The organism is Microbacterium sp. NPDC089189, from assembly GCF_040685095.1.
Classification (GTDB): Bacteria; Actinomycetota; Actinomycetes; order Actinomycetales; family Microbacteriaceae; genus Microbacterium.
On record NZ_JBFBHG010000011.1, the window covers coordinates 55,775 to 112,627 of the forward strand.

General features: G+C 70.2%; 53 protein-coding genes, 2 tRNA genes and 1 other RNA gene (2 of these 56 only partly in view). 24 read left to right on the top strand and 32 right to left on the bottom strand.

Annotated features, from left to right (window positions below):
- Together AB0N73_RS08145 and AB0N73_RS08150 are read right to left on the bottom strand one after the other, a co-directional pair.
- Positions 1–794, bottom strand: the start of a protein-coding gene (locus AB0N73_RS08145; protein ID WP_363562231.1) for a heavy metal translocating P-type ATPase. The gene continues 1,489 nt to the left of window position 1, outside the view; only the first 794 of its 2,283 coding nucleotides appear in the window; its start codon is at positions 792–794; its stop codon lies beyond the left edge, outside the window.
- 28 nt (positions 795–822) lie between these two features.
- Entirely contained in the window at positions 823–1,032 is a 210-nt protein-coding gene (locus AB0N73_RS08150; protein ID WP_363562233.1) for a heavy metal-associated domain-containing protein, read from the bottom strand.
- 106 nt (positions 1,033–1,138) lie between these two features.
- Between AB0N73_RS08150 and nhaA the strand changes: the two genes are divergently transcribed.
- On the top strand, positions 1,139–2,956 hold the full coding sequence (gene nhaA, locus AB0N73_RS08155; RefSeq protein WP_363562235.1) for a Na+/H+ antiporter NhaA: 1,818 nt from the start codon (positions 1,139–1,141) through the stop codon (positions 2,954–2,956).
- Between the two features lie 9 nt (positions 2,957–2,965).
- Here the strand turns inward: nhaA and AB0N73_RS08160 are convergent, their stop codons facing one another.
- The 4 genes from AB0N73_RS08160 to AB0N73_RS08175 are packed head-to-tail and all read right to left on the bottom strand — an operon-like array spanning position 2,966 to position 6,899.
- Positions 2,966–3,643, bottom strand: a complete 678-nt coding sequence (locus AB0N73_RS08160) for a DUF2510 domain-containing protein (RefSeq protein WP_363562237.1) — start codon at positions 3,641–3,643, stop codon at positions 2,966–2,968.
- Complete coding sequence (locus tag AB0N73_RS08165; protein ID WP_363562239.1) at positions 3,640–4,224, bottom strand: isochorismatase family protein; 585 nt, start codon at positions 4,222–4,224, stop codon at positions 3,640–3,642. Before AB0N73_RS08165 ends, AB0N73_RS08160 begins: the two co-directional genes overlap by 4 nt.
- The gene (locus AB0N73_RS08170) at positions 4,221–6,455 is read right to left on the bottom strand and encodes an efflux RND transporter permease subunit (RefSeq protein WP_363562241.1); all 2,235 of its coding nucleotides are present in this window, start codon (positions 6,453–6,455) and stop codon (positions 4,221–4,223) included. The genes AB0N73_RS08165 and AB0N73_RS08170 overlap by 4 nt, the downstream gene beginning before the upstream one ends.
- Before the next feature lie 48 nt (positions 6,456–6,503).
- Positions 6,504–6,899, bottom strand: a complete 396-nt coding sequence (locus tag AB0N73_RS08175) for a hypothetical protein (protein ID WP_363562243.1) — start codon at positions 6,897–6,899, stop codon at positions 6,504–6,506.
- A gap of 138 nt (positions 6,900–7,037) precedes the next feature.
- Here AB0N73_RS08175 and AB0N73_RS08180 point away from each other — a divergent pair.
- The 4 genes from AB0N73_RS08180 (at position 7,038) to AB0N73_RS08195 (ending at position 10,392) form a co-directional block, all read left to right on the top strand.
- Positions 7,038–7,110, top strand: a tRNA-Thr gene (locus AB0N73_RS08180).
- Positions 7,111–7,731: 621 nt separating this feature from the next.
- A complete protein-coding gene (locus tag AB0N73_RS08185; protein ID WP_363562245.1) occupies positions 7,732–8,628 on the top strand; it encodes a MetQ/NlpA family ABC transporter substrate-binding protein in 897 nt (298 codons plus the stop codon).
- Positions 8,629–8,702: 74 nt separating this feature from the next.
- Positions 8,703–9,740 (top strand): methionine ABC transporter ATP-binding protein, encoded by a 1,038-nt coding sequence (locus AB0N73_RS08190; RefSeq protein ID WP_363562247.1) that lies wholly within the window; start codon positions 8,703–8,705, stop codon positions 9,738–9,740.
- Positions 9,733–10,392, top strand: coding sequence for an ABC transporter permease subunit (locus AB0N73_RS08195; protein WP_363562249.1), 660 nt, complete (start codon positions 9,733–9,735; stop codon positions 10,390–10,392). Before AB0N73_RS08190 ends, AB0N73_RS08195 begins: the two co-directional genes overlap by 8 nt.
- Positions 10,393–10,440: 48 nt before the next feature.
- On the opposite strand, the gene AB0N73_RS08200 is transcribed toward AB0N73_RS08195, so the two are convergent.
- The 9 genes from AB0N73_RS08200 to AB0N73_RS08240 form a co-directional block, all read right to left on the bottom strand.
- Complete coding sequence (locus AB0N73_RS08200) at positions 10,441–11,988, bottom strand: alpha/beta hydrolase (RefSeq protein WP_363562251.1); 1,548 nt, start codon at positions 11,986–11,988, stop codon at positions 10,441–10,443.
- The gene (locus tag AB0N73_RS08205) at positions 11,985–13,139 is read right to left on the bottom strand and encodes a DNA polymerase III subunit delta' (protein WP_363562253.1); all 1,155 of its coding nucleotides are present in this window, start codon (positions 13,137–13,139) and stop codon (positions 11,985–11,987) included. The genes AB0N73_RS08200 and AB0N73_RS08205 overlap by 4 nt, the downstream gene beginning before the upstream one ends.
- 33 nt (positions 13,140–13,172) lie before the next feature.
- On the bottom strand, positions 13,173–13,808 hold the full coding sequence (tmk, locus tag AB0N73_RS08210) for a dTMP kinase (RefSeq protein ID WP_363562255.1): 636 nt from the start codon (positions 13,806–13,808) through the stop codon (positions 13,173–13,175).
- Positions 13,805–16,534 (bottom strand): type I DNA topoisomerase, encoded by a 2,730-nt coding sequence (gene topA, locus AB0N73_RS08215; RefSeq protein ID WP_363562257.1) that lies wholly within the window; start codon positions 16,532–16,534, stop codon positions 13,805–13,807. Before topA ends, tmk begins: the two co-directional genes overlap by 4 nt.
- A 62-nt stretch (positions 16,535–16,596) precedes the next feature.
- Complete coding sequence (locus AB0N73_RS08220; protein ID WP_363562259.1) at positions 16,597–16,938, bottom strand: Rv3654c family TadE-like protein; 342 nt, start codon at positions 16,936–16,938, stop codon at positions 16,597–16,599.
- Entirely contained in the window at positions 16,938–17,270 is a 333-nt protein-coding gene (locus tag AB0N73_RS08225) for a TadE family type IV pilus minor pilin (RefSeq protein ID WP_363562261.1), read from the bottom strand. The genes AB0N73_RS08220 and AB0N73_RS08225 overlap by 1 nt, the downstream gene beginning before the upstream one ends.
- Entirely contained in the window at positions 17,267–17,464 is a 198-nt protein-coding gene (locus tag AB0N73_RS08230; protein ID WP_363562333.1) for a DUF4244 domain-containing protein, read from the bottom strand. Before AB0N73_RS08230 ends, AB0N73_RS08225 begins: the two co-directional genes overlap by 4 nt.
- A 121-nt stretch (positions 17,465–17,585) precedes the next feature.
- Complete coding sequence (locus tag AB0N73_RS08235) at positions 17,586–18,536, bottom strand: type II secretion system F family protein (protein ID WP_363562263.1); 951 nt, start codon at positions 18,534–18,536, stop codon at positions 17,586–17,588.
- Positions 18,524–19,474, bottom strand: coding sequence for a TadA family conjugal transfer-associated ATPase (locus tag AB0N73_RS08240; RefSeq protein ID WP_363562335.1), 951 nt, complete (start codon positions 19,472–19,474; stop codon positions 18,524–18,526). The genes AB0N73_RS08235 and AB0N73_RS08240 overlap by 13 nt, the downstream gene beginning before the upstream one ends.
- A 516-nt stretch (positions 19,475–19,990) precedes the next feature.
- On the opposite strand from AB0N73_RS08240, the gene acs reads away from it, so the two are divergent.
- The 5 genes from acs (at position 19,991) to AB0N73_RS08265 (ending at position 24,132) form a co-directional block, all read left to right on the top strand.
- Positions 19,991–21,964, top strand: a complete 1,974-nt coding sequence (acs, locus tag AB0N73_RS08245) for an acetate--CoA ligase (RefSeq protein WP_363562265.1) — start codon at positions 19,991–19,993, stop codon at positions 21,962–21,964.
- A gap of 167 nt (positions 21,965–22,131) precedes the next feature.
- Positions 22,132–22,791, top strand: a complete 660-nt coding sequence (locus AB0N73_RS08250; protein WP_363562267.1) for a hypothetical protein — start codon at positions 22,132–22,134, stop codon at positions 22,789–22,791.
- 185 nt (positions 22,792–22,976) lie between these two features.
- Positions 22,977–23,261 (top strand): transposase, encoded by a 285-nt coding sequence (locus AB0N73_RS08255; protein WP_363562269.1) that lies wholly within the window; start codon positions 22,977–22,979, stop codon positions 23,259–23,261.
- Between the two features lie 47 nt (positions 23,262–23,308).
- Entirely contained in the window at positions 23,309–23,608 is a 300-nt protein-coding gene (locus AB0N73_RS08260; protein ID WP_363562271.1) for an IS3 family transposase, read from the top strand.
- Entirely contained in the window at positions 23,572–24,132 is a 561-nt protein-coding gene (locus AB0N73_RS08265; protein WP_363562337.1) for an IS3 family transposase, read from the top strand. The genes AB0N73_RS08260 and AB0N73_RS08265 overlap by 37 nt, the downstream gene beginning before the upstream one ends.
- Positions 24,133–24,163: 31 nt before the next feature.
- Here the strand turns inward: AB0N73_RS08265 and AB0N73_RS08270 are convergent, their stop codons facing one another.
- Positions 24,164–24,367: a hypothetical protein gene (locus tag AB0N73_RS08270; RefSeq protein WP_363562273.1), complete on the bottom strand. Its 204-nt coding sequence runs from the start codon at positions 24,365–24,367 to the stop codon at positions 24,164–24,166.
- Between AB0N73_RS08270 and AB0N73_RS08275 the strand changes: the two genes are divergently transcribed.
- Positions 24,348–24,977, top strand: coding sequence for a dihydrodipicolinate synthase family protein (locus AB0N73_RS08275; RefSeq protein WP_363562275.1), 630 nt, complete (start codon positions 24,348–24,350; stop codon positions 24,975–24,977). The genes AB0N73_RS08270 and AB0N73_RS08275 overlap by 20 nt on opposite strands.
- On the opposite strand, the gene AB0N73_RS08280 is transcribed toward AB0N73_RS08275, so the two are convergent.
- From AB0N73_RS08280 to AB0N73_RS08300, 5 genes are all read right to left on the bottom strand, one after another.
- Positions 24,881–25,132 (bottom strand): hypothetical protein, encoded by a 252-nt coding sequence (locus tag AB0N73_RS08280; RefSeq protein ID WP_363562277.1) that lies wholly within the window; start codon positions 25,130–25,132, stop codon positions 24,881–24,883. The genes AB0N73_RS08275 and AB0N73_RS08280 overlap by 97 nt on opposite strands.
- Positions 25,129–25,986: a hypothetical protein gene (locus AB0N73_RS08285; protein WP_363562279.1), complete on the bottom strand. Its 858-nt coding sequence runs from the start codon at positions 25,984–25,986 to the stop codon at positions 25,129–25,131. The genes AB0N73_RS08280 and AB0N73_RS08285 overlap by 4 nt, the downstream gene beginning before the upstream one ends.
- On the bottom strand, positions 25,979–26,527 hold the full coding sequence (locus AB0N73_RS08290; RefSeq protein WP_363562281.1) for a hypothetical protein: 549 nt from the start codon (positions 26,525–26,527) through the stop codon (positions 25,979–25,981). Before AB0N73_RS08290 ends, AB0N73_RS08285 begins: the two co-directional genes overlap by 8 nt.
- Positions 26,528–26,654: 127 nt before the next feature.
- A complete protein-coding gene (locus AB0N73_RS08295) occupies positions 26,655–27,125 on the bottom strand; it encodes a RidA family protein (RefSeq protein ID WP_363562283.1) in 471 nt (156 codons plus the stop codon).
- Entirely contained in the window at positions 27,122–27,346 is a 225-nt protein-coding gene (locus AB0N73_RS08300) for a hypothetical protein (RefSeq protein ID WP_363562285.1), read from the bottom strand. Before AB0N73_RS08300 ends, AB0N73_RS08295 begins: the two co-directional genes overlap by 4 nt.
- Positions 27,347–27,454: 108 nt before the next feature.
- Here AB0N73_RS08300 and AB0N73_RS08305 point away from each other — a divergent pair, with 108 nt between their 5' ends.
- The 6 genes from AB0N73_RS08305 to AB0N73_RS08330 all read left to right on the top strand — a co-directional run bounded on the left by AB0N73_RS08305 (position 27,455) and on the right by AB0N73_RS08330 (position 35,442).
- Positions 27,455–30,013 carry a transglycosylase domain-containing protein gene (locus AB0N73_RS08305; RefSeq protein ID WP_363562287.1) on the top strand — a complete coding sequence of 853 codons (2,559 nt, stop codon included), beginning with the start codon at positions 27,455–27,457 and terminating at the stop codon, positions 30,011–30,013.
- A complete protein-coding gene (locus AB0N73_RS08310; protein ID WP_363562289.1) occupies positions 30,013–30,948 on the top strand; it encodes a metallophosphoesterase in 936 nt (311 codons plus the stop codon). The genes AB0N73_RS08305 and AB0N73_RS08310 overlap by 1 nt, the downstream gene beginning before the upstream one ends.
- A gap of 101 nt (positions 30,949–31,049) precedes the next feature.
- On the top strand, positions 31,050–33,530 hold the full coding sequence (locus AB0N73_RS08315) for a hypothetical protein (RefSeq protein WP_363562291.1): 2,481 nt from the start codon (positions 31,050–31,052) through the stop codon (positions 33,528–33,530).
- Positions 33,531–33,617: 87 nt separating this feature from the next.
- A tRNA-Pro gene (locus AB0N73_RS08320) sits at positions 33,618–33,694 on the top strand.
- A gap of 72 nt (positions 33,695–33,766) precedes the next feature.
- A complete protein-coding gene (locus AB0N73_RS08325) occupies positions 33,767–34,537 on the top strand; it encodes an HAD-IIB family hydrolase (protein ID WP_363562293.1) in 771 nt (256 codons plus the stop codon).
- 53 nt (positions 34,538–34,590) lie between these two features.
- Positions 34,591–35,442, top strand: coding sequence for a DUF1295 domain-containing protein (locus AB0N73_RS08330; RefSeq protein ID WP_363562295.1), 852 nt, complete (start codon positions 34,591–34,593; stop codon positions 35,440–35,442).
- On the opposite strand, the gene AB0N73_RS08335 is transcribed toward AB0N73_RS08330, so the two are convergent.
- Complete coding sequence (locus AB0N73_RS08335; protein WP_363562297.1) at positions 35,435–36,079, bottom strand: thymidine kinase; 645 nt, start codon at positions 36,077–36,079, stop codon at positions 35,435–35,437. The two genes, AB0N73_RS08330 and AB0N73_RS08335, sit on opposite strands and share 8 nt — an antisense overlap.
- A 95-nt stretch (positions 36,080–36,174) precedes the next feature.
- On the opposite strand from AB0N73_RS08335, the gene AB0N73_RS08340 reads away from it, so the two are divergent.
- Together AB0N73_RS08340 and AB0N73_RS08345 are read left to right on the top strand one after the other, a co-directional pair.
- Positions 36,175–36,600, top strand: a complete 426-nt coding sequence (locus AB0N73_RS08340; RefSeq protein WP_363562299.1) for a YciI family protein — start codon at positions 36,175–36,177, stop codon at positions 36,598–36,600.
- Position 36,601: 1 nt separating this feature from the next.
- Complete coding sequence (locus tag AB0N73_RS08345; RefSeq protein WP_363562301.1) at positions 36,602–37,834, top strand: sigma-70 family RNA polymerase sigma factor; 1,233 nt, start codon at positions 36,602–36,604, stop codon at positions 37,832–37,834.
- A gap of 153 nt (positions 37,835–37,987) precedes the next feature.
- Here the strand turns inward: AB0N73_RS08345 and mqo are convergent, their stop codons facing one another.
- The 3 genes from mqo to AB0N73_RS08360 all read right to left on the bottom strand — a co-directional run bounded on the left by mqo (position 37,988) and on the right by AB0N73_RS08360 (position 42,106).
- Entirely contained in the window at positions 37,988–39,445 is a 1,458-nt protein-coding gene (gene mqo, locus AB0N73_RS08350) for a malate dehydrogenase (quinone) (RefSeq protein ID WP_363562303.1), read from the bottom strand.
- Positions 39,446–39,556: 111 nt separating this feature from the next.
- On the bottom strand, positions 39,557–40,627 hold the full coding sequence (locus AB0N73_RS08355) for an aspartate-semialdehyde dehydrogenase (RefSeq protein ID WP_363562305.1): 1,071 nt from the start codon (positions 40,625–40,627) through the stop codon (positions 39,557–39,559).
- 192 nt (positions 40,628–40,819) lie between these two features.
- Positions 40,820–42,106, bottom strand: a complete 1,287-nt coding sequence (locus AB0N73_RS08360; protein WP_363562307.1) for an aspartate kinase — start codon at positions 42,104–42,106, stop codon at positions 40,820–40,822.
- Positions 42,107–42,283: 177 nt separating this feature from the next.
- Between AB0N73_RS08360 and AB0N73_RS08365 the strand changes: the two genes are divergently transcribed.
- Positions 42,284–43,681, top strand: a complete 1,398-nt coding sequence (locus AB0N73_RS08365; RefSeq protein WP_363562309.1) for a threonine/serine exporter family protein — start codon at positions 42,284–42,286, stop codon at positions 43,679–43,681.
- 18 nt (positions 43,682–43,699) lie between these two features.
- Entirely contained in the window at positions 43,700–44,191 is a 492-nt protein-coding gene (locus AB0N73_RS08370; RefSeq protein WP_363562311.1) for a hypothetical protein, read from the top strand.
- A gap of 25 nt (positions 44,192–44,216) precedes the next feature.
- On the opposite strand, the gene recR is transcribed toward AB0N73_RS08370, so the two are convergent.
- The 6 genes from recR to pta form a co-directional block, all read right to left on the bottom strand.
- Entirely contained in the window at positions 44,217–44,810 is a 594-nt protein-coding gene (gene recR, locus AB0N73_RS08375) for a recombination mediator RecR (protein ID WP_363562313.1), read from the bottom strand.
- Positions 44,810–47,044, bottom strand: a complete 2,235-nt coding sequence (locus tag AB0N73_RS08380; RefSeq protein ID WP_363562315.1) for a DNA polymerase III subunit gamma and tau — start codon at positions 47,042–47,044, stop codon at positions 44,810–44,812. Before AB0N73_RS08380 ends, recR begins: the two co-directional genes overlap by 1 nt.
- 79 nt (positions 47,045–47,123) lie before the next feature.
- Entirely contained in the window at positions 47,124–49,646 is a 2,523-nt protein-coding gene (locus tag AB0N73_RS08385; protein ID WP_363562317.1) for a glycosyl hydrolase family 65 protein, read from the bottom strand.
- Between the two features lie 52 nt (positions 49,647–49,698).
- Complete coding sequence (locus AB0N73_RS08390) at positions 49,699–50,424, bottom strand: beta-phosphoglucomutase family hydrolase (protein WP_363562339.1); 726 nt, start codon at positions 50,422–50,424, stop codon at positions 49,699–49,701.
- Between the two features lie 210 nt (positions 50,425–50,634).
- Positions 50,635–51,855 (bottom strand): acetate kinase, encoded by a 1,221-nt coding sequence (locus AB0N73_RS08395; RefSeq protein WP_363562319.1) that lies wholly within the window; start codon positions 51,853–51,855, stop codon positions 50,635–50,637.
- A gap of 7 nt (positions 51,856–51,862) precedes the next feature.
- Positions 51,863–54,001, bottom strand: coding sequence for a phosphate acetyltransferase (gene pta, locus AB0N73_RS08400; protein ID WP_363562321.1), 2,139 nt, complete (start codon positions 53,999–54,001; stop codon positions 51,863–51,865).
- 304 nt (positions 54,002–54,305) lie between these two features.
- Between pta and AB0N73_RS08405 the strand changes: the two genes are divergently transcribed.
- Positions 54,306–54,857: a hypothetical protein gene (locus AB0N73_RS08405; RefSeq protein WP_363562323.1), complete on the top strand. Its 552-nt coding sequence runs from the start codon at positions 54,306–54,308 to the stop codon at positions 54,855–54,857.
- Positions 54,858–54,987: 130 nt separating this feature from the next.
- Here AB0N73_RS08405 and ffs read toward each other — a convergent pair.
- Positions 54,988–55,084, bottom strand: an RNA gene (gene ffs / locus AB0N73_RS08410) — signal recognition particle sRNA small type.
- A 101-nt stretch (positions 55,085–55,185) separates the two neighbouring features.
- On the opposite strand from ffs, the gene AB0N73_RS08415 reads away from it, so the two are divergent.
- Both AB0N73_RS08415 and AB0N73_RS08420 read left to right on the top strand, forming a co-directional pair.
- Positions 55,186–56,190: a MoxR family ATPase gene (locus tag AB0N73_RS08415; RefSeq protein WP_363562325.1), complete on the top strand. Its 1,005-nt coding sequence runs from the start codon at positions 55,186–55,188 to the stop codon at positions 56,188–56,190.
- Between the two features lie 4 nt (positions 56,191–56,194).
- A protein-coding gene (locus AB0N73_RS08420; RefSeq protein ID WP_363562327.1) for a DUF58 domain-containing protein crosses the window boundary here: on the top strand, positions 56,195–56,853 show its 5' portion. The gene runs 577 nt beyond the window's last position; the window shows 659 of its 1,236 coding nt (coding positions 1–659); it begins with the start codon at positions 56,195–56,197; the stop codon falls past the right edge of the window.

The following is a 56,853-nucleotide window of genomic DNA, read 5'->3' on the forward strand; positions in this document are numbered from 1 at the left end:
ACGAACGTGTCGCCCACCCGCAGCTCGCCGATCGGGATGCGGGTCTCGACCTCGCCGCGCAGCACCGAGACGTCCTTCGCTCCGACATCGAGCAGTGCGCGCAGGGCGGCACCGGCGCGGCGTTTGGACCGCTTCTCGACGTAACGCCCGGCCAGCACGAACGTCGTGACCCCGGCCGCGACCTCGAGATAGATGTTGCCGCTGCCGTCCGAGGGCGTCATCGAGAGCTCGAATCCGTGCGTCATCCCCGGCATGCCGGCGGTCCCGAGGAACAGCGCGTACAACGACCAGAGGAAGGCGGCGAGCGTGCCCATCGAGATGAGGGTGTCCATGGTCGCCGCGCCGTGCCGGAGGTTGATCCACGCCGCCCGGTGGAAGGGCCACGCCCCCCACACGATCACCGGGGCGGCGAGCGTGAGCGACGCCCACTGCCAGTAGGTGAACTGGAGCGCGGGGATCATCGCCAGCGCGATCACCGGCACGGTCAACAGGGCCGAGACGAGGAGCCTGGTGCGGAGCGTCGTGAGCTCGGGATCCGCGGGCTCGGCCCCGGACGGGGCGGGCTCTTCGGGCGCCGGCAGCACCGCGGTGTACCCGGTCTTCTCGATCTCGGCGACGAGCTGCGCGGGGTCGTATCCGCTCGGGGTCGTCACCCGGGCCTTCTCGGTGGCGTAGTTGACGGTGGCCACGACGCCGTCGAGGCGGTTGAGCTTGCGCTCGATGCGCGTCGCGCACGACGCGCAGGTCATGCCGCCGATCTCGAGCTCGATACTCGATCCGTGCGGGGTGCTCACGAAGTTCTCCTGTTCGGGGGTCGCGGCGTCAGACGCGCGTGGCGGCGTAGCCGGCCTCGTCGACCGCGCCGAGGATCGCCGCGTCGTCGACCGCGTCGTCGGCGGTCACCCGGAGCACGCCGGTCTGAGCGTTCACCTCGACGTGCTCGACCCCGGCGACGGCACCTACCTCTTCGCGTACCGAGCGCTCGCAGTGCTCGCAGGTCATTCCGGTCACTCGGAACTCGGTCAGGGCCATGTCGTCCTCCTCGTGCATACCCCCGGCGGGTATCTACGATCAGTGTAACCCCCATACCGGGGAGGGGTATTCCCCCGGATACGTGCGGATGCGGCAGACTTCTGAGGTGACAGAAGCCGCGGGGCGCACACGCCGCCTCTCCCCCGACCGGATGTCCGCCGCGCTCATGCTCGGCGCCACGCTCGTGGCCATCATCTGGGCGAACAGCCCGTGGGGAGCCGGTTACGAGCACTTCTGGGAGACCCCGATCGATGTGGCGGTGGGCGACATGCGCCTCACGTCCACCCTGCACGCCCTCGTCAACGACGGGTTGATGACCCTCTTCTTCTTCCTCGTCGGCCTCGAGGTCAAGCGCGAACTCACCATCGGCGAGCTGACCGACCGGGCACGTGCGCGCCTGCCCATCGCCGCGGCGATCGCCGGGCTCATCGTGCCGGCGGGCATCTTCATCCTCATCACACTGCACACCGGTGAGGCGCACGCGTGGGGCGTGGTCATCTCGACCGACACCGCGTTCCTGCTCGGCGCGCTCGCGATCATCGGCCCCAAGTTCCCGGCCCGCCTCCGGGCGTTCCTGCTGACGCTCGCGGTCGTCGACGACATCGGCGCCCTGCTCGCGATCGGCGTCTTCTACTCGGACGGCCTCGTGATCGGCCCGCTGGTCGCCGCCGTCGTCATCATGGGCCTCATCGCCGTGGTGCGGTTCCTGCCGTCGGGCCGCGGGTTCTCGTACGCCGTGCTGGGCATCGCCCTGTGGGTGGCCGTGCTCCTCTCCGGCGTGCACGCCACCCTCGCGGGCGTCGCGATCGCCCTCCTCATCCCCGTCTTCCCGCCGCGGCGCTCCGAGGTCGAACGCACCACCGAGCTCACCCGCGCCTTCCGCGAGTCGCCCAACACGGTGTACGCGGCCGCCGTCACCCGGAGCCTCCGCGACTCGCTGTCGATCAACGAACGCATCGACGCCGGATGGCGCCCCTACATCTCGTTCGGCGTGCTGCCCCTCTTCGCCCTGGCGAACGCCGGCGTGCACCTCGACCCGGCGACCCTCGGCGAGGCTTTCACCTCGGCCCTCACCTGGGGCGTCATCGCCGGCCTCGTCGTGGGCAAGTTCATCGGCATCACCGGCGCGACGTGGTTGCTGCGCGCGACGGGACGCGGCGTGCTCGCACCGGGGCTGGGGATGCCGCGGATCGCCGGGGGCGCGGCGCTCTCGGGCATCGGGTTCACGATCGCTCTGTTCCTCGTGCCCATCGCGATCGACGACCCTCACACGCAGGACCTCGCCCGCGTCGGCGTGCTGACCGCCTCGGTGGTCGCGTTCCTCCTCGGGTGGGCGATGATCACGATCGGTGACCGGCTGCGCCCGCCGCGCGCCGTCGGCGCCCGGCTCAACCGCCCCGTCGACCCGCACCGCGATCACATCAAGGGCCCGGTCGATGCGCCCCTCACCATCGTCGAGTACGGCGACTTCGAGTGCCCCTTCTGCGGGCGCGCGACCGGGTCGATCGACGAGGTCTTCGCCGCGCTCGGCGATCAGGTGCGGTGGGTGTGGCGCCACCTGCCGCTCGATCAGCCGCACCCGCACGCCCAGCAGGCTGCGCAGGCCGCCGAGGCGGCCGGGCTCCAGGGACACTTCTACGAGATGACGCGCAAGCTCTTCGCCCACCAGGACGACCTCGAAGTGGCCGACCTCTTCGGCTACGCCGAGCAGCTGGGCCTGGACGCCGACCGCTTCGCCGAGGACTTCCGCTCACCCGCCGTGCTGCGCCGCATCCAGGACGATCGCCTCGACGCGGAGCTGATGGACCTCCACTCGACGCCCACGTTCTTCATCGGCGAGCAGCGCCACAAGGGACCGTGGGACTCGGCAACCCTCATCCGCGCACTGGAAGCGTCCCGCGGGAAGGCGGAGCGCCCCAGCTGAGTCCCGGTCTCAGCGCAGCATCCCGTATTGGAGCATGAGGCGCGAGAAGGCATCGAGCGCGATGTCGATGATCACGGCGACGAACACGAACGTCGAGACCACCACCACGACCTGCACACCGATCCACGCCCACAGCGGCGCGAGCCCCGCACCCGTGCGGCGGCGCACCACGACCGTGCGGCCGATCACGTAGACCGCGGGCGAGAGGAAGGCCCACGGCCAGGGGAAGGGATGATCGAGGCCCCGGCGCGCGAGCTCTCGACTGTCGAGCCAGGCGACGACGACCGCAACGCCGTAGGCGATCCATCCGATCGCCGTCACACCCAGCAGCGACAGCATCCAGTTCACGAAGAAGGGGACATAGCCCGTCGCCATCTCGGCGCTGGGCGCGAGGGACATCGCCGCGATCCACGACACGTACGCGTCGATGAACGTCCGCCAGTCGATGAGGAACAACGCCGGCAACGTCAGCAGCGGAAGGAAGACGAGCACCCAGATCCACGCCGTGCCGGTGCGGACGTCCTGGTTCGTCGCGCGGATCGGCGCCGCCGGGGCGGGTGCACCGTAGGGCTGCGGGGCGGGCGCGCCGTCAGGCTTCGGGGCGAGCGCACCCCATCCCGCGCCGTCCCACCAGCGCTGCCGAGCGGGGTCCGTCGGGTCGGGGTACCAGCCCGCGGGTGCGCTCACGCGGCGTCCTCCGACGACAGGAGCACCGCACCCGCGTGGGCGATCTCGGCCAGCGCGCGCTCACTGGATGCGGCGTGCACCCCGGCGACCAGGTCGGTGAAGACGCGCACGTGGCGCCCGGCGGCGATCGCGTCGAGCGCGGAGGCGCGCACGCAGTAGTCGGTCGCGAGGCCCACCACGTCGATGTCGAGGATGCCGTGTGCGGTCAGCAGGTCGTGAGCCATGCTCCCGTCATCCGCGTGCCCCTCGAACAGCGAATAGGCGGGCGCTCCCTGCCCCTTCTTGAGGTGATGGGTCACCGCCGCGGTGTCGAAGCCGTCGTCGTACTCCGCGCCGGCCGTTCCCGCGACGCAGTGCGGCGGCCAGGTGTCGACGAAGTCGGGGGCGTCGGCGAAATGCCCGCCGTTGTCGCTCTCCGGGTCATGCCAGTCCCGCGAGGCGACGATGACCTCGTACTCCCCCGCGTGCGCGGCGAGGAAGCGGCTGATGCGGCCCGCGACCGCATCACCGCCCTCCACTCCCAGCGCACCGTGCTCGGTGAAATCGTTCTGGACGTCGACGATGAACAGTGCCTTGCTCATGACTCGAGCGTACGGCGATACTCTGCTCGCGTCATCGCCGCCGTCTCATCCGAGCCGGTCGTCTCGGGTCCGGCGCGCCAGAGCTTCGAGGGCCACCAGATCGCACGGCCGATGTCGTGCGTGAGCGCGGGCACGAGCAGCGAGCGCACGACGAAGGTGTCCAGCAGCACCCCGAAGGCCACGATGAACGCCAGCTGCGCGAGGAACAGGATGGGGATGACCCCGAGCGCCGCGAAGGTCGCCGCGAGCACGAGTCCCGCCGAGGTGATCACCCCGCCCGTCGACACGAGTCCACGCAGGATGCCGGGGCGCGTGCCGTGACGCAGCGACTCCTCGCGCACCCGCGACATCAGGAAGATGTTGTAGTCGATGCCCAACGCCACGAGGAACACGAAGCCGTAGAGCGGCACGGCCGGGTCGGCTCCCGGGAATCCGAACACGTACGTGAAGACGAGGGCGCTCACCCCCAGCGCGGTGCCGAACGAGACGACGGTGCTGACGATGAGCAGCAGCGGGGCCAGCACCGAACGCAGCAGCAGCATGAGGATCACGAAGACCACGACGAGGATCACCGGGATGATCACGGTGCGGTCGCGGATCGACGTGTCGTTCGTGTCGACGTCGATCGCGGTCTGGCCGCCCACGAGCGCCGTGCCCTCGCCGAGCGCGTCGTCGAGCGACACCCGCACGTCGCGGATCGTGTCGTCGGCCGCCTCGGAGTCGGCCGCATCCGACAGGGTCGCCACCAGGAGCACGTCGCCGTCGACCTCGGTCGGCACCGGGGCGGGCGTCCCGGGAGGACCGGCCGCGGCCAGGACGAGCGTGCCGTCCTCGACGCTGACCGCCGCCTGACCGGTGAGCGAGTCCGTCGCTGTGATGGCGAGGCCGTCGATGCCCGAGGCGTCGGCGAGCACCGTCGCCGCATCCACCGCACGATCCTCGGCGACGAGCACGTAGACGGGGCTTCCGGACCCGGCCGGGAAATGCTCGGCGAGCGCCACCTGCCCCTCGCGGGCCTGCGAGTAGCCCAGCACGAGCTCGCTCGAGGGCACACCATCGGCCTTCAGCTGCGTCACCCCGGCGGCGCCGACGAGCAGCACGACCGTGCTGATGATCCACACGGGGCGGGCGCGGCGCGCGACGAAGCGGGCCAGGCGCGGCCACACGCCGCGACCGTCGACGGGGTTCGCCACCGCCGCGGGCTTGGGGAAGAACGGCCAGAAGGCGGCGCGACCGACGAGCGCGAGGAGCGCGGGCAGGAACGTGAGCGCCGACAGCATCGCGAAGACGATCCCGATCGCCGCGATCGGCCCGAGCGCGCGATTGCTCGCGAGGTCTGAGAGCAGCAGGCAGAGAAGACCCGCGATGACCGTGCCGCCGGAGGCGAGGATCGGCTCGAAGGCGCCCCGCCAGGCGCGCACGGTGGCCGACCACCTCCCCTCGCCGTCCGCCACCGCCTCTCGGTACCGCGCCACGAACAAGAGGGCGTAGTCGGTCGCGGCGCCGATCACGAGGATGAAGAGGATCCCCTGCACTTGGCCGTTGAGGACGAAGATCTCCGCCTTGGCCAGCCACCAGACGGTCAGCAACGCGACGCACAGCGCGAACACCGAGGTGAGCAGCACCAGGATCGGCAGCAGCGGCGAGCGGTACACGATGATGAGGATGACGAAGACGGCGATCAGCGCGACGCCCAGCAGCAGGCCGTCGATGCCGAGGAACCCCTCGGTCAGGTCCGCCGTGAAGCCGGCGGGGCCCGTGACCCACCCCTCGAGTCCGGACGGCAGGTCGCTCTCGAGCGCCGCGCGGACCGCCTCGACGGTCTCGGGAACCTCGCCCGACGTATCGATGGGCACGAAGATCTGCGCCGCGAGGCCGTCATCCGAGGCGATCGGCGGCGAGACGCCGTCGAGCACGCCGGGCAGGGCGGCGATGTCGTCGGTCACGGTCTGCAGCTCCGTCAGCTGCGTGTCGGTCAGCGCGCTGCCGGAGGCCACGACCACGACGGCGGGGATGCTGTCGTCGCCGAGGAAGTCCGAGAGCCGCTCGTTGACCTGCGTGGCCGCGGCGCTCTGCGGCAGGAACGAGGACTGGTCGTTCGTCGACACCTCGTCGACCTTGCCGAAGTAGGGTCCGCCGATTGATCCGCCGACGATCCAGACGAGCGCCAGCAGGACGGGGATGCCGATACGAAGCCACCGCGTGGGGGACGACGAGGAAGTGCGAGCCATATAGCTAGCTTATCTAGCTAATTGACTCGCCGTCGACCCGGGATTTCTTCACCCGGCCGCGAACATCCCCACGAGCGAGACCGTCGTGGCCAGCACACCCAGCAGGATGCAGCCGAGAGAGAGCCACCCGGTGAGCCGGACGAACGGCGAATGGAGCGTCGGCCGCATCCGGTTGCTGCCGAGCCGGTAGTAGATGCGCGCGGCGTCGGCGTCGCCGATGCGGTGCTCGTCGGCGACCGAGAGCGGTGCGCGGGCGACCGAACCGTCGGCCGCGAACCAGTGCGCCACGCGTCGTCCGCCCTCGCCCGGTTCGATGACCGCATCCGCGCTCGCCCATGTGCCGTCGGCGGCGAGCGCGATCAGCCAGACGACGCCGAATCCGGCACCCGCCAGAAAACCGACCCACGTGAAAACCTCGAGCAGGATTTCGAGCGTGTGCCCCATGCGCCTGCCTCCGATTCGTGGAGCTTCAGCCTATCCAGGCCGCGGACCCGTCTTCGAGAGCGGCGATCCGCCGCGCGGTTCGCAACGCCCCGGCGGAGCATGTAAGATCGTGGATCGTGCAACGCGCAAGCGAAGCGCGCCACCTTAGCTCAGACGGCAGAGCGATTCACTCGTAATGAATAGGTCAAGGGTTCGATTCCCTTAGGTGGCTCCGAACGAGAAAAGGCCCCCGCCCGGGGCCTTTTTTCTTGCCCTCGCGGGCTTTCCTTCGTGCTCGCCCCTCGCCCCTCGCCGCCTGCCCCTCGCCGCCTCCCCCCTGTGCTGATTCGTCGCGAATGCGGGGTGCTTCACCGCCGCACCCTGCATTTGCGACGAGCGAGCAGGGTGAGACGCCTCCCACCTCCGCACCACGGTTCACTCGTCACAAAGGCGGGGTACTTCACCGCCGCACCCTGCATTTGCGACGAGCGAGCAGGGTGAGACGCCTCCCGTCTCCGCACCACGGTTCACTCGTCACAAAGGCGGGGTACTTCACCGTCGCACCCTGCGTTTGCGACGAGCGAGCAGGGTGAGACGCCTCCCCTCTCCGCACCATGGTTCACTCGTCGCGAGTGCGGGGTGTCGCGGCGACGCACCCTGCATTCGCGACGAGTGAGCAGGAAGACGCGGGGTAGCGGGGGGCTGTGACTCTCTGTGACGGCGCATTTCGGGCTCGGTCGGGCACCGCTTAGCGTCGAAACGGCACCGCGAGGAAGCGAGCGCGGTCGTCGGACTGCGTTACGCGGCAGTCCCGCCGCAATCGGTGCCGAAGAGACACACCAGGAGCAGCACCATGTCCAAGAAATTCCTCTCGATCGCCGCACTGGCGGTCCCCGTCGCCCTCCTTCTCGGCGGATGCGCCTCCGGCGGCGCCGACGCCGGCAACGGTGACGCCGCCAGCGGCGACCCGATCCGCATCGGCGTCGTCGGCGCGGGAGACCCGTACTGGGAGACGTACAAGGAAGCCGCCGCCGACGAGGGCATCGAGATCGAGCTCGTCGACTTCAGCGAGTACACGCAGCCGAACCCCGCGCTCACCGCGGGCGAGCTGGACCTCAACCAGTTCCAGCACATCGTCTACCTCGCGACCTACAACGAGGCCAGCAGCGAAGACCTCGTGCCGATCGGCGCCACCGCGATCTACCCGCTGGGTCTGTACTCCACTCAGTACGACTCGGTCGAGGACATCCCGGATGGCGCGACGGTCGCCGTGCCGAACGACGAGAGCAACCAGGCCCGCGGCCTGCTCGTGCTGCAGTCGGCCGGCCTGGTCGAGCTCAAGGACGGCGGGTCGATCTTCTCGACCGTCGCCGACGTCGAGCCCGGCTCCAAGGTCTCCGTCCAGGCGCTGGACGCGGCTCTGACCGCCACGTCGCTGCCGGATGTGGCCGCCGCGATCATCAACAACGACTTCGTCGAGGACGCCGGCCTCAGCTTCGAAGACGCGATCGCTCAGGACGACCCCAACGACCCGAACGCTCTCCCCTACGTCAACATCTTCGCGGCACGCGCCGAGGACGCCGACAACGAGACGTACAACAAGCTCGTCGAGATCTTCCAGAACACGCAGTCCGTACTGGATGGCGTGCAGGAGGCCTCGGGCGGCACCGCTGTGCTGCTGAAGACGCCGGTCGCCGACCTGCTCTCGTCGCTCGAGGATGTCCAGGCCGACATCCGCGCCAACCAGTAAGACGTATCCTGCGTGTGCGGTCCGCTCGTCCGAGCGGGCCGCACACGCATGTCCGCCCCGTCCTAGGAGGCCCCATGACGCTCATCCGCCTCGCCGGCGTCACGAAGTCCTACCCGCCGTCGTCGAAGGACGGCGAGGAGGTCGTCGCCGTCAGCGATGTCGACCTCACGATCGATGCGGGTGAGATCTGCGGGATCATCGGCTACTCGGGTGCGGGCAAGAGCACCGTCCTGCGCCTGATCAACGCGCTCGAGACCCCCACCGCCGGCACGGTCGAGATCGACGGCCGGGACATCACGAAGCTCCCCGAGCGCGCCCTGCGCACCCTGCGCGGCGACATCGGCATGATCTTCCAGCAGTTCAACCTCTTCGAGTCACGGACCGTGGCCGGCAACATCGCCTATCCGCTCGAGATCGCGAAGCGGCCGCGCGCCGAGATCACCGCCCGCGTGGCCGAACTCCTCGAGTTCGTCGGCCTGAGCGCCAAGGCCAAGAACTATCCCGAACAGCTCTCCGGGGGCCAGAAGCAGCGCGTCGGCATCGCCCGCGCTCTGGCCACAAGTCCCCGCATCCTGCTCGCGGACGAAGCCACCAGCGCGCTCGACCCCGAGACCACGCAGGAGGTGCTGTCGCTGCTGCGCCGGGTCAACGAGGAACTCGGCATCACGGTAGTCGTCATCACCCACGAGATGGACGTCATCCGCACGCTCGCGCACCGCGTGGTCGTCATGGAGCACGGCCGCATCATCGAGGCGGGGCCGGTGTTCGACATCCTCTCGGCCCCTACGGAGCCCGCCACGCGACGCTTCGTCGCCAGCATCATCGAGGACGTGCCCGAAGGACCCCAGCTCGCGGCCCTGCGCGAACGGCACCCCGGCCGCCTCGTGACCCTCACGATCCGCGACGGCGAGATCACACAGGCCGACGTCTTCGCGGCCTTCGCCGCCCACGGCGTGCGCTTCGAACTGGTGCACGGTGGCATCAACGACATCGGCGGCCGGGTGTTCGGGCATCTCACGCTGGCGCTCTCCGGTGATCCGGATGCGGTGCAGCACGCCATCGACGCCGCGTCCCGCGTGACGCAGCTGACCGAGGAGGACGCCCGTGGATAGGCTCATCGACCTGCTTCCGAACCTCTGGGAAGCGACCGCCGAGACCCTCTACATGGTCACGTTCGCCCTCATCCTGGGCGGCATCGGGGGCCTGGTGCTGGGCGTGGCGCTCTACGCCACGCGCGCCGGCAGCCTGTTCCCCCAGCGGGCCGTCTTCGGGGTGCTGAACGTCATCGTCAACACCGTCCGCCCCATCCCCTTCGTCATCCTGCTGACGGCGCTGCAGCCCCTGGCCCGCGGCGTCGGCATCCCCGGCATCGGCACGAACTTCGGTGTCTTCGTCATCTCGATCGCCTCGCTGTTCGCGATCAGCCGCATCGTCGAGCAGAACCTGCTGACCGTCAAGCCCGGCATCATCGAGGCCGCGCGCGCCGCGGGCGCGAGCCGCTCCCGGATCCTGTTCCGGCTCGTGCCGCGCGAAGCCCTGGGGCCGCTGATCCTCGGGTACACGTTCATCGTCGTGGCTCTGGTCGACATGACCGCCATGGCCGGCGCCGTCGCCGCCGGCGGCCTCGGCGACTTCGCCATCGTCTACGGCTTCAAGCAGTTCAACCCGTGGGTGACGTGGGCCGCCGTGATCGTGATCGTCATCATCGTGCAGGCCGTGCAGTTCATCGGCAACGCACTGGCCCGACGCATCCTCCGCCGCTGAACGGGACGCACGGTCGCACACCCGCCCGGGGTGCGACCGTGCGGACGCTCACTCGCAGCGCAGGCCGTCCTGCGGCACGGTCCCGTCCACGAGGTACGCCTCGATCGCCTCGTCGACGCAGACGTTGCCCTTGTTGTACCCGGTGTGCCCCTCGCCGACGCGCGTGACCAGAACGCCCGACGCGAGCTGGTCGGCGAGCGCGACCGACCAGTCGTACGGCGTCGCGGGGTCGTTGGTCGTGCCGAGCACCACGATGGGCGACGAACCGGATGCCGTCAGCGCCGCCCGCTCGCCGCTGGGCGCGAAGGGCCATCCGGCGCACGACTCGACATCCGAGTCCCAGTACGGCGCGACCGTCGGGGCCTTCTCGGCCAGCAGTGCCGCCGCGGCCTGCTCCTGCTCGGGCGTCGCGTCGTCGGGGTAGTCCATGCAGTTGTAGGCCGTGAAGGCCTCGGTCGAGTTGTCGTCGTACGCCCCGCCGCTGCGGGCGAAGTAGAAGTCCGCGAGCTGGAACGCGAGCGACGGGTCTCCCTGCAGCGCGCTGCTGAGCGCCATCGTGAGGTACGGCCAGCTGTCCTGCGAGTACAGCGCCGCGATGATGCCGGTCATCAGCGAATCCGCGCCGAGCTGACGCCCGTCCGCGTTGGGCAGCGGCATCCGGTCGACGCTCGCGAGGAGGATGCCCAGGTCGGACATCGCCTCATCCACGGTTCCCGCGAACGGGCAGTCGGTTGTCAGCAGGCAGGAGGCCATGTACGCGCGCAGCGCCGACTCGAACCCGATGCCCTGCGTGGTCGAGACATCAAGCATCGAGGTCTGCGGATCGATCGCGCCGTCGAGCACCATGCGCCCGACGCGCTCCGGGTAGAGGTCGGCGTACGTCGCACCGAGGAACGTGCCGTACGAGAAGCCCAGGTAGTTCAACTCCTCGTCGCCGAGCACGGCGCGCAGCAGGTCCATGTCGCGCGCCGACTGGACCGTTGTGATGTACTCCAGGATCCCGTCGCTGTTCTGCTCGCATGCTGCGGAGAACGCCGCGTTGCGCGCGTTGAGCTCTTCCACCCACTCCGGCGAGTTGCGCTCGCCCGCGGGGATGTCGAACAGGTACGCGTCCATCTCGGGCGCGTCGTAGCAGCGCACCGCGGTCGACTCTCCGACGCCGCGGGGGTCGAAGCCGATCACGTCGTAGGACTCCTGCAGCGCCTCGCCCACGGCGAACGAGAGCGAGTCGCGGATCAAGCTCACGCCGCTCGCGCCCGGGCCGCCGGGGTTCGTCAGCAGCGAGCCGATGGGCTCGTCGTCCGTGGCGGCGTGGCGGACGACGGCGAGGTCGATCTCCCCCGCGTCCGGGTCGTCCCAGTCCAGCGGAGCGGTCACGGTCGTGCAGTCGAAGTCGCCGCAGGTCTCCCAGTCGAGCTCCTGCCCGTAGAACGGCAGAAGCTCCTCGGAGATGCCGGTCGTGTCGGGGGTAGCGCTGCGCACGGGCGCCGGCGTCGAGTCGCTGATGAACGCGCAGCCGCTGAGGGCCAGCGACGCGGCGACGAGCGCCACGAGGGCCGTGGCGGAGCGTCGGATGCGGCGGGGCGCGGGGATCATGTGGAGGTCCTTCCGGTGGCGACAGCGACGAGCAGGCTTTCGAGGGCGAGGGTCGGCGCGGCGTTGCGTTCGACGTTGCGACGGGTGACGGCGATCTCGTCGAGCACGAGGATCGTACGGGCGGGCGGCCAGAACTCGGCGAGCGCGCGGAGGTCGGCGAGGAGCTCGCTGTTGATCACGCCCTCCTCCCGGCCGAACTGCAGCATCACGACATCGCGGAACAGCGACTGCAGATCGGTCAGCACGCGATCGATGCCGTCGCGGAGGCTGCGGGTCGCGCGGCGCTTCTGCTCGTCGGCGAGCGCATTGAGCTGCGCGCGGACGGCCGGTGGCACGGCTCCGCCCTCGGGCACACCGACGGTGCGCAGCAACGACGACCGCTCGGCTTCGTCCCGTTCCACCGTGAGCGCCTTGGCGTCGTCCGTCGCGACCTGCACGATGCGCGCGGCGACCTCGACGGCGTCGCCCACTCCGCGCACCGCGAGGACGGCGCGAAGGGTCTCGTCGCGTCGGCCGCGCGCGTCGGCATCGGTGGCCAGGCGCTGCGCCATGCCGATGTGGCGCTGCGCGTGGCGGGCGGACTGCTCGGCGACGACCGGGTCGACACCGGTGCGCTGCACGATGAGCCGCGCCACGTCGGCGACCTCGGGCTCGTGCAGCCGCACCGTCCGCACCCGCGACCGGATGGTCGGCAGCAGATCGGCGTCACTCGGGGCGCACAGGATCCAGACGGTGCGCTCAGGCGGCTCCTCGAGCGCCTTCAGCAGCACGTTCGAGGTGCGCTCCGCCATGCGGTCGGCGTCTTCGACGATGATCACCCGGTAGCGTCCGAGCGATGGCGAGTAGTAGGCGCGTTCGACCAGTTGCCGCGCCTCTTCGATGCGGATGACGACCTGCTCGGTGCGCAGCGCCGTGAGGTCGGGATGCGTCCGCGCCAGCACCTGACGCACCGCGTGCTCGTCGCCCGGCTCGGCGATCAGAGCCGCCGCGAACGCGTAGGCCAGGGTGGAGCGCCCCGACCCGGGAGGCCCCGTGATCAGCCAGGCGTGCGTCAGCTGCGCGGGATCGGATGCCGCGGCCTGCAGCATCCGCACGGCGTCCTCCTGCCCCCACACCTCACCCCAGGCGAGGGTCTGGGCGGCGGTCGGCATGTGCTCCAGCCTATCCGGGGGCGACGACGCGGCTCACGGCAGCAGCGATGCCACGCGCTCCCGGATGGCCTCGGCGATCTCGTCCACCGGGGCGGCGGCATCCACCACGAGGAAACGCTGCGGCTCGGCGGCGGCGAGCTCGAGGAACGCCGTGCGGACCCGCGTGTGGAAGTCGGTGTGCTCGGCCTCGAGCCGGTCGAAGGGCTTGTCGGCCGAGTCGAGGCGCGCCCGGGCTGCGTGAGGGTCGAGGTCGAGCAGCACCGTGACATCGGGCAGCGCCCCACCGGTCGCCCACAACGACAGCTGCCGCACCTCGTCGGCGTCGAGGACGCGGCCCGCGCCCTGATAGGCGACGGAGGAGTCGAGGTATCGGTCCTGGACGATCACGTCGCCGCGGGCAAGCGCGGGTTCGACGAGCGTGGCGATGTGCTGCGCGCGATCGGCGGCGTACAGCAGTGCCTCGGCGCGCGGCGACACCTCGCCACGATGGTGCAGCACGATGTCGCGGACGAGCACGCCCACCTCGGTGCCGCCCGGCTCGCGCGTGCGCACGACCGTGCGCCCGCGGTCGATGAGCCACTGCTCGAGGAGCGCGGCCTGGGTCGTCTTGCCCGAGCCGTCACCCCCTTCGAGGGTGATCCAGAACCCGGGCGCGCCGGCGTCCGTCACTTCTTGGCCGGGGCCTTCTTGGCGGGCGCCTTTCGCGTCGTGCGCTTGGGGGCCGGCCCCTTCGCACGCTTGTCGGCGAGCAGCACCTTGGCGCGCTCGAAGTCGACGTCGTCGACGGTCTCGCCGCGCGGAATCGTGGCGTTCGTCTCGCCGTCGGTCACGTAGGCCCCGAAGCGTCCGTCCTTGATCTTGATCGGCTTGCCGCTGACGGGATCGGCGTCGAACTCCTTGAGCGCGCTCGACGCGCGCCGCGCGCCGTACTTGGGCAGCGCGTAGATCTCGAGCGCCTTCTCGAGCGTGACGTCGAAGATCTGCTGCTCGGTCTCGAGCGAGCGGGAGTCGGCGCCCTTTTTGAGGTACGGGCCGTAGCGGCCGTTCTGCGCCGTGATCTCCTCTTCCGTGGCCGGGTCGACGCCGACCACACGAGGCAGCTCGAGCAGGCGCAGCGCGGTGTCGAGATCGACGGTGTCGACCGACATGCTCTTGAACAGCGAGGCGGTGCGGGGCTTCGGCGCGACCTCCTTCTTGGCTCCGCGCTTCTTCGGCGCTTCGGCGACCTCGCCCGTGGTCTCGTCGACCGCGTCCGGATCGACCGGGTCGACCTCTTGGACGTAGGGGCCGAACCGGCCGTCCTTGACCACGATGAGCTTGCCGTTGTCGGGGTTCTCACCCAGCACGCGGTCGCCGGCCACCGGGGCGTCGATCAGCTCCTGGGCCTTCTCCGCGGTGAGCTCGTCCGGTGCGAGATCCTCGGGCACGTTGACGATGCGCGGCTTGGCCTCGGCGTCGGCGCTCGGATCGGTGACCTCGAGGTAGGGGCCGTACTTGCCGAACCGCAGGGTCGCCGTGTCGGTGATGCGCGTGGAGTTGAGCTCGCGGGCGTCGATGTCGCCCAGGTTGTCGACGATGTGACGGAGTCCCACGTGGCTCTCGGAACCGAAGTAGAAGTCGCGCAGCCACTGCTCGCGGCGCCGCTCCCCTCGGGCGATGGCGTCGAGGTCCTCTTCGAGCGCGGCCGTGAAGTCGTAGTCGACGAGATCGGCGAAGTGCTCTTCGAGCAGCCGCACCACGCTGAACGCGAGCCAGCTGGGAACCAGGGCCTGACCGCGCTTGGTGACGTACCCGCGGTCGAGGATCACGTCGATGATGCTCGCGAACGTGGAGGGGCGGCCGATGCCCTTCTCTTCGAGCGCCTTGACCAGGCTCGCCTCGGTGTAGCGCGGCTTCGGCGAGGTCGAGTGCCCCTTGGGCTCCACGTCGCGGGCGGCCAGCACGTCGCCGACGGCCAGGATCGGCAGCGACTGCTCGTCGGCCTTGTCGGCGTCGGCGCGCTTCTCGTCGCGTCCTTCCTCGTAGGCCTCGAGGAAGCCCTTGAAGGTGTAGACCGTGCCGGATGCGGTGAACTCGAGGGCCTTGCCGTCCGCCGTCACGGCGAGGGTCACGGTGGTCGTCTCGTACTTCGCGTCCGACATCTGGCTCGCGACGGTCCGCTTCCAGATCAGGTCGTACATGCGCTGCTCGTCGCGGTCGAGGTGGGACGCGACCGACGCCGGGGTGCGGAAGTGCTCGCCCGACGGACGGATCGCCTCGTGCGCCTCCTGCGCGTTCTTGCTCTTGTTCGCGTACGAACGGGGGTTCGGCGGGACGGCGCGATCACCGTACAGCGAGACCGCCTGCTCCCGAGCGGCCGAGATCGCCTGCGCCGACAGCGAGGTCGAGTCGGTACGCATGTAGGTGATGTACCCCTTCTCGTAGAGACGCTGCGCGACACTCATCGTGTGCTTGGCGCTCATCGAGAGCTTGCGGCCGGCTTCCTGCTGCAGGGTCGAGGTCGTGAACGGCGCGCGGGGACTGCGCGTGCCCGGCTTCGACTCGATCGCGGATGCGGTGGCCTCGCCGACGGCCTCGATCGCCGCGGCGAGCGCGCGCACATCGGACTCGGAGAGGACGACGACGGCCTTCTTCAGGGCGCCCTTGTCGTCGAAGTCGGTGCCGCGCGCCAGCGGTGCGCCGTCGATGCGGGCGAGGCGCGCGGTGAAGGAGGCGTCTCCCTTGACGGCGAGCGTCTCGATGTCCCAGTAGCTCGCGGAGACGAACGCCATGCGCTCGCGCTCACGCTCGACGACCATGCGCGTCGCAGCGGACTGCACGCGACCGGCGCTCAGCGCCGCGCCCTCGCGGCCGCTGCCGACCTTGCGCCACAGAACGGGTGAGACGTCCCATCCGTAGAGGCGGTCGAGCACCCGCCGGGTCTCCTGCGCGTCGACCAACGCGAGATCGAGCTCGCGGGTGTTCTCGGCGGCCGCGCGGATCGCGTCCTTGGTGATCTCGTGGAAGACCATCCGCTTGACGGGCACCTTGGGGTTCAGGACCTCCAACAGGTGCCACGCGATGGCCTCGCCTTCGCGGTCTTCATCGGTGGCGAGGAGGACTTCGTCGGCGCTCTTGAGCGCCCGCTTCAGCTCGGCGACCGTCTTGGTCTTGCGGTCGTTGACGACATAGAAGGGGTCGAAGCCGTTGTCGACGTCGATGGAGTACTTGCCGTACGCCGCCTTCTTCTCCGCCGGGATGTCCTTCTTGTTCGCCAGGTCGCGGATGTGACCGATGGAGCTGAGCACCTCGTAGTCATCGCCGAGATACCCCTGGATCGAGGTCATCTTGGTCGGCGACTCGACGATCACGAGCTTCTTGCCGTGTCGCGTGGTCGTCTTCTCGCCCTTTGCCAACGGTGGGTCCTTTCGTCGCCTGTCACCATACACACCCGCAGACGGGGGTCGGCTGGGTGGTCTCATCCGCCATCGTGGGCCGAGTCGTCCGGAGGTGGTCCCGCGCGGGCGACGGCATGAGCCGGGAACGGGCCGAATGCGCTGCTGACACGCACCGTGGCGATGAGACCGTTCACCTCGCAGGATACGACGTCCACGGATGCGGTGGCCGCAACGCGCGCGGCGCGCTCGCACGGGATGCCCGGGACGGCCCCCGACGCGGCGTCCGCCGCACCCAGCGCGGCGGCATCGGCCGCCGACGCCAGACGTTGCCCGTGCACGGCGGCGCCCCCGACCGCCGCGAGGCTCACGGTGAGTGCCGCGAGCACCGCGATCACCCCGACGGCGCCCGCGGTGCCGGCCATCAGAGCCCTCCCCCCAGCGCGCACGACCGCGCCGTCACGCGAAGGCCCGGCAGCACCCCCGGCGCCGCGGCCGACACGCAGACCAGGTCGGCCTCGTGCTGCACCGACCCGACCGCACCGTCGGCCGCGGCCGACACGATGCCGAGCGCCCGCCCCTGATCCTCGTCGCGGGCGATGAGTCGCGCGGCGTCGGCGACCGCATCCTGCAGGCGCACCTGACGGGACGCGGTCGACAGCGCGCCGATGCCCATCGCGAGCACGAGCAGGATCGCCGGCACGGCGATCGCGAACTCGGCGGTGGCCGAGCCGCGGTCGCCGAGCCGGGAGATCATGCGACGGTCAATGCGCGTCGCACGAGATCCTCGAGGATGCCCCGCACCTCGTCCGAGCGCATGATGACGACCAGGAGCGAGGCGAATGCGACGGCGGCCATCGTGGCGATCGCGTACTCCGCCGTCGCCGCACCCGTCTCATCCGCGAAGAGCGTCGTGGATCGGCGCGCGGTGAGGGGCGGGAGCGCCGGCAGGGACGGTGCGCGGGCGGGGCGCCGCAGCGGGCGGAGACGCGGCAGGCGGGAAGAGATCATCTGTCTGTCCTTTCAATCGTGGGCACGGCGGGTGGGCACGGATGGGGTCGGCGAGCGGGAGTCAGAGCTCGAGCGAGGTGGATCCGAGGATGCTCATGAGCATCGGAGCGACGCCTAAGAAGAGGAATGCCGGCAGCACGCAGACGCCGAGCGGCAGGAGGAGCGACGACGACAGTCGCGCGGCCCGCAACCGGCCCGCCGTGCGCGCGCGGTGCCGTGCGAGCGAGGCACCGGCGCGGAGGAGCTCGACGGCGGGGACGCCGGCGCTGCGGGAGAGCGCGAGAAGCCGATCGATGTCGTCACGGTCGGCGTCCGGCGCGGATCCCGACCGAGGGCCGGCGGGAGCTGCGCTCGCGCCGTCGGCATCGATCGCCCGGGGCGCTCCGGCGTCGGGGGCGGCGAGCGCCTGCGCCCGCTCGATCGACACCCCGCCGGAGAGCGCGATGGCGATGAGCTCCGCGCGAAGGCCCGGGATCTCCGCCGCGGCGCCCGCCGCGGCGACGAGACGGCGGGTCCACAAGCGCGCCAGCAGCATCAGCAGGACACCCGCGACCAGGCACCCGATGCCGATGGGTCCGGTCGTCAGGATGCGGAACGTATCGAAGCCGAGGCCGGCCCCGAGCAGCACCGCCACCAGCGGCAACCATGACATGAGGCGCGCGGTCGCGGCGGGCTCGGCGAGGGCCACGGCCACCTCGTCCCGGCATTCGTTGGCGTCGCGCACGGCGCCCGCGATCGCGCGCAGGGTGTCGGCCAGGGGCGCACCGACGGCCGTCGCGACGCGCCACGCCGCCGCGATCGGGAGCCACCGCGCACCACCCGCCGCGATCGCCTCCGGCAGGTCGCGACCCTCGCGATGGGCGGCGAGGACAGCGGCGGCCTCGCGGTCACCGGACTCGGCCAGGAATCGCCAGGCGACGACCGGCGCGAGGCCGGCCTGCAGCAGCACGGCCATCCGCGCAGCCACGTCTCCGGTGCGGTCGGGGGTGCGCTGCCGCGTCAGGCCTCCCATGGCACCTCCCTGATCTGGAGGCGGTCGTCGACGAGCACGGGCCGGCCGCATCCCGCGATACGACGTCGCCCGTCGGCGCCGCGCTCGAGGTGGATGACCCGACCGATCGCGCTGACGACCTGCCGCGCCAGCGCGCGGTCGTCGAGACCGGCGAGCGCGCCCAGCGCCTCGAGCCGCGCAGCGACGTCGGCCAGACCGTTGGCGTGCAGGGTTCCGGCGCCGCCGTCATGGCCGGTGTTGAGCGCCGACAGCAGATCGCGCACCTCGGCGCCGCGGCACTCCCCCACCACCAGCCGGTCTGGCCGCATCCGCAGGGCTTCACGCACGAGCCGCGGCAGATCGACGCCGCCCGCGCCCTCGAGATTGGGCTGGCGCGCTTCGAGACGCACGTGATGAGGGTGCGCGATGCGGAGTTCGGCCACGTCCTCGATCGTCACGATGCGCTCATGCGGGCCGACGGTGCCGAGCATGGCCGCGAGCAGGGTGGTCTTGCCGCTGCCGGCGGCTCCGGTGACGAGCACGTTCACCCGCCCGCGCACGAGACCCCGCAACCCGGCCGCGACCGGGGCGTCGAACATCCCGCGCGCCTCGAGCGCGTCGAGGTCGCCGACACCGGGTCGCGGCACGCGGATGGAGATCGTGGTGCCGTCGGCGCACACCGGAGGCAGGACGGCGTGCACGCGCACGCCCTGCGCGAGCCGGACGTCGACGCACGGTGTCGCGTCGTCGATGTGTCGGCCGCCTTGGGCGATGAGTGCGACCGCGAGAGCGCGGACCTCTTTCTCATCCGCACGCCATCGCTCGACCCGCTCCGCTCCGTGGCCGCGGTCGACGAAGAGGCCTCGCGACCCGTTGACGAAGATGTCGGTGACGTCGGGGTCGGTGAGGTGCGCGCGCAACGGGTCCATCGCGGAATCGAGCGCGGTGCTCGCCGACATGTCGGGGCCGGGGCGGCGCTGCGGGGTCTCCAGCGGTCGCACGTCGGAGCCGACCGGCACGGACGCGCCGCGCGGCGTGACGACGAAGGGCTGCGGCATACGGGCGACGTTAGGTCGGAGCCGATGCCCGAGAAGCGTGCCGTCCGTCACCCGTGGATGACGCGACGTCATCCGTGCACTGGGGAGAACCTGTCGCGACGATCGGCGTCGATCGCGGGCGACCGCAGGAAAAAGAGAGGGCGGCATCCCAATGGGGGGGTGGGATGCCGCCGAGCACGGTCCCGCAAATTGGGGGTGATGAGGACCGTACTCCCGTCACAAGGATCGGGCTTCGTCGAGCTTACGCATCCCGCGCCGGGCAACCAAACGCTGGGAGACCGATATATCGGTGGACTGGGTACACTCCCTTCTTCCGGGGGTGGTCCCCCGCCCCGTCGACCCGCCAGACTGACGTGGGGCGCACGGTACGCGCCCCACGTCGCCGGCACCGGCCACCGCACGCAAGGGAGCGAGCACATGAGCAGCCAGATCGACCACCTGCTGAACGAGACCCGCCGTTTCGCACCCGGAGCGGCGTTCGCCGCCAACGCCGTCGCGACGGCCGACCTCTACGATCGGGCCGCAGCCGACCGCGAGGGCTTCTGGGCCGACCAGGCGCGCGAGCTGCACTGGCACACCCCGTTCACCGAGGTGCTCGACTGGTCGCATCCACCGTTCGCCCGCTGGTTCGCCGACGGCGAGCTGAACGTGGCCTACAACTGCCTGGACCGCCACGTCGAGGCCGGCAACGGCGACCGCGTCGCCCTGCTCTGGGAGGGCGAACCCGGCGACGAGCGCCGCGTCACGTACGCGGAGCTGACCGACGAGGTCAAGCGCGTCGCCAATGTCCTGACCGGGCTGGGCGTCGGCGAGGGCGACCGCGTCGCCATCTACCTGCCGATGATCCCCGAGGCCATCGCGGCGATGCTCGCCGTCGCCCGGGTGGGCGCCATCCACTCGGTCGTCTTCGGCGGGTTCTCCGCCGACAGCCTGCGCTCACGCATCGACGACGCCGGCGCCAAGCTCGTCATCACCGCTGACGGCGGCTACCGCAAGGGACGCGTGTCGGCGCTGAAGCCGGCAGTCGACCAGGCGCTGTCCGACCGGGGCGGGGGTGTCCAGGAGAGCGTAGAGCACGTGCTCGTGGTGCGCCGAGGCGGCAACGAGGTCGCGTGGACCGAAGGACGGGACCTCTGGTGGCACGAGGCGGTCGCGGCCGCATCCCCCGAGCACGACGCCCGGCCGTTCCCCGCCGAGAGCCCGCTGTTCATCCTCTACACCTCCGGCACGACGGGGAAGCCGAAAGGCATCCTGCACACCTCGGGGGGCTACCTCACGCAGGCGTCCTTCACGCATCGCAACGTCTTCGACCTGCGTCCCGAGAGCGACGTGTACTGGTGCACCGCCGATGTGGGCTGGATCACCGGGCACACCTATGTGGCGTACGGCCCGCTCGCGAACGGGGCGACGCAGGTGATCTACGAGGGGACTCCCGACGCCCCGCATCCGGGCCGCTGGTGGGAGATCGTCGAGAAGTACGCCGTGACGACCCTCTACACCGCACCCACCGCCATCCGTTCGTTCATGAAGATCGGTCGCGAGGTGCCGCAGCGCTTCGATCTGTCGAGCCTGCGGGTGCTCGGCTCGGTGGGCGAACCCATCAACCCCGAGGCGTGGATGTGGTACCGCACCGTCATCGGCGCGGAACAGGCCCCGATCGTCGACACCTGGTGGCAGACCGAGACCGGAGCCATCATGATCTCGGCCCTCCCGGGCGTCACCGAGACCAAGCCGGGCTCGGCGCAGGTGCCGCTGCCGGGCATCTCGATCGACGTCGTCGACGAGTCGGGTCAGGAGGTCGGCAACGGCAAGGGCGGGCTGCTCGTCGTCACCGAGCCCTGGCCCAGCATGCTGCGCGGCATCTGGGGCGACCCGGACCGTTTCGTCGAGACGTACTGGGACAAGTTCTCCGACCAGGGCTACTACTTCGCCGGCGACGGGGCGCGGCTCGACGAGGACGGCGACATCTGGCTGCTCGGGCGGGTCGACGACGTGATGAACGTGTCGGGCCACCGTCTGTCGACCGCCGAGATCGAGTCGGCCCTGGTCGGCAACGAGGCCGTCGCCGAGGCGGCCGTGGTCGGCGCCTCCGACGAGACCACCGGCCAGGCGGTAGTTGCTTTTGTATGCATCAAGAATTCCCACACGGTGAAACCCGATGAACTCGAGGCTTTGACGGCCGAACTGCGGGCATGGGTGGCACAACAGATCGGCGCAATCGCGCGCCCCCGCGACGTCTACATCGTCACCGAACTACCTAAGACGCGATCCGGCAAGATCATGAGGCGCTTGCTCCGCGACGTTGCGGAGGGTCGCGAAGTCGGCGACACGACAACGCTGGCCGACACCATGGTCATGTCGACGATTAAGGGGCAGGTCACGGGCAAGTAGTCGCAGTGTCGATGTGCGGCAGGTGCTCTTCGCGGGCACGTGTCGCACATCGCTGTGCGCCGCTCTGGCGCCCGCCGACCCAAGATGACCCGACAATGCGTCGAGGACGAGTTTGGCGTCCAGATCGTCCCCTGCGGCGTCCCAACCACGCTCCCGCACCGGCTCACGTGCAACATTCCTACGGTTCGCGCCATTGTCATTGCAACCCATTGACGTGCCCATCCACGCGGGCTGCTTCATGGTGGCGCGGCACGAACCGCGTTCACGATGGGAAACATGATGCGGTATTCGAGATTCACACTCACCTTGGCAATCGCCGCAACGGCGGTCGCATTGTTGAGCGGTTGCGTAACGGCGGAGGCCGCTTCACCAGAGACGAAAAACACTCCCCTTCCGACCAGCACGGAGATGATGACGGAGAGTACACCGACTGCTACTCCGACGCCCGCCCCCGTCGTCGCGCAAAACCAACACCGGAACCGACGAGTGATGTTCCTCCGCCGTGGTCGTGGGGACAGATCGACGGCGCGTGGTGTGGCGCGAGCGGCACGTGTCAGACCATCGAAAAGTCAACCTTCACCGTTCTTGACGAACTGTGGGTGATTCAATCGACCGGCATTGTCGAGGGTTGCTACATCGGAGCGGTGACTAACCGCATATATCCGGGAATGTCCATGATGTACTGCCCCGCGGGCGTGGCCACACCGTTCACGGTGTTCAACTCTGAAGCGACGAGCTCTGACGAGACGGTGATGAACGACGATGCATCCCGTGAGCGAATCTGGTTCTATCAAGGCGCGGGCGCAGAGACGTGGTTCCGTCAGTAAGCGAAGGCCAAGAGTTTCAGGCAGCGCCGAGCGCTTCTTTAAACAGAAGAGGTCACGAGCTGAAGCTTGTGACCTCTTCTGTTAGTTCCTAATCGGCAGGTTTGGACTCGTCCGAGAGTGGAGCTTGACCCGCTTTTCCGGACACCAACGTTGAGGCGATGATCGTCTCGGAAGGAGTCCATGAGATGCCTGCTGCCCACCCGCCGGAGTTCCGGCGTCGTGCCCTCGATCTCGTCGCGCAGGGCAACCCTGTTGGCCAGACCGCCCGCGATCTTGGGATCAGCGAGTCGTGTCTTCGCAACTGGATGAACCGCGACGCGATCGACAACGGCCGCAAGGCCGGTGTCACCTCCGATGAGCACAAAGAGCTCGTCGAGCTGCGGCGCCGGAATCGGGTGCTGGAGATGGAGATCGAGATCCTCAAGCGCGCGTCGGCGTACTTTGCGAGGGAGAACGTGCTCCCAAAATAGGGTTCCGGCTGGTCCAGGAGCTCGCCGCCGACGGGATCCCCGTCGCGGTGGCCTGCCGGTTCCTGAACATCTCAACGTCGGGCTACTACGACTGGGCCAGCCGACCGCCATCACCGCGGGCGGTCGCGGACGCAGAGCTGACGAGAACGATCCGTCGCATTCACGCCGACTCGCGAGAGACCTACGGCGCCCCGCGCGTGCTCGCAGAACTGCGACTCGGGCTCGGCGTCAATGTCAGCCGGAAGCGTGTCGCGCGGCGCATGCGCCTCGACGGCATCACAGGTGTCGCTCACCGTCGTAAACACCGCGGCTGGAAGCGGACACCGCGACCCACGACGATCTCGTGAAACGGCAATTCCGCGCCGATGCCCCGAACCGGCTCTGGTTCTGCGACATCACCCAGCACCGCGCAAAGGACGGATGGGTCTACTGCGCTGCCGTGATCGACGCGTTCTCGCGACGCATCGTGGGGTGGTCGATCTCGGACCGGATCACGGCGGAGATCGTGGTCGACGCGCTTGAGATGGCCCGCTGGCGCCGCCGACCCAATCCCGGGACCGTGGTTCATGCGGACAGGGGCGCTCAATACACCAGTTCGATCTTCGGACACCGGCTGCGCCAAGCCGGGCTCCTTGGATCGATGGGCAGGGTCGCCTCCTCGGTCGACAACGCGCTCATCGAGAGCTTCTGGTCGGTGATGCAACGCGAGCTCCTGGACCGCACCACGTGGGACTCGCGGACGCAGCTCGCGTCGGCAATGTTCGAGTGGATCGAGGGCTTCTACAACCCCCGTCGCCGGCACTCCGCGCTCCAATACCTCAGCCCCGCCGACTACGAAGCCCTTCACACCACCGCAGAACTCGCGGCATGATCAACACAAAAGAACCGTCCGGGAAACCGGGTCAAGCTCCCTTCGCTTCGAGGCCATCGTCGGCCCACGCGAGGAGCTTCTTTGAGAAGTTGCGAACACCGTAGCCGCGCGCCTCGGTGAAGAGGTAAGAGCCGGAGCCCATGTAGTGACGCCAGTCCTCGTCAGGGTTCGAGCGGTGCTGTCCGACGTAGATCGAGCCCGTCACCTCGTTCGTGATGCTGTATGACGGCTCCAACGGGATTCGTCTCGACCCGGAGGTACTCCGTCGAGCGCACGACTCGGCGCCCAACATCAGGTACGCGAAGATCGCTACCGCCGACCCTGCATTGTTCGAGGCTTACCACGACGCCGCACCGGGCGTCACCACGATCGTCGGCGAGGACATGATGTTGTTCCAGGGACTTCGTGCCGGCGGACGCGGCTCGGCCACAGCGATCGGCAACATCCTTCCGCGTGAGATCGCTGCGCTCCACGACGCCTTCGAGAATGGCCAGGGAGATGCAACCTACGAGATCGCAACGCGGCTCTCCCCGGTCACGATGTTTCTCTCGATCCCCAAGGGCGGGTTCATCGCCAAGTTCAAGCACATGACGGTGCCGCTCTGGTGCTCACCGAGAGTACGTATGTCGATCGGACGGGGCGCGACTACGACGAGACGAGCATCGATCCGGATCAGCCGTCGGCGGCATCCGTCGCAGAGGACCAGGCGCGCGCATGGCTGGGTGACCAGGGCTGCGAGAGGTGACCTTCAGTCGGCGCGCGCGCGGGTGCGGCGACGGATGACGGCGGTGGTCACGACGATGAGGACGATGCCGGAGATCAGCGCGATGGGAAGCGACGCGTAGCCCGCCGTCACACTCGAGATCGTCGCGCCCACCAGCGCGTAGGTGGCGGTCGCGGCGTACCAGATCGATCCCCGCGAGATCACGAGGAACACGACGGCGAGGCCGGCGGCCGCGGCGATCACGAGGATCTGCCAGGTCGCACCCCAGGCCCTCATCGCTCCTGACGCTGGCTCACAGGGAGCCACAGCATCGTCTGCTCCTGAATGATGAACCCACCGGGGGGAGTATCGGGTTCGTCGGCCTGCATCGCGCCGCCACCTGAGTGGAGCTGGACGATCGCCGCGCTGCGCCGCCGGACCAGCTCGGCCACGTCGGGGCGCTTCTCAAGCTCGCGGGTGAGCTCGGCAGTCATCCGCTCGCGCTCGGTGGCGATCTCCGCCGCGACGTCGAGGTGCGCCAATTCGACCCCGTGGTCGATGTCCGTCGTCATCGAACGCCCGCGTGCCCGCATGACACGGACGACAACCGCCGCGATCGCCGCGAGCGCGGCGCCGACGAGATAGGCGATCCGCACCCAGCCGTCGGCGACCACCCAGGCCACGCCCGCGGCGACGATCAGCAGGATGGCGAGCAACGTGCTCTGCAAGGCGACCGGTCGTCCGAGCGGTCGCCCCCCAGCAGCTGCCACCGCCGCGACGACCCCGGCTCCCACGACCACGCTGACGATTGCGCCGGGAACCACGGTGTTATCGAGCCCGAGGCGGATGCCGTTGAGCATGCCGATCGGCAACACGGAAAGCAGCAGCAGGATGAACACGACGCGAAGGATCGCTCCACTGTGCGGGTCGCGCGCGCCGAAGCGCTCACGAAGATGCGCTGTGACGCTCCGCCGTGCGGTGTTGCTGGCCGCCGCGCCCTCGCGCCAGAGCCGGTCGACCAGGTCGCCGAGTCCCGCCGAACGCAGAACCGCGGCATCGACGTCCGCCCGGGTGAGGCGCTGGGGTGCGCGTGCACCGAAATCGAGGCCGGAGAGGCCGTCGGGCGACGAATCGGAACGTGACTCAGGCATCCGTCACCCCGATGCTCGCGAGGAGCTGTTCGGCCACCGGCATCGCGAGAGCCAGCGCAGGAGGGGAGAGAGGCGACATCTGCGCGACCGCGAGCTTGCCCTCGAGCGCGAAGACATACATGGTGCGGACCGTCTGGACGACGCGAGGTGCACCGTCTTCGGGGCCACGGTCGGTGACGACCGTCACGCGCCAGGCAGGCTCGCCATGAAGCTCGAAAGGGACGGCCACCGGCTCCCAGGTCGAGGGGGTCGCGGCCAGTGCGATCTGAACCGCTTCCGACTCGTTCGTGGCGGCGGGGAGCCCCGGAACCAGCAATGCGAGCGTTGCGTAGAGGCCGGCATCCGGCTCGCACAGGAGCAGGACGGATCCGGACTGCGCGGCCTCGCGGCTGAGGACGGCCAGCTCTGCCGCCATGAGGATGTCAGGGATCACCGATTCGTCGCGCCCGTCGCACAGGCCGTGAAGCCACGGCAGAGCATGCTCACGCTCGGGTACGGTCGACCAGATCCTGCTGTCGGCGGACAGCGTCAGCTCAGGCACGTCGTTCCCAGCGCACCGTCGAGACGATCGCGTGACTCAAGGTCGTCATGGCGGAGGTCCCCTCGTCATCGATAACGGCTGAAGCAGCGCGTTCCGGGACAGCGGAACGCGGGGCGGATGCCGAGGGTCAGGCGAAGGTGAAGACGACCTCGACCTCGACCGGGCTGTCGAGGGGGAGCACCGGAACGCCGACGGCGGAGCGGGCGTGGCGTCCGGCGTCGCCGAAGACGTCGCCGAGAAGCTGGCTCGCGCCGTTGATGACGCCGGGCTGACCCGTGAACTCGGGCACCGAGGCCACGAATCCGGTGACCTTGAGCACACCGGTGATCCGCTCGACCCCGCCGACGGCGGCGGCGGCGGCCGCGAGCGCGTTCAACGCGCTCTGGCGTGCGAGCTGCTGCGCGGTGTCGGCCGACACGAGGCCGTCGCCCTCGCCCACCTTGCCGGTGGCCGGCAAGGCACGCGAGACGAACGGCAGCTGGCCGGCCGTGTAGACGAGGTCGCCGTGCGCCTTGGCGGGGATGTAGGCGGCGACCGGCGGCACGACCTCGGGAAGCTCGAGACCGAGCTCGCGGAGACGATCGGCGACGGCGCTCATGCCTGTCCCCCCTCGAACTGCTTCGCGGCGACGGCGGCGGCCTGAAGGCCCGCGTTCGCGCTCGCATCGGCGCTCGTGGGGCGCTTGAAGTAGGCCACCAGGCCGCCTTCGGGTCCGGTCACGACCTGCACGAGCTCCCACCCCTGCTTGCCCCAGTTGTTGAGGATGGCCGCGGTGTTGTGGATCAACAGCGGCGTGGTGAGGTATTCCCAGGTGGTCATTCGCGGCTCCTGCGGGGGCGCATCGAGGGCGGCATCCCGCCCGGGCGTGTCAAAGCGAGCAGGGCGCCTTCGGGTGATCCCCCAGCATCCTGGCTTACCATCAAGCCTATGCCCGATACGAAACGCACGGCCAGCGGTGTGCTCTCCGGCGTCGCCGGACTCGTCGGCCTCAGCGCCGTCGCCGGTGTTCTCATCACCGCCACGGTGACGCCCGCCATCGCCGTCTCCGGCGCCGCAGCGTCCAGCGCCATCACGCTCTTCGACAACATGCCGAACTACCTCGAGATCGACGAGCTCATGGAGCCCACGTCGCTCATGGTGCTCGATCCGAACACCGGCGACTACGCCGAGATGGCGAAGTTCTACGATCAGAACCGCTCCCCGGTCGCCTTCGACCAGGTGGCGACGGTCATGTACGACGCCATCCTCTCGAGCGAGGACCCGCGCTACTACGAGCACGGCGGCGTCGACCTCATCGGCACGTCGCGTGCGCTGCTGTCGAACCTCGAGGGCGGCGGCAACACGCAGGGCGGATCGTCGATCAGCCAGCAGTACGTCAAGAACATCCTCATCCAGCGATGCGAGTGGGATGCGCAGACGGATGAGGAGCGCCAGGAGTGCTTCCTGGCGGCCACCAACTCGTCGGGCTCCGAGGGCATCGAGCGCAAGCTGCAGGAGATGCGCTACGCCATCAGCCTCGAGCAGCGGTACTCCAAGAACGACATCCTCCTCGGCTACCTCAACATCGCGAACTTCGGTGGCGTCAACTACGGCATCGACGCCGCGGCGCGCTACTACTTCGGTGTTCCGGCCAGCGCCCTGAACGTCTCGCAGGCGGCGACTCTCGCCGGCATCGTGCAGAACCCGAACACGTATCGGATCGACCGCACGGGCGGCTCCACCACGGATCGCGACGGCAACCCCGTCAACAGCGAGGCCGACGGCTACGCCCTGACCAAGCAGCGGCAGACCTACGTGCTCGGGCGCATGCTCGAGGACGGCAAGATCACCCAGGAGCAGCACGACGCCGCCGTCGCCGAGCCGATCACGCCGGCGATCACTCAGTCGCAGCAGGGCTGCGCGGCGAGCATCGCCCCGTACTTCTGCCAGTACGTCGTGTCGGTCATCAAGAACGACCCGGCATTCGGCGAGACGGCGGACGAGCGTCAGACGGCGCTGCGTCGTGGCGGTCTCAAGGTCTACACCTCGCTCGACTGGAACCTCCAGAACACCGCCGCCGACGTCATGGCCGCCCAGGCTCCCGCCACCGTCTCCGGCATGAACTTCGGCGCGGCGACGGTCAACCTCGAGACCTCGACCGGCCGCATCCTCTCGATCACGCAGAACACCCAGTTCAGCGAGGCGTCGGACGCCGGCGCAGGGTTCTCCTCGCTCGTGTACGCGGGCGATCTGGAGTTCGGCGGCGCTCGCGGGTTCCAGGCCGGATCGACCTTCAAGATCTTCACCCTCGTGGACTGGCTCGAACAGGGCAGATCGGTCAACGAGGTCCTCGACGGCCGGATGAGGGTGTTCAAGAACTTCACGAACTCCTGCACCGGGAACATCGTGAACAACAACACCCCGATCAACAACTTCGGCAAGGCGGGCGGCTCGGTGAGCACGCCGATGGCATTCACCGCGTCGTCGCTCAACACCGGGTACCTCGCCATGGCGGCGGAACTCGACATGTGCGACATCGCCAACACCGCCACGAAGATGGGCGTCAAGACCGGCTCCGGCTCGCCCATCACCATGGCGAATCCGGCGAACGTGATCGGCGTCGACAGCATCTCCCCCATGGCGATGGCCGGGGCCTACGCGACCGTCGCGAACAACGGCATCTACTGCCAGCCGCAGGCGATCGACCGCGTGACCGACGCTGCCGGCACGGAACTCCCCGACAAGAAGCCGGCACGTGCCTGCTCCCAGGTGATCTCGCCCGAGGTCGCCGCGACCGCCGCCTACGCGCTCAAGGGCGTGATGACCGGGGGCACCGGCTCGGGGGCCAACCCGTACGACGGCACCCAGCTGATCGGCAAGACCGGTACGCACGAGGACCTGCAGACCTGGATGATCGAGTCCAGCACGCGCGTCGTCACCGCCGCCTGGGTCGGCACGACCGAGGGTGCGGGCGACGTCTGGGGCTACGGCCTGCAGAACGTGCGCTACACGCTCGCCGAGACCGTGCAGCGCGCCGCCGATGCGCTCTACCCGGCGGGCCCCTTCCCCGACCCGGCACCGAACCTCACCAAGCGCGTCCTCAAGGATCTGCCGAACGTCATCGGCATGCCGATCGCGCAGGCGCAGACGACGCTCGAGCAGGCCGGCTTCTCGGTGACCGTCGGCGACCCCGTCGACTCGGACGCATCGACGGATGTCGTCGCCGCGCAGACGCCGGGCGCAGGCCAGGTCGCGGGCGGCACGACGGTCACGATCAACCCGAGCAACGGGCAGGGTGGCACGATCCCGAACGTCAGTGGCACGGTGCAGCAGGCGCAGGCCCAACTCGCCCAGGCCGGGTTCGCGAATGTCGCCCTCGGCGCCTGTACCTCCGACGGATCGTTGAACGGCAACGACACGCGCGTCACGAGCACGAGCCCCGCCGCGGGCACGGCCGTGAACAAGTCGTCGCAGATCCAGCTCAACTACAGCCGTCAGGCCTGTTAGTGACGCCGTCCACCGGTCGCACCGCCCTCACCGCTGCTGCAGCGGTGGGGGCGGTCGGTGTCGGCGCCGCGGTATGGGGCGTCGGGATCGAGCGGTACCTGTTCATCGTGCGTGAGCACACCCTGGCCGTCCTGCCCGAGAACGCCTCCCCCCTCCGCGTGCTCCACCTGTCGGATGCGCACATGGCGCCGTGGCAGCATCGCAAGCAGGAGTGGATCGCGTCGCTCGCCGCGTTCGAGCCCGATCTCATCGTCAACACCGGCGACAACCTCGGCCACGCGGACGGGCTCGAAGGACTCCGCCGCGCGTTCGCCCCGTTCTCCGGGGTGCCCGGGCTCTTCGTACACGGCTCGAACGACCTGTACGCGCCGTCCCCGCGCAATCCGCTGCGCTACTTCACCGGCCCGTCACGCCGTAAGCCTGATGCGGAAGGCCTCGACACCGGCGCGCTGGATCACTTCCTCGCCGACGAGCTGGGATGGGTCGGCCTGGACAACACGGCGGCGACGATCGAGGTCGCGGGGCTTCGCGTGGACGCCTTCGGGGTGAACGACGCGCACCGGCAGTGGGACGACCTGGGGGCACTGCCGCCGCTGCGCGATCGCCAGCGCGCCGAGGGGACCGCGGACCTCGTGCTCGGCGTCACCCACGCGCCCTACCGCCGCGTGCTCGACGCCTTCACCGACCTCGGCGCCGATGCGATCTTCGCCGGGCACACCCACGGCGGCCAGGTGCGGATCCCGTTCTCCCCGCGTGCACTCGTGGCGAACTGCGACATCCCGCTGGATCAGGCGCGCGGCGCCAGCACCTGGGAGCACGACGGTCGTCGCGTGCCCCTCAACGTGAGTGCAGGGATCGGCCACTCGATCTACGCCCCGGTGCGGTTCGGATGCCGCCCTGAGGCGTCGCTGATCACACTCGTGCCCGCGGCCTGACTCCCGCGACCGTTCCTCCACACCTCGCGCCCCTCGGCGTGTCATCGACAGCACGCCTCTGAGGACCCCCGCGGACACCGGCCGCGGCCGAGCATCGAGGCATGAAACGTGTGCTCGCCCTCGTCCTCATCCTCGCCGCCGCGCTCGTCGCCGGCATCGTCGCGACCCTTCCCGCCCGTGCCGCCTCCCCCGGCAGCGGCTTCGGTGAGTGGGCCTCGTCCACGAGCTACGGGTGGCACGGGTCGATGATCGTCAACGGGATCCATACGTACTGCATCTTCCCCGGACGCCCCCTGCCGACCGGCCCCAGCGAGGACCACGGTGTGAGCACGTCGGCCGCAGGCCTCGACCCGCAGCGGCTGACCGCCGTCAACATGCTCGTGTCGACCTACGGGCAGACGGACGATCCCGTCCAGGCCGCTGCGGTCGGCTGGGCGGTGAAGGCGATCGCGAACTGGAACGAGACCCTCCACCACTTCGGGTACCCGGGCGACTCCCTGCAGGGGGCCATCGACTGGGTGTTCCGGCACATCGCCCCCGAACACAACGTCGCCGTCCAGAACCTGGCCGCCGCCTACTACGCGGAGGCCATGGCGCTGCCCGCCGGCACGATGGCCGCGTCCGGCTCGCTCCAGTTCACGATCGACGCGGACGACGCCCTCCGCGGGACGATGACGGCCACCGCCGACGTCCCGGCCGCCCGCGGCACCGTCACGCTCGAGAACGCCACGTTCGCCGACAGCGGGTCGTCGACGCGGGAGGGCGTCGAGCTCAACGTCGCCTACCCGATCGTGGCCGCCCCTCCCGCCGGGCAGACGACGTTCCAGGTGCGTGGCAGCGGCATGTTCCGTTCGGCGTTCGTCCCCGCCGTCCACCACTTCGTGACCCCCGGCGGGCAGGACACCGCCGGGCCCGTCGGTCCGCTCGATTTCCCGCTGGAGGGCGCCGACCAGGCCACCCGTGATGCGACCTTCGCTCCGGTCATCACGACCCAGGTGGTGTCGCGGTACACACCCGGCGCCGCCTATGTCGACGACGTCACCTTCGCATCGGCCCGCGGCGGATGGGGCCGCACCGCGGAGGGCGGATACGTCCCCGTGACGGCCACCGCGACCGTCTACCGCACCGACGAAGAGCCCGCCGAGTCGCCGGAGCCTCCGGCGGACGCCGAGCCGGTCCTGACGCTGCAGGTCACGACCGATCCCGCGCTCGGTCCGACAGTCCCCTACCGCGTGGAGTCCGACGACGCCCTCCCGGGCCCCGGCTTCTACACGGCCGTGTGGGAGATTGCCGCCGCCGGGCAGGCAGCCGGAACGGTGGCCGCTCTCGAGCCGGACTACGCCTGGCGGGAGACATTCGGCGAGCAGAGCCAGATCATGATGGTCAGCGCCATCTCGTCACGGGCCGATGCCGTCGTCGCCGTGGGCGCGGAGATGGGCGATGAGGTCCTCGTCGACGGGGTCGTGCCCCGCGGGGGCCTCCGCATCTCCGCCACCGTGTTCCGGGTGCCCGACGGCGTCGATCCGACCCTCGCGTGCACGCCGGAGAACCAGATCTGGACGGGGCCGTCGACACCGCCGGTCGTCACCGAGCCCGGCAGCGTCCGCGTCACCGGCGCCCCGGTCCCCGACTTCGGCACGTACGTCTGGCGCGAACGGGCCGTGGATGCGGCGGATCGCCTGGTGCACGAGGGAGCATGCGGCGTCGAGAGCGAGACGACGCGCGCACCGCTTCCGACGGTCACCACCACCGCCCTCGGGTCCGTCGGTCGCGGCGGCGAGGCGACCGACGTCGCGCACGTCGAAGGCCCGATTCCGGTGACCGGCACGACGACGTTGACGTTCGAGGTCTTCCGCGCACCCGACGGGGTCGCTCCAGCCGACGCCTGCACCTCCGAGACACGCGTGGCCGAGACGTCCTCGACCCCCGTGGTCGTGACGGCAGCCGGCGATCACACGTCGCCGGGCGTGCGCCTGCACGAACCCGGCACCCACTACTGGATCGAGACGCTCTGGCACACGCCCGAAGGAGGACAGCCTCGGGAGCTGGCCCGCGGCACCTGCGGCGTGCCGAACGAGACGACCACCGTCGAGACGCCCGCCGTGACGACGACGGCCGTGGAACGCGCGAGCATGGGCGATCCGTACTCCGACCTCGCCACCGTGACCGGACTCGGCGACGGCGTCGACGCCGAGCTCGTCTTCTCGGTCTTCCACAACGAGCACGGCCAGACGCCCACGTGCACGGCGGAGACGCTCGAGCACGCCACCGCTCCCCTCGCCGTCACCGGCAGTGGCGAGTTCCGCTCGCCGTCCGTGCAGTCCGAGCGCCCCGGGGTGAAGCTCTGGATCGCCGAGCTCCGCTATCGTCCCACGCCCGATGCGCAAGCCGTGGTCCTCCACACAGGGGTGTGCGGCGAGCCCGGCGAGACGACCTACGTCGATGCTCTCGCGGCCAGCGGCGGCCCCGGGCTGCGTCTCATCGCCGGCGGTGGCCTCGGCGCGATCGGCGCGGGGCTCGGCGTGTGGGCGCTCCTCGCCCTCCGCTCGCGTCGCCGCACCGCGGGCGACGCTGCGCAGTGACGCGTGACGCCGCCACGCCCCGCCACCGCCCGACCTCGCCGATTCGGCGTCACGACCCGAGCTGGGGTAGACTCGGAGGGTTGGCCACGGGGTGTGGCGCAGCTTGGTAGCGCGCTTCGTTCGGGACGAAGAGGCCGCAGGTTCAAATCCTGTCACCCCGACCACGATGTGAAGAGGGTCGACCGAAAGGTCGGCCCTTTTCACATCCGGGAAGACCGTCGGATACCTTCAGGAGCATGATGCCCTCGTCGCCGAAGCTCGTCGCGTTCGATCTCGACGACACGCTCGCTCCCTCGAAGAGCCCCGTCGATCCGCGGATGGCACGTCTGCTCCTCGATCTTGCGGCGCGCGTCGAGGTGGCCATCATCTCGGGCGGACAGCTCGCCCAGTTCCGCGCACAGGTCGTCGACCGCCTGCCGGAGGCGTCCGCCGAGCTGCTGTCGCACCTGCACCTGCTCCCCACCTGCGGGACGCAGTACTACCGGCTCACCGACGCCGGGATCGAGACGGTCTACGCGCATGCTTTGACCGATGACGAGAAGTCGCGCGCGCTGGCCGCCGTCGAAGAGGAAGCGCGTAGGCTGTCCCTTTGGGAAGAGCAGACCTGGGGCCCGATCCTCGAGGACCGCGGCTCGCAGATCACCTTCTCCGCGCTCGGACAGCAGGCGCCGCTCGAGGCCAAGACCGCATGGGACCCCACCGGCGAGAAGAAGAACACGCTGCGCGAAGCCGTCGCCTCCCGCATCCCGGACCTCGAGGTGCGCTCGGGCGGGTCGACGTCGGTCGACATCACCCACCGCGGCATCGACAAGGCCTACGGCATGCGCAAGCTCGCCGAGCAGACCGGCATCGCGCTCGACGACATGCTGTTCGTGGGCGACCGCCTCGACCCCGACGGCAACGACTACCCCGTCCTCGCGATGGGCGTGGAATGCCGGGCCGTCGAGGGCTGGGAAGACACCGCTGCGCTCCTCGACGCGCTGATCCCCACACTCCCCTCGCGCTGACCGTCCCCGCGGCGATCCGCGGGACGATCGCGGCCCGGGTCTACGCTGTGGGCATGGACGCCCTGGGGATCGTGCTGATCATCGCCGGCATCGTGTGCGCCGGCTGCTGGATACTCTCGCTGCTGACCAAGGACACCTCGTGGGTCGACCGCATCTGGTCGATCGTGCCGGTCGCCTACGTCTGGGTGTTCGCCGGCGCCGCCCTCGTCGCCGGTGAGGATGCCGCACGACTCATCGTCATGGCCGTCCTCGTGACGCTCTGGGGTGCACGACTCACGTACAACTTCGCCCGCAAGGGCGGGTACACGGGCATGGAGGACTACCGCTGGGCGATCCTTCGCGGCCGGATGCGGCCCTGGCAGTTCCAGATCTTCAACCTGCTCTTCATCGTCCTGTACCAGAACGCCCTGCTCGTGCTCATCACGCTGCCGGCGCTCGTCGCCCTCCAGAATCCGGCGCCCCTCACCGGATGGGATGTGGTCTTCGCGCTGCTGATGCTCGCGCTGCTGATCGGCGAGACCGTCGCCGACCAGCAGCAGTGGGCGTTCCATCGCGCCAAGAGCCGCGCCGGCGGGCACAAGGAGCCGGGGTTCGTGACGACCGGACTCTTCCGCTACAGCCGTCACCCCAACTTCTTCTTCGAGCAGGCGCAATGGTGGGCGTTCTACCTCCTCGGCGCGAGCGCCGCCGTGGCCGCGGGTGCCGGGTTCTGGGGCGGCGCGGTCAACGCCTCGATCGTCGGCGCCGTGCTGCTGACGGTCCTGTTCATCGGGTCGACGATCTTCACCGAGTCGATCTCCGCCGGCAAGTACCCGGCGTACGCCGCGTACCGCCGCAGCACCTCGATGCTCATCCCCTGGCCGCCGCGACGAGCGGAGCCGGCGACGGCGGGCGCTGTCAGCTGAGCCGGCCCGCGGACTCGCGCAGGTAGCACTCGGCGCACATCGACTCGTACGTCACCCGATCGGCGGCGAGCTCGTCGATCGCCACCTGGTCGCCCTCGAAGACGAACCGACCGCCGACCAGACGCGCGTTGAAGAGCGCCTTGCGTCCGCACCGGCAGATGGTCTTCAGCTCTTCCAAGCTGTGGGCGAGCTCCATCAACCGGCGAGACCCCGGGAAGGCGTGGGTCTGGAAGTCGGTGCGGATGCCGTAGGCGAGCACCGGCACACCGTCCATGACCACGATGCGCAGCAGGTCGTCGACCTGCTCGCGGGTGAGGAACTGCGCTTCGTCGATGAGGAGGCAGGCCACATCCGCTTCGGACGCACCCGCCGGGACGTGGGCGTCCGCGGCCTCCGCCCGCACGCGGCGGCGGTGCTCGGCGAACAGCGCGCGCACGTCATCGCCCGGGCGGATGAGGAAGTCGACGTCGCGGGTTACGCCCAGGCGGCTCGCGATCTGGTCGGCACCCTTCGTGTCGATCTCGGGCTTGGCCAACAGCACGTGCTGTCCGCGCTCCTCGTAGTTGTAGGCGGCCTGCAGCAGCGCGGTCGACTTTCCGGAGTTCATCGCTCCGAAGCGGAAATAGAGCTTGGCCACCCGCAGATTCTACGGGGATGTCGATTTCGGTCGGCGCCGTTCGACGCGATAGTAGAGGGGCGAGAACGCGCCCCCACAGATCGGGAGGAACACACATGTCCACGTACATGCTCATCATGCGCAACAGCGGGTCCGTCGAGAAGTTCGAGGACATGGACTTCGAGGCTGTCATCAACGCGATGGGAGCCTTCAACGAGTCCATGGTCAACGCGGGGGTGCTCGTCGGCGGCGACGGTCTGACCGACGCCGCGCAGGGCGCCGTCGTCGAGTTCACCGGGGACGCTCCCCTCGTCACCGACGGCCCCTACGGCGAGGTCCACGAGCTCTTCAACGGCTTCTGGACCATCCAGGTCTCCACGCGCGAAGAGGCGATCGAATGGGCCAAGCGGGCGCCGCTCGGCCCCGGCAACAAGATCGAGGTGCGCCGCATCACCGACGAGAGCGACTTCGCCGACTTCCAGGACAACGAGTACATCCAGAAAGAGAAGGAGTGGCGCGGCGAGGCCGAGCCGCAGGGCTGACGTGCCCGACGTCGCCCGCACGGTCGAGGCCGTCTGGCGCATCGAGAGCGCGCGCATCGTCGCGACGATCGCGAAGGCGACCGGCGACCTGGGCCGTGCGGAGGACGTCGCGCAGGAAGCACTCGTCGAAGCTCTCGAGACGTGGCCGCGGACGGGCGTGCCGCAGAACCCGGGCGCCTGGCTGACCACCGTCGCCAGGCGGCGCGCCATCGACGACTGGCGTCGCCGGGCGGCGCTCGACGACCGTTACGGCATGATCGGGCGGGATCTGTCCGACGTCGTCGACACGACGTGGGAGCCCCTCGAGGACGACGTGCTGCGGCTCGTGTTCACCGCGTGCCATCCGGCGCTCTCGCGCGAATCGCAGGTGGCCCTGACGCTTCGAGTGGTGGGCGGGCTGTCGACGACCGAGATCGCGCGGATGCTGCTGGTCCCCGTGGCGACGGTCCAGGCCCGTGTCACGAGGGCGAAGAAGACGCTCAGCGCCGCCGCGGTGCCGTTCGAGACGCCGGATCCGCCGGAGTGGCCGGCACGCCTCGCCGGGGTGCTGAGCGTGATCTACCTGATCTACACCGAGGGGTACGCGGCGACGACCGGAGACCGGTGGATCCGGCGCGACCTCGCCGACGAAGCGCTCCGGCTCGGACGCATCGTGGCCGCGCTGCTGCCCCGTGAACCCGAAGCGCAGGCGCTCGTCGCGCTCATGGAGGTGCAGTCGTCGCGCTTCGCCGCCCGCGTGTCCCCCACCGGCGATCCGGTGCTGCTCGCCGACCAGGATCGGCGTCGTTGGGACCGCGCGCAGATCGCGCGCGCCGCAGCCGCCCTCGAACGATCCGATCGTCTCGGGCGCGGGCGCGGCGCCTACGCCCTCCAAGCCGCGATCGGTCTCACGCACGCGGCCGCCGCGGACGTGACCGAGACGGACTGGGAGCGGATCGTCGTCCTCTACGAGGCGTTGGGGCGGCTCGCCCCCAACCCGATGGTCGAGCTCAACCGTGCGGTCGCGGTGTCGATGGCCACCGGGCCCCACGCGGCGCTGCGCATCGTCGACGAGCTGGTGCGCTCGGATGCGCTGCGCGGCTCATACACGTTGCCGAGCGTCCGCGGGGAGCTCCTCGCGCAGGTCGGCCGGATCGACGAGGCCTGCAGCGAGCTCGACGCGGCGGCCCTGCTGACCGGGAACGCGCGTCAGGCGCAGGTGCTCCGAGAGAAGGCCGCCGCCCTCAGGCGGTGATGCCTCTCGGCCCTCCGCCCGCATGGCGCGGAGGCTCCCGCATCCGCGAGTCCTGACGGCCCCCCACCCCGAGTGAGCATCTGTTCGGCGAGCGAGCATCCGAACGGATGCGCGGTGGCCGAATGGATGCTCGCTCGGCGGGATGGAGAGGGCTCAGGCCGTGATGTGCAGCGCTTCTGCGGTCCGCTCCGTCGACGCACGGGCGGCATCCGGATCCGGATTGAGCGTGGTGCCGTAGCTCGGGATCAGCTCGGTGAGGGTCGGCTCCCACTCCGCGATGCGGTCGGGGAAGCAGTCCTTCAGCACGCCCAGCATGATCGAGACCGCCGTCGACGCGCCCGGAGACGCTCCGAGAAGACCCGCGATCGAGCCGTCCGCCGCCGAGACGACCTCGGTGCCGAACTGCAGCTTGCCGCCCTTCATGACCTGCGCCCGCTGGCCCGCGTTCAGCAGCTCCCAGTCGGCGCTCTCGGCCGTCGGCACGAACTCCTGCAGGCTCTCCACCTTGCGCTTGTGGGTCTTCAGCAGCTCGCTCACCAGGTACTTCACCAACCCGAAGTTGGTGGCCCCCACCTTGAGCATGCTGCCGAGGTTCGAGGGGCGCACCTGCGACACGATGTCCCACGAGGAACCGGTCTTGAGGAACTTGGGGCTGAAGGTCGCGAACGGACCGAACAGCAGCGAGGTCTCGCCCTCGACCACACGGGTGTCGAGGTGCGGCACCGACATCGGCGGCGCCCCCACCGAGGCCTGCGAGTAGACCTTCGCGCGGTGCTGTGCGACGAGCTTGGGGTTGCTGGTCTTGAGCCACTGGCCGCCGATCGGGAAGACCCCGTACCCCTTGATCTCGGGGATGCCGGACTTCTGCAGCAGCTTGATGGCCCATCCGCCGGCGCCGACGAAGACGAAGCGCGCGTTGACCTCGCCGGGCGTCCCGCCCACCGTGTGCCGATAGCGCACCTGCCAGGTGCCGTCCTTCTTCTGCTTCAGGCTCTTGACCTCGCGGCCGGTGGCGACCTCGGCGCCGTTGGCCTTCAGCGAGCCGATGAGTTGCCGGGTGAGCGCGCCGAAGTCGACGTCGGTGCCGCTGGGCACGCGGGTCGCCGCGAACGGCTCGCCGGCGCGGCGCTTCTGCATGAGCAGCGGCGCCCACTGGTTGATGACCCGGGAGTCCTCGCTGTACTCGATGCCGTCGAAGAGCGGCTGGGTGCGCAGTGCCTCGTACCGCTTCTTGAGGTACGAGACGTCCTTCTCACCGCGCACGAACGTCATGTGCGGCGTCGCCGCGATGAAGGTCTGCGGCTCGTCCAGCACACCGCGCTCGACCAGGCTCGTCCAGAACTGACGGCTCTGCTGGAACTGCTCGTTGATCGAGACGGCCTTCGTCGGATCGACCGATCCGTCGGGGGCAGCGGGCATGTAGTTCAGCTCGCAGAGCGCAGCGTGCCCGGTGCCCGCGTTGTTCCACGCGTTGGAGCTCTCCTCCGCGACGTCGCCGAGACGCTCGTAGAGGGCGATCTTCCAGTCGGGCTGGAGCTGCTGCAAGAAGGTCCCGAGCGTGGCGCTCATGATGCCGCCACCGATCAGGAGGACGTCGACGGTTCCTGTCACCCGACAAGTCTAGTTCGCCGCGCGAGCACCCCGGACGTGCAGGGCGGGGCTGGGCCATCAAGATCCGACGATGTTGACGGGCCCGAAACCCCGGTGCCGGGGTGCGCCCGATCAGACCGCGGCGGTGAGCGACGCGGCGACGAGCTCAGCGATCTGCACGGCGTTCAGCGCCGCGCCCTTTCGCAGGTTGTCGTTGCTGATGAACAGCACCAGACCCTTGCCCTCGGGAGCCGACTGGTCCTGGCGGATGCGGCCGACGTAGCTCGGGTCCTTGCCGGCGGCCTGGAGAGGGGTGGGCACCTCTTCGAGGGCGACGCCCGGAGCCGACGAGAGCACCTCGCGCGCACGCTCGGGCGTGATCGCGCGGGCGAACTCGACGTTGATGCTCAGCGAGTGCCCCGTGAAGACGGGCACGCGCACGCAGGTGCCCGCGACGCGCAGATCCGGGAGCTCGAGAATGCGGCGGCTCTCGTTGCGGAGCTTCTTCTCCTCATCCGTCTCGTTGTCGCCGTCGTCCACGAGGTTTCCGGCGAACGGGATGACGTCGAAGGCGATGGGGGCGATGTACTTCTCGGGCTGGGGGAAGTCGATCGCCGAACCGTCGTGCACGAGGCGCAGGGTGTCGCCCTGGGCGAGGACCCCCTCGACCTGTCCGAGCAGCTCCTGCGCACCGGCGAGTCCGGAGCCGGAGACGGCCTGGTAGGTGCTCACGATGAGCCGCTCGAGGCCCGCCTCGCTGTCGAGGACCTTCAGCACCGGCATCGCCGCCATCGTGGTGCAGTTGGGGTTCGCGATGATGCCCTTGGGGCGGTCGTCGATCGCGTGCGGGTTGACCTCGCTGACCACGAGGGGCACCTCGGGGTCGTTGCGCCACGCGCTGGAGTTGTCGATGACGACCGCGCCGGCCTCGGCGAAGCGGGGGGCGTGCGCCCGGCTGCCCGTGGCGCCGGCCGAGAAGAGGGCGATGTCGATGCCGGCGGGGTCGGCGGTGGCGACGTCCTCGACGATCACGGTGGTGCCGGCGAAGTCGATCGCGGTGCCCGCCGAGCGGGCGGTCGAGAAGAGACGCAGCTCGCCGATCGGGAACGAGCGTTCCGTCAGAATCTCGCGCATGACCGTGCCGACCTGGCCAGTGGCGCCGACGATGGCGACGGAGAGTCCGGAAGCGGAGATGCGGGTCATGGCGGTGTCCTCGGTGTCGCGGGGCGCGCGGAATCCCGAAGATTCCGCGCGGGGTTGCCCGATTGTATCGCGGCGGATGCGGCGTGCTCGCGCGGCGGGCATCCCCGGCCTGCCGTCATCCGCCCGGATCCTGCCAGCGTGCGGCGTGCCTCCGCGTCCGCTTCCCCGCAGGTGCGGGGCGGAGGGGGTGGGTCAGCGACCGGTGCCGGCGTGCACGACGGCGTCGGAGTCGCCGTCGAGCCCGTAGGCGGTGTGCACGACGCGGGCGGCGCCGGCGATGTCGTCGGCGCGGAGCACCACCGAGATGCGGATCTCGGAGGTCGAGATCATCTCGATGTTGATGCCGCTCGTGCTGAGCGCCTCGAAGAGCGTCGCCGAGACACCGGAGTTCGTGCGCATGCCGGTGCCGACGACCGACAGCTTGCCGATCTGGTCGTCGTGCACGAGGCTCTCGAAGCCGACCTCCGCCTGATCGGCGGCGAGCGCCTTCAGCGCGGCGGTGGAGTCGTCCTTGGGCACGGTGAACGAGATGTCGGTGCGGCCGGTGGTGGCGGCCGACACGTTCTGCACGATCATGTCGACGTTCGCGCCGGAACGCGCCACGATCTTGAAGATCTCGGCGGCCTTCCCGGGAACGTCCGGCACGCCGGTCACGGTGATCTTGGCCTGGCTCAGGTCGGTGGCGACACCGGCGACGATCGGCTCTTCCATGGATTCTCCCTCGGGGACGTACGCGGACCGCTGCTGCGCGTCGAGCACATAGGTGCCCTCGCTCGACGAGAACGTCGAACGCGCATGGATGACGACGCCGTGCCGGCGCGCATACTCGACGGCGCGGATGTAGAGCACCTTCGCGCCGTTGGCGGCGAGCTCGAGCATCTCCTCGCTCGAGACGAACGGGAGCTTGCGCGCCTTGGGCACGACGCGCGGGTCGGCGGTGAAGATCCCGTCGACGTCGCTGTAGATCTCGCAGACGTCCGCGTCGAGCGCTGCGGCCAGCGCGACCGCCGTCGTGTCGGAGCCGCCACGACCGAGGGTTGTGATGTCGCGGGTGTCGCGGTTGAAGCCCTGGAAGCCCGCCACGATGACGATGGCGCCCTCGTCGAGCGCTTCGCGCAGCCGCACGGGGGTGACGTCGACGATGCGGGCCGCGCCGTGCTTGGCGTCGGTGATCATGCCGGCCTGGCTGCCCGTGAACGACCGCGCCTCGAAGCCCATCGAGTGGATGGCCATGGCCAGCAGCGCCATGGAGATGCGCTCACCCGAGGAGAGCAGCATGTCGAGCTCGCGCGGCGCCGGGATGGGGGCCACCTGGCCGGCGAGGTCGAGGAGCTCATCGGTGGTGTCGCCCATGGCGCTCACCGCGACGACGACGTCGTGCCCGGCCCGGCGGGTGTCGACGATGCGCTTGGCGACGCGCTTGATGCTCTCGGCATCCGCGACCGACGATCCGCCGTACTTCTGCACGATCAACGCCACTGTGCTGCTCCCGGGGGTGACGCCGTGTGTCGGCGCAAGACGAAGGGCTCGCGGATGATGCGGCCTCCGCCCATCTTAGAGTTGCCTCCATTCCGGGCCCGCCATGTGTCGGCGCGGGTGCGGGGACCGGTCGTTACACTCGAGGAATCCCCCTCCTCTGACGAAAGTCCTCTGCCGATGAATCGACGGCGCCGAGCCCTGTTCGCGTCGCTCGGCGGCATCGTCCGCCCCCGCCCGCTGGACGCCGCCTACACCGAGGCGCTGCCGCTCGTGGACGATGCGCTGGCGGTGCGGATCCTCGATCTCGCCATCCGGATCGGCGAGGCCATGCTGGTGGCCGGAGCGCCAGCGAGCGAGGTGACGCTGACGGTCGTTCGGGTGGCCGGCGTCTACGGGCTGCACCCCGTGCACGTCGACGTCACCTACAACTCGATCGCCGTCGCGCACCACCGCAGCGGTGAGGACCGCCCCATCACCCTGATGCGGGTGGTGCGTGGCTCTGTGCCCGACCACGAGCGACTGCAGCGACTGCAGTCGCTCGTGCAGAGCATCCGCGACGGGCTCACCCTGGAGGGCGCCGCCGCCGAGTACCGCGCGATCCGGCGCACCCCGTTCCGCTACCGCCCCGTCTGGGTGGTGGTCGCCCAGGCGATGCTGGCGGTGGGCGTGGCCGTGATGTTCGGGGCCAACTGGATCGTCATCCTGCTGGCGTTCGCCGCGGCGGGGCTCGCCGCGCTCACGCAGTTCGCGCTCGCGCGAGCGTCGGTGCCGTTCTTCTTCAGCCAGATCGCGGGGGCGTTCGTCCTCACCGTCGTGGCGTCCTTCGCCCCGCTGCTGCGGGAGACGGGTCTGCCCGGTGCCGACGGCATCCGCGCCTCGGTCGTCGTCGCCTCGGGCATCGTGCTGATGCTGGCCGGACTCACCGTGGTCGGCGCCGCGCAGGATGCCATCGACGGGTTCGCGCTGACCGCGACGGGCCGCATCCTCGAGCTCGTCACGCAGACGCTCGGCGTCGTGCTGGGCATCCTCGCCGGGCTCGAGACCGCGCGCGTCATCGGGTTCGGGATGTCGCCGCCCAGCGAGGCGCTCCCCCTCGGTCCCCTTCCGCTGCAGTTCGCCGGGGCGGCCCTGATCGCCGTGTCCGTCGCGGTGTTCAACGGCGCCGGACCGCGGATCGTCGTCATCAGCGCGCTGCTGAGCCTGGTCGCCTGGGCGGGGTACGTGGCGGCGGGAGCCCTCGGGTTCGAGACCGCCGCCGCGAGCGGCGTGGGCGCGTTCGTCGGCAGCTTCGTCGGCATCATCGTGGCGTTCCGGCTGCACGTGCCCTCGGTCGCTGTGACGACCGCGGCCATCCTGCCTATGGTGCCGGGTGCGGCGGTGTTCCGAGGGCTCCTCATGATCGTCGAATCGGGCGATCATGCCGCGCTCCTGCTCACCGGGTTCGGCACGCTCGTCTCGGCCGGCGTGGTCGGGATCAGCCTCGCGGTCGGCGCATCGCTGGGCATCTACCTCGGCCAGCCCCTGCGCGCCTCGCTCGGCAGCGTCATCCGCAGTCGAGCCCGCGTCCGCGGCTGACCCGCTAGGGTGCACCGCATGGGGCACCTTCTGGAGAGCTGGAGCGAGTTCAACGTGGCGATGGTGAGTGCCACGGCCGCCCTCGCGGGACTCGTCATCGTGGCGGCGAGCGTCAACATCACTCAGATCGTCGCCTCGCGCACGCTCACGGCGCGCCTGGGAACGGGGGTCGCTTCGCTCGTCCTCGCCCTCGTGGTGTGCGGTCTCGGACTCGTGCCGGCGCTTCCCGCCCCGGCGTTCGGAGTCGTGGTGCTCGCCGTGACGATCGTCGCGGGCAGCTTCCAGGGCGTGACAGCCCGGCTCATCCTGATCGATCCGTCACCGGCCGATCGCGCCCGGCTCCTGAAGTCGCTGCTGGGATTCCTGCCGGTGCTCGCCTACCTGATCGCGGGCGTACTGGCCTTCACCCACCCCGCCGCTTCGCTCGTCGCCGCCGCGGCCGGCGCGCTGCTGGCCATCGTCGCGGCGGTCGTCGTGTCGTGGGTGGCGCTGGTCGAAGTCCTGCGCTGACGGGACCGGCGCCGGGGCGTCGTCCTCAGAGGACGCGGCGCCCCTCGAACGCGCGACCGAGGGTCACCTCGTCGGCGTACTCGAGGTCGCCGCCGACGGGCAGGCCGGACGCGAGCCGGGTGACGCGGATCTCGAGGGTCGTCAGGAGCCGGCTGAGATAAGTCGCCGTCGCCTCGCCCTCGAGGTTCGGGTTAGTCGCGAGGATGACCTCCTGCACCGTCGCGTCGGCAAGGCGCTGCATGAGCTGCGCGATGCGCAGATCGTCCGGGCCCACCCCCGCGATCGGGCTGATCGCTCCGCCGAGCACGTGATACAGGCCTTTGAACTCACGGGTGCGTTCGATGGCCGCCACGTCCTTCGCGTCCTCGACGACGCAGATGAGGGTCTCGTTGCGCCGCGGATCACGGCAGATGGCGCACCGCACCTGCTCGGTCACGTTGCCGCACACCTCGCAGAAGCGCACCTTGTCGCGCACCTCGCCGAGCAGCTGCGACAGCCGCACGACGTCGAAGTTCGGTGTCTGCAGGATGTGGAACGCGATCCGCTGCGCGGACTTCGGCCCGATGCCGGGAAGGCGGCCGAACTCGTCGATCAGGTCTTGGACGATGCCGTCGTACATCAGGCGAACCTCGTGGGGCGTTCGAAGGGCTCTTCACGGACGAACTGGGCGCCCAGGACTTGGCGGACCACGGCCTCGCCGTAGCGCTGGATGCCGCTCGGCGCGGTGCGCGTCGGCGGGACGACGACGGGGGGCACCGGTACGTCGACCGGGTAGGTCTCTTCGTTCTCGGGGTCGTCCGGCTCGTCGGCCGCGAACGAGGGCGCGACCTCGGCCGGAGCGAGGACGGCGCCGTCCGCGGGCGCCGGGGGCGCGAGCGTGACGGTGCGCTGCGGCGCGAACGACACGTCCTCCGGCTCGTCGTCGACGGGCAGCTGCCCCGCGGCGACCACGGCGGACGGGTCTTCGGTCGGGATGGGGGCGACGGCCCACTCGGTGACGGGCGCGGCGTTCGCGGGACGCGACGTGGCCGGCCGCTGCTCGGGCGCACCGGGCGCGGGCGCCGCTGCCCGCGGCGCCGCCGGGTCACTCGCCGGTGCGGGCGCGGTACCGACGCTCGGTCCGCCCGCAGCGCCGTCGCCGGGGGCGGCGGGACCAGGACCGGGATCGCCGGGGCCGGCATCGCCCGAGCCCCCGGACCCCTCGGAGTCCTGGCGGGCGATGTACTTGACCCGGATGCCGAGGATGCCCTGGATCGCCTGGCGGAGGTCCTCGCTCGGCCCGCTGCCGGCGGCACGCCGCTTGAAGGCCGCGACGTCGCTCTGACTCTGGAAGGTCAGCGTGAGGATGTCGCCGTCGAGTCCCGCGACGCGGGCCACCGTGGCGATCAACCACGACGACCGGCTGATGCCTTCGAGACGGCCGAGGACCTCGGGCCACGCGTCGCGCATGCGCTGCAGCGTGACGGGCCCTGCCGGCACCTCCGGCGCGGGAGCGGCGGCGGGCGCCGGCTCTGCGGGCGCCTCGGCGGCAACGGTGGCCGCCGGGGCCGGGGCGTCGGCGGCCGGTGCGCTCGGACGCGCCTCGGGGGCCGGACTCGGGGTATCCGCGCGCGGTGCGGCTGCGGGCGGTGCGCTGGCAAGCGGTGCGCTGGCCGGCGCGCGCACCGGTGCCGGGGCGGCGACGGGCTCGCGCACCGGCGCCGGGGCCGGCACGGATGCCGCCACGACGGCGGGGGCGGCTGCCACCACCGCGCCGCCCTGCGCGAGGACGCGCGCCACCATGAGTTCGAGCTGGAGACGCGGCGAGGTGGCGCCGGTCATCTCGTCGAGCGCGGCGATGACGATGTCGGCGATGCGCGAGAGCCGCGCGGTGCCGATCGCGACCGCCTGCCGCGACATCCGCTCGAGTTCGTCGGAGGGGATGCCCCGGAGCACGGACGAGGCACCGGCGCCGGTGGCGGCGATGACGATCAGGTCACGCAGCCGCTCGAGCAGGTCTTCGATGAAACGACGCGGGTCCTGCCCGGTCTGCACGACGCGGTCGACGGCGGCGAAGGCCGCCGCGGCATCGCCGTCGCCGAAGGCGGTCACGACCTCGTCGAGCAGCTCGGCGTGCGTGTAGCCCAGCAGCGCGACGGCCCGCTCGTACCCGACGGCGTCGTTCTCGGAGCCGGCGATGAGCTGGTCGAGAAGCGAGAGGGTGTCACGCGGCGACCCGCCGCCGGCGCGGACGACGAGCGGCAGGACGCCGGGCTCGACCGCGACGCCCTCGGTCTCGCACATCTGCTGCACGTACTCGAGCATCGCCGCCGGCGGCACCAGCCGGAACGGGTAGTGGTGGGTGCGCGAGCGGATCGTGCCGATGACCTTCTCGGGTTCGGTCGTGGCGAAGATGAACTTGACGTGCGCCGGGGGCTCCTCGACCAGCTTGAGCAGCGCGTTGAACCCCTGCGGGGTCACCATGTGCGCCTCGTCGAGGATGAAGATCTTGAACCGGTCGCGCGCGGGGGCGAAGATCGCCCGCTCGCGGAGGTCGCGTGCGTCGTCGACGCCGTTGTGGCTGGCCGCGTCGATCTCGACGACGTCGAGCGACCCGCCGCCGCCGCGCCCCAGCTCGACGCAGCTGTCGCACGTGCCGCACGGCGTGTCGGTGGGGCCCTCGGCGCAGTTGAGGCAGCGCGCCAGGATGCGCGCCGACGTGGTCTTGCCGCAGCCTCGCGGGCCCGAGAACAGATACGCGTGACCGATGCGGTCGCCGCGCAGCGCCGTCATGAGCGGGTCGGTGACCTGGGACTGCCCGATCATCTCGCCGAACGCCTCAGGACGGTAGCGGCGGTAGAGGGCTGTGGTCACCGCACTAGCCTACGGCGTGCCGCCGACACCGCGGCGGGGAGAACCCGCGCGGTGGGGCGCCCTCCGCCGCATCCGTCGATCAGGCGTCCAGTCCGCGGTCCCCGCCGACCGGGACGGGTCCCGTGACGGTGGGGATGGCGGAGGTGAGCGTCGGAACCGATGCGGACAGCAGCGTGCCGTCCTCGAGGCGCACGTCGGCGAACATCCGCAGCGTCGGACGCCCCTCCCGCACGGGGCCCTGCGTGGCGAGCGGCACCACGACCTCGTCGCCGCCGCCCACCGTGTAGGCGACACCGCGCACCGTGAACGCCACCTCGTCGCCGCCCGCGCCGTTGCTCACGATCATCTCGTCACGGCGCAGCACGACGTGCAGCTGCGCGTCGTGCCAGGCGAGCGAATACGACAGCTCCGGCCAGTCGGCGGGCAGGCGCGGATCGAAGGTCAGCTCGCCGAAGTGGTCGCGCATGCCGCCGAAGCCGCACACGAGCGAGGTCCACACGCCGCCTGCCGAGGCGACGTGCACACCGTCGGCCGCGTTGGAGTGCAGGTCCGCGAGGTCGACGAAGATCGAGTCGAGGAAGTACTCCAGCGCCAGGTCCTGGTAGCCGACCTCGGCCGCGAGGATCGACTGGACCACGCCCGACAGGGTGGAGTCCCCCGTCGTCAGCGCGTCGTAGTACTCGAAGTCCGCGAGCTTCTCGGCGTCGGTGAAGTGGTTGCCCTGCAGGAACAGCGCGAGCACCACATCCGCCTGCTTGAGCACCTGGTAGCGGTAGATCACCAGCGGGTGGAAGTGCAGCAGCAGCGGACGCTGCTCGTCGGGGGTGTTCTCCAGGTCCCACACCTCGCGCTCCAGGAACACCGCGTCCTGCGGGTGGATGCCGAGCGCCGGGCTGAACGGGATGTGCATGGCGTCGGCGGCCTTCTCCCACGCCTCCGCCTCATCCGGGTCGAGGTGCAGGCGGTCGACCATCAGGCGGTACGCCTCGGGCGCCTCGAGTTCCATCTCGCGGACGGTGCGTGCGGCGAAGCGCAGGTTGAAGCGCGCCATGACGTTCGTGAACAGGTTGTCGTTCACGACCGTCGTGTACTCGTCGGGTCCCGTCACACCGTGGATGTGGAAGGAGTCCTGCCCGTCGATCTCGTCGCGCCAGAAGCCGAGCGAGTTCCACATCCGCGCCGTCTCGACGGCGATGTCGACGGCCTCGCGGTAGAGGAACTCGACGTCGCTCGTGGCGCGCACGTACTTGGCCAGCGCGAAGCTGACGTCGGCGTTGATGTGGTACTGCGCGGTACCCGCGGCGTAGTAGGCCGAGGCCTCCTCGCCGTTGATCGTGCGCCAGGGGAAGAGGGCGCCGGCCTCGTTCAGCTGGAACGCGCGCTTGCGGGCGGCGGGCAGCATGTGCACGCGCATCCGCAGCGCGTTGCGCGCCCAGTGCGGGGTCGTGTACGTCAGGAACGGCAGGACGTAGATCTCGGTGTCCCAGAAGTAGTGGCCGCTGTACCCCGAACCCGAGACGCCCTTGGCGGGCACGCCCTGGCCGTCGGCGCGCGCCGCAGCCTGGGCGAGCTGGAAGAGGCACCACCGGGTGGCCTGCTGCAGGTCGTCGTGGCCGCCGATGCGCACGTCGGAGCGCTGCCAGAAGCCGTCGAGCCAGCGGCGCTGCTTGGCGAACTGCTCGGCGACGCCCTCCTGCCCGGCACGGTCGAGCGTGCGCCGGCAGCGGTCGACCAGCTCGGAGGCGGGCACGCCGCGCGAGGTGTGATAGCTCACGAGCTTGGTGACCTTGACGGGCACTCCGGCCTTCGCCTGCACGCGGAACACGTTCTTGGCGATGTCGGGCTGCACGAGGCTCCGCGCGGTGTACTGGTTGTCGGTCTCGATGAGGTGGTCGGCGGCGACGGCCAGCGACATGCCCGACTCGGTGACGTGGTAGCTCAGGACCGAGCGCGCACCGTCCTGCCAGTACTCCTCGGGCTGCAGCACGCGGTCGTGGATGCGCTCCGCGCGACGCGGGTCGAACCCGGCCTTCAGCTTGCCCGCCGGGCGGCCGCCGTAGACGTCCTCGCCGTCCTGACGATTGACCAGCTGGCAGCTGACCGTCACCGGGGCGTCGGCGTTCAGCACCGTCACCTCGATGCTCATGATCGCGAGGTGCTTCTCGTCGAACGAGACGATGCGCTCGTAGTCGATGCGCACCTCTTTGCCCGACGGCGTGCGCCAGAGCAGGTGACGGCGCAGCACGCCGTCGCGCAGGTCGAGGCTGCGCTCGTACTCGAGCAGGTCGGCGACATCGAACGACAGCGGCTCGTCGTCGACGTACACCCGCATCACCTTCGCGTCGGGCGCGTTGATGATGGTCTGCCCCACCTCGGCGAAGCCGTACGCCTGCTCGGCGTGACGGATCGGGAAGACCTCGTGGAAGCCGTTGATGAAGGTGCCGTGCTCGTGACCGAACCGCCCCTCCGGCTGGTTCCCGCGCAGGCCCAGATAGCCGTTGCCGAGGGTGAAGAGCGTCTCGGTGACGCCCGCCTCGTCGATATCGAACGTGCGCTCGACGAGTCGCCACGGGTCGACGGGGAAACGGTCTCGATCCATCATGGGCATGCCTTCCGCACGGGGGGTCGTGAGGTCGCGGTGGAGGGGGGTCGGCTCAGTCTACGAACGCCGCGAGGTCGTCGACGACCACGTGCGCGCCCGCGTCGAACAGCGCATCGGGGCCGACGCCGCGGTCGACGCCCACGACGAGCGCGAAGCCGCCGGACGCCGCCGAGCGCACCCCGCTGATGGCGTCCTCGATGGCGGCGCTGCGAGCCGGGTCGACGCCCAGCATCCGGGCTCCTTCGATGAACACGTCGGGAGCGGGTTTGGACGCCAGGTGGTCGCGTTCGGCGATCACACCGTCCATGACGACGCCGAAGCGATCGCGGATGCCGGCGGCGCGCAGCACCTCTTCGGCGTTCTTCGAGCTCGAGACCACGGCGACCGGGATGCCCTGCGCCTGCAGCTGATCCAGCAGCGCGAGCGAACCGGGGTACGGCGCCACGCCGTCTTCGCGCAGGACGGCGGCGAACACGTCGTTCTTGCGGTTGCCGATCCCGCACACCGTGTCGAGCGCCGGGTCGTCGGCGGGGTCGCCCCACGGCACCTCGATGTCGCGCGAGCGCAGCAGGCTCGCGACGCCGTCGTACCGCTTCTTCCCGTCCAGGTGCTCGAAGTAGTCGTGCTCGGTGTAGGGCGGCACGATGTTCCACGCCGCGAACAGGTTCTCGAACATCGTCTGCCACGCGTGCATGTGCACCTCGGCCGTCGGGGTGAGGACCCCATCCAGGTCGAAGAGCACGGCATCGTACGTGGACAGATCGGGCAGGACGGGCAGATCGGTCACGAAGCCTCCAGAGCGGGTCGACCAGGGTTTCGGCCAGCGTAGTCGCGACAGGTTACGCGTCGGTATCCGCCGCCCCGCGTCACCGCATCCCGAGTGCACGGCTTCGCGTCGGATGCACGGCCTGGCTGCGTCGGTGAGCCGTGCACTCGGCGGGATGTCGTGCGCTCGGCGGATGCGGGATGGGCAGACGCGGAACCCGGGTCAGGACGCGGCGACGACCTGGACGGCCTGGCGGGCGATCTCGAGCTCCTCGTTGGTGGGCACCACGAGCACCGTGATCGCGGAATCGTCCGTCGAGATCGTGCGGACGTCGCGCCGGCGCTCCTCGTTGCGCTGCGGATCGAGCTTCAGGCCCAGGAACCCGAGGGTCTCCAGCGCCGCGGCGCGCACGGTCGCGGAGTTCTCGCCCACGCCGGCGGTGAAGGAGATGACGTCGACGCCGCCGAGCTGCGCGATGTACGCCCCGATGTAGGCGCGCAGGCGGTGGATGTAGACGTCGAAGGCGAGGGTCGCCGCACCGTCACCCGCCGCGTAGCGGTCTTCGACGTCGCGCATGTCCGAGACGCCCGCGAGGCCCAGGATGCCGCTGCGCTTGTTGAGGAAGGTGTCGAGCTCGCTCGGCGACATCTCCTCGCGGCGCGCCAGCACGAGCAGGACCGACGGGTCGAGGTCGCCCGAGCGGGTTCCCATGACGAGGCCCTCGAGCGGGGTGAGCCCCATCGAGGTCTCCACCGAGTGCCCGCCGTCGATCGCGGTGATGGACGCGCCGTTGCCCAGGTGCAGCACGATCTGCTTGAGCTCGCGCACCGGGGTGTCGAGGTAGTCGGCAGCGGCCTGGCTGACGTACCGGTGGCTGGTGCCGTGGAACCCGTACCGGCGGATGCGGTGCTTGCGAGCGATGTCGCGGTCGATCGCGTACGTGTACGCGGCCGGCGGCAGCGTCTGGTGGAACGCGGTGTCGAAGACGGCCACGTGCGGCAGGTCGGCGAAGGCCGCGCGCGCCGCGCGGATCCCCTGCACGGCGCCGGGGTTGTGGAGGGGTGCCAGCACCGACAGCTCGTCGATGTTGATCTCGACGAGGTCGTCGATCAGCGTCGGGTGGAAGAAGCGCGCCCCGCCCTGGACGACGCGGTGTCCGATCGCGATGGGCGGGTTCTCCTCGAGCGACGGGCCGTGCTCGGCGAAGGCCTCGAGCATGACGCCGAAGCCGACGGCGTGGTCGGGGATCGGCAGTTCGCGGGCGTACTCCGCATCCACCGCGGCGGCGCCCGCCCCGCTGAAGTGCACCTTGTGCTTGGCGACACCCACCGGCTCGCCGATGCGCTCGACGAGACCCGAGGCCAGGGCGGCGCCCGTCTCGGGGTCGACGAGCTGGTACTTGAAGGACGACGAGCCGCTGTTGATGACCAGGACGACGCTCATGTGTTACTTACCGTTCCTCTTCGGATGCGGGCGCCTCGCCCTGGGCCTGGATGGCGGTGATCGCGATCGTGTTGACGATGTCCTCCACGAGCGCGCCGCGGGACAGGTCGTTGATCGGCTTGTTGAGCCCCTGCAGGACCGGCCCGATCGCGACGGCGCCGGCGGAGCGCTGCACCGCCTTGTAGGTGTTGTTGCCCGTGTTCAGATCGGGGAAGACGAACACGGTCGCGCGCCCGGCCACGGCGGAGCCGGGCATCTTCTTGGACGCGACGGCCGCGTCGGCGGCGGCGTCGTACTGGATGGGGCCCTCGACCGGCAGGTCGGCGGCGCGCTCGCGCACCAGCACGGTGGCCTCGCGCACCTTCTCGACGTCCGCGCCCGAGCCGGACTCGCCGGTCGAGTACGAGAGCATCGCGACGCGCGGCGTGATCCCGAACCGCTCGGCGGTCTCGGCGGACGACACGGCGATATCGGCGAGCTGGGGCGCGGTCGGGTCCGGGATGACGGCGCAGTCGCCGTAGACGAGCACGCGGTCGGCGAGCGCCATCAGGAACACGCTCGAGACGACGGAGACGTCGGGACGCGTCTTGATGATCTCGAACGCGGGCCGGATGGTGTGGGCCGTGGTGTGCGCGGCGCCGGACACCATGCCGTCGGCCAGACCCAGGTGCACCATCATCGTGCCGAAGTAGGAGACGTCGGTGATCGTGTCGGCGGCGCGGCCGAGGGTCATGCCCTTGTGGGCGCGCAGGCGGGTGTACTCCTCGGCGAAGCGCTGCACGAGCACCGCGTCGAAGGGGCTGACGATGTCGGCGCCGGTCAGGTCGATGCCGAGTTCGAGGGCGCGACCGCGCACCTCGATCTCCTCACCCAGGATCGTGACGTCCGCGATGCCGCGGGCGAGCACGGTGGCGGCGGCGCGCAGCACGCGGTCATCATCGCCCTCGGGCAGCACGATGCGGCGGCGGGCGGAACGGGCGCGCGCCACGAGGCCGTACTCGAACATGAGCGGTGTGACGACGGTGGGGCGGGCGAGTCCGAGCAGACGCGTGAGCTCGGCCCCGTCGACGTGCGTCTCGAACAGCGCGAGCGCCGTGTCGTAGCTGCGCTGCGAGTCGGCGGCCAGGCGTCCGCGGGTGTTCATGATGCGCACGGAGGTGTCGTAGGTGTCGCGGTCGGTCGCGATGATCGGCACCCGCGAGTCGAGGCCGTCGATGAGGCGGTCGATGTCGGCGGGCAGCGGGAACGGTCCGTTCAGAACGATGCCGGCGATCGAGGGGAACGTGCCGGACGCGTTGGCGAGGAGCGTCGCGAGCAGCACCTCGGTGCGGTCGGCCGGGATCACGACGACCGCGCTCTCGCTGAGGCGCGGCAGGACGTTCGCGGGCGACATCGCGGCGACGATGACGCCGAGCACGTCGCGGGAGAGCAGGTCAGGGTCACCCTTGACGAGCACGCCGTCGACCGAGCGCATGACGACCCGGACGGACGGGGCGACGAGGTAACGGTCCTCCGGGAGCGCCCAGACCGGGACGTCGGCGGCTTCGCGCACCGAGGTGCGGATCGCGGCGATCGTCTCGTCGAGACGGTCGGGCGCCACACGGTTCGCGACCACGCCGAAGAGCTCGGCGCGCTCGGCGCGCAGCTCGCTCACCGACAGCTTGGCGATCTGCGCGACGTCGTCGGGCGTGCGCGCCTCGCTGATGCCCAGCTGCTCGCCCTGCCCCTGCTGCGCACGTCCGCCCACGACCAGCAGGACGGGTGCGCCGAGGTTCGCGGCGATGCGGGCGTTGTAGCCGAGCTCGGCGGGACCCCCCACATCCGTGTAGTCGCTGCCGAGGATGACCACCGCGTCGCACTGCGCCTCGATGGTCTTGTACCGCTCGACGATGCGCGCGAGGGCCGCATCCGGGTCGGCGTGCAGCGCGTCGTAGTCGACGCCGATGCAGTCGTCGTAGGCGAGATCGACGCCGTCGTGGTCGAGCAGCATCTCGAGCACGTAGTCGCGTTCGCGGGTCGACCGCGCGATCGGGCGGAACACTCCCACGCGAGCGGTCGCGTGGCTCAGTGCCTCCAGCACCCCCAACGCGATCGTCGACTTCCCGGAATGGCCTTCTGCTGACGTGATGAGGATGCTCTGAGCCACCCGACCAGCCTAGGTCGCCCTTACCTGGGGAGCCAGATGAGCCGTCCGTGAATAACCTCCGCACCCCCGGCAGGTTCCTCCCGCCGCCGCGGGATCAGCGCCACTCGGGTGCATCGACCCGAGGCACGTCGCGACGGCGCCGTAGCGCGAGTGAGCGATCGATGAGCACGAAGCTCGGCTGCGGGGACACGGCCCGAAACCAGGTCCGTTCGCCGATCGCAAAGATATTGTTCGTCGAGGGATCGGCCGAGATCGCCGGTCTGTGAGGTCGGGTCGCTTGTTCGCTCGATGAAGGGAGCATCCCATGCCTGAAGGTCGGGCTCTCGCGGTGTCGCGGCTGCGCCTGGCGAGTGTGGTGCTCTCGATCGTCGCGCTCGCCTTCTTCGCGATGACGCTGCTCCTGTCGTCGTCGCGCGTCGTCCTCCTGCTCGGACCCATCGTCCTCGGTGCGGTCGCACTCGTTCTCGCTCTCATGGCCCGAGGATCCGCCGACGCTCGCCCCGGACGCGTCATCGCGTTCGTGCTGGCGCCCCTGGCGATGATGGTTCCCGCCGTCGTCGTCGTCGCGGCGATCTCCTCAGGGGCCGCGGCCCCGTCCGCGGTCTACACGATCGAGGTCGACTCCCCCGATCCTGTCGACGTGGTGATCAGGGACGGCGCCGATCGCACGACCGCGACGTGGAACTCGGGAGACACCATCACTCTCGACTCGAACGCAACGGTCATCGGAATCAACGCGCGGACTCCGGTCGCCACCACGGTCATCTCGTGCGAGATCCGCCGCGACGGCAATGTCCTGGTCGCCGACGAGCGAGCCGGATCGGTCGATTGCAGTTTCGTCGAGGGCGACGAGTAAGCGCCCCGCTCAGGCCCGCGTCGCCGGTGACGTCGGCCGCACCCGTGATCCCCGGGATCCGGCGCAGGTCGTCGATCTCCGGGGGGCGTTCCACGCCGACAACGGACGCCCGCGCGGGTTGTCGGGGGAAAGAAAAGACTCTCCGCGAACCCGGCAGAGCCTGGTTACCCTTGCTACGTTTCCGTCCTGGGGGAGTTGGCCTGGATGCCGCCTCGCGGAGAGCTGATTCGAGTCTAACGCACGCAGCTCTCGGCTAATCCCCCGCCAGGGGCCTGCGTGGCCGGGTTACGATCGGGGCGGCGAGCCCGCCCGAACGGAAGGCCGATGGATGACCGACACCGCGCACGTCTCGGATGGGCTCCTCGCCCCGGCGGTCACCGCCGCATCGTTCGCGCAGATCACGACCGCGATCGCCGACAGCGTGTCGACGGTGATCGACGGCAAGCCCGCCGCCGTGCGGTCTGCCCTGGTCACACTGCTCGCCGAGGGGCACCTGCTCATCGAGGACGTGCCGGGCGTCGGCAAGACGATGCTCGCCCGGGCGCTGTCGGCCTCGATCGATGCGACGGTGCGCCGCATCCAGTTCACCCCCGATCTCCTCCCCGGTGACGTCACCGGCGTCTCTGTATTCGACCCGGCGGCGCGCGAGTTCGAGTTCAAGCCCGGCGCGGTGTTCGCGAACGTCGTGATCGCCGACGAGATCAACCGGTCCTCCCCCAAGACCCAGTCCGCCCTTCTCGAGGCGATGGAGGAACGCCAGGTCACCGTCGACGGCCGGTCGCGCGTGCTGCCCGACCCCTTCCTCGTCGTCGCCACGCAGAACCCCCTCGACATGGAGGGCACGTACGCCCTGCCGGAGGCGCAGCGCGACCGCTTCATGATGCGCATCTCGATGGGCTACCCGGATGCCGCGGCCGAGGTGCTCATGCTCCGGCAGCGCGAGACGGAGAACCCGCTCGCGCACATCACCCCTGTCGTCTCGGCCGCGCAGGTGGGCGAGCTGATCGCCTGGGCGCGCCGCATCCACGTCTCGCCCGCCGTCGAGGAGTACGCCGTGGCGCTGGCTCAGGCCACCCGCGCGCACCCCGAGATCCGGCTCGGCGCGAGCCCGCGGGCGACGCTGCAGCTCGTGCGTGCGGCGAAGGTCTGGGCGGCGCTCGAGGGGCGTTCGTTCGTCATCCCCGACGACGTCGCCTCGCTGGTCGTGCCGGTGTTCGCCCACCGGCTCATCGCCGCCCGCGCCGGGAGCGCGCGCGGCGAGAGCCACGGCGTGCCGGCGATCCTCGAGCGCATCATCGGCGGCGTGCGGGTGCCGCTGGCCTCCCGCGCGTGAACACATGAGACGTCTCTGGCCGCTGACCGTGCGCGGGACCGGCGCGCTCGTCCTCGGTATCGCGAGCATCATCGCGTCGGGCGAGCTCGGCCTGGTCGAACTGGTCTGGTTCGGCATCCTGCTGCTCACCCTCACCGCCGCGAGCATGGGCGTCGTCTGGGCCACCCGCGGCCGGGCCGACGTGACCCGCGTCATCGCGCCGCGGCGCCCGGTCTCGGGCGAAGAGATCGACGTCGCGGTGCGGGTCCTGCTGCGCACCGCTTTGCCCGCTTCGGGGGGACGGTGGCGCGACGGACTCTCGGACGGACTCGCCGGCGATGCCGACGGGACGTTTCCGACGCTCCCCTCGGGACTGAGCCGCGGCGAGCGCGAAGCACACGTGTCCTACCGCGTGACCGCCGGGCGGCGCGGCATCCACTGGTTGGGGCCGCTGGAGCTCACCTCCACCGACCCGTTCGGCATCGCGCGGCGCACCGTCTCGCTCGGCGAGCCGACGCGCGTGGTCGTCACCCCGGCCGTCGTCGACCTGCCCTCGCTCGCGGGGGTGCCCGGCCGCAGCGGCGGCGCCGACGCGGTGCGCCTCAACCGACTCGGGCAGGGTTCGGACGACGTCATCGCCCGGCCGTGGGCGCCCGGCGACTCGATGCGCCGCATCCACTGGCG

Excerpts from the sequence above, each read along its gene's own strand:
- AB0N73_RS08185 (WP_363562245.1), top strand. The coding sequence starts at position 7,732 with ATGTCCAAGAAATTCCTCTCGATCGCCGCACTGGCGGTCCCCGTCGCC.
- AB0N73_RS08280 (WP_363562277.1), bottom strand. The coding sequence starts at position 25,132 with ATGAGGGCCTGGGGTGCGACCTGGCAGATCCTCGTGATCGCCGCGGCC.
- AB0N73_RS08415 (WP_363562325.1), top strand. The coding sequence starts at position 55,186 with ATGACCGACACCGCGCACGTCTCGGATGGGCTCCTCGCCCCGGCGGTC.
- AB0N73_RS08305 (WP_363562287.1), top strand. The coding sequence starts at position 27,455 with ATGCCCGATACGAAACGCACGGCCAGCGGTGTGCTCTCCGGCGTCGCC.
- AB0N73_RS08330 (WP_363562295.1), top strand. The coding sequence starts at position 34,591 with ATGGACGCCCTGGGGATCGTGCTGATCATCGCCGGCATCGTGTGCGCC.
- AB0N73_RS08190 (WP_363562247.1), top strand. The coding sequence starts at position 8,703 with ATGACGCTCATCCGCCTCGCCGGCGTCACGAAGTCCTACCCGCCGTCG.
- AB0N73_RS08355 (WP_363562305.1), bottom strand. The coding sequence starts at position 40,627 with ATGACCCGCATCTCCGCTTCCGGACTCTCCGTCGCCATCGTCGGCGCC.
- AB0N73_RS08365 (WP_363562309.1), top strand. The coding sequence starts at position 42,284 with ATGAATCGACGGCGCCGAGCCCTGTTCGCGTCGCTCGGCGGCATCGTC.
- AB0N73_RS08235 (WP_363562263.1), bottom strand. The coding sequence starts at position 18,536 with ATGGGAGGCCTGACGCGGCAGCGCACCCCCGACCGCACCGGAGACGTG.
- AB0N73_RS08315 (WP_363562291.1), top strand. The coding sequence starts at position 31,050 with ATGAAACGTGTGCTCGCCCTCGTCCTCATCCTCGCCGCCGCGCTCGTC.
- AB0N73_RS08340 (WP_363562299.1), top strand. The coding sequence starts at position 36,175 with ATGTCCACGTACATGCTCATCATGCGCAACAGCGGGTCCGTCGAGAAG.
- AB0N73_RS08370 (WP_363562311.1), top strand. The coding sequence starts at position 43,700 with ATGGGGCACCTTCTGGAGAGCTGGAGCGAGTTCAACGTGGCGATGGTG.
- AB0N73_RS08325 (WP_363562293.1), top strand. The coding sequence starts at position 33,767 with ATGATGCCCTCGTCGCCGAAGCTCGTCGCGTTCGATCTCGACGACACG.
- AB0N73_RS08300 (WP_363562285.1), bottom strand. The coding sequence starts at position 27,346 with ATGACCACCTGGGAATACCTCACCACGCCGCTGTTGATCCACAACACC.
- recR (WP_363562313.1), bottom strand. The coding sequence starts at position 44,810 with ATGTACGACGGCATCGTCCAAGACCTGATCGACGAGTTCGGCCGCCTT.
- AB0N73_RS08200 (WP_363562251.1), bottom strand. The coding sequence starts at position 11,988 with ATGATCCCCGCGCCCCGCCGCATCCGACGCTCCGCCACGGCCCTCGTG.
- acs (WP_363562265.1), top strand. The coding sequence starts at position 19,991 with ATGAGCAGCCAGATCGACCACCTGCTGAACGAGACCCGCCGTTTCGCA.
- AB0N73_RS08205 (WP_363562253.1), bottom strand. The coding sequence starts at position 13,139 with ATGCCGACCGCCGCCCAGACCCTCGCCTGGGGTGAGGTGTGGGGGCAG.
- AB0N73_RS08385 (WP_363562317.1), bottom strand. The coding sequence starts at position 49,646 with ATGATGGATCGAGACCGTTTCCCCGTCGACCCGTGGCGACTCGTCGAG.
- AB0N73_RS08165 (WP_363562239.1), bottom strand. The coding sequence starts at position 4,224 with ATGAGCAAGGCACTGTTCATCGTCGACGTCCAGAACGATTTCACCGAG.
- AB0N73_RS08150 (WP_363562233.1), bottom strand. The coding sequence starts at position 1,032 with ATGGCCCTGACCGAGTTCCGAGTGACCGGAATGACCTGCGAGCACTGC.
- AB0N73_RS08275 (WP_363562275.1), top strand. The coding sequence starts at position 24,348 with ATGCTGTATGACGGCTCCAACGGGATTCGTCTCGACCCGGAGGTACTC.
- AB0N73_RS08295 (WP_363562283.1), bottom strand. The coding sequence starts at position 27,125 with ATGAGCGCCGTCGCCGATCGTCTCCGCGAGCTCGGTCTCGAGCTTCCC.
- AB0N73_RS08220 (WP_363562259.1), bottom strand. The coding sequence starts at position 16,938 with ATGGCCGGCACCGCGGGCGCCGTCGGGGTGATCGCGGTGCTCGCGGCA.
- AB0N73_RS08170 (WP_363562241.1), bottom strand. The coding sequence starts at position 6,455 with ATGGCTCGCACTTCCTCGTCGTCCCCCACGCGGTGGCTTCGTATCGGC.
- AB0N73_RS08285 (WP_363562279.1), bottom strand. The coding sequence starts at position 25,986 with ATGCCTGAGTCACGTTCCGATTCGTCGCCCGACGGCCTCTCCGGCCTC.
- AB0N73_RS08395 (WP_363562319.1), bottom strand. The coding sequence starts at position 51,855 with ATGAGCGTCGTCCTGGTCATCAACAGCGGCTCGTCGTCCTTCAAGTAC.
- AB0N73_RS08225 (WP_363562261.1), bottom strand. The coding sequence starts at position 17,270 with ATGATCTCCCGGCTCGGCGACCGCGGCTCGGCCACCGCCGAGTTCGCG.
- AB0N73_RS08240 (WP_363562335.1), bottom strand. The coding sequence starts at position 19,474 with ATGTCGGCGAGCACCGCGCTCGATTCCGCGATGGACCCGTTGCGCGCG.
- AB0N73_RS08255 (WP_363562269.1), top strand. The coding sequence starts at position 22,977 with ATGCCTGCTGCCCACCCGCCGGAGTTCCGGCGTCGTGCCCTCGATCTC.
- AB0N73_RS08175 (WP_363562243.1), bottom strand. The coding sequence starts at position 6,899 with ATGGGGCACACGCTCGAAATCCTGCTCGAGGTTTTCACGTGGGTCGGT.
- AB0N73_RS08405 (WP_363562323.1), top strand. The coding sequence starts at position 54,306 with ATGCCTGAAGGTCGGGCTCTCGCGGTGTCGCGGCTGCGCCTGGCGAGT.